We start from the raw sequence: 57,671 nt of genomic DNA on the forward strand, positions 1-57,671 counted from the left end.
GGGAGGCAAACAAGTAGTTTTTCACTTTTGGTTCTATTTTACATGCAATTAGGGCTGCTGCTGTTGCTATAAGTCCATCTACAACAACAGGTACTCTCTCAGCGGCTCCCGCTATCATAACACCTGCCATTCCACCAATTTCAAGACCTCCTACCTTGGATAAAACATCTATGCCATCCTCTGGATCGGGCTTGTTAATCTCAATGGCTTTTTTTATTATCCGAGCCTTATGAATCACCTTCTCTTCTGATAACCCAGCACCTTTCCCGGTGATTTCCTGAGGGTCATAGGAGCCTAAAACTGAAATAATAGCAGTACTTGGAGTAGTATTCCCTATTCCCATCTCTCCTGTGGCAAGAAGATTTCTTCCCTTCTTTATCTCATCAGTGGCTATTTCAATACCTACCTCTAAAGCTTTTATGGCTTCTTTTCTTGTCATAGCAGGACCCTTGGTCATATTATCAGTTCCATACTTTATCTTCCTGTTTATTACCCTTGGTTCCTTTAAGTCTGAAGCAACACCAATATCAACACTAATAACATCTGCCTTAGCTTGTTTAGCCAAAGCACATACCCCTGTAATTCCTTTAGTAAAATTACAGGTTTGAATTGCTGTAATTATCTGAGGATCCGGTGCCACACCTTCCTCATAAACCCCATGGTCACCTGCCATAACTATAACAGCTCGATTATCAACCTTTGGAAACCTTTTTCCAGTTATACCTACTAGTTTTTCTGCCATTTCCTCTAATCTGCCGAGACTTCCCTCAGGTTTAATTAAATTATTAATCCTCTCTCTAGCTTTTCCCATAGCCTCCTTGTCAAGTTCTTTGATTTTCCCTAAAGTTTCTTTTAATAATTCCATAATTAAGTCCTCCTTATAGCTTGTATTTTTATCTATAGATAACCATCATTACAATTTATATTGCTTTAAAATCCCATATCTACATTAGCCAATAAAAAAACAAAAAAAGTTCACAGTTTATTTGCTTAGCAAACAAACCATGAACTTTACCTTCATTCATGAACTACTGACATCTAGGCAGGTCTCCTGACTTTGGCTTATCTAACGCCTTTAAACGCCTTCCCATTGGGCACTCAATTCTATAATACACTAAATCTATATTCTTAAAATTGAGTGTTGTACAGTGGCATAATGTTTAAAGACTTACCATTACAGTGGTGGGTCCGTTGAAGATTCTCACTTCATTCCCTATTCTCCTTAACCTTGCACTATCCTAAAGGCAATGGAATTAAAGCACCTAAATTTCATATTATTCAGTTTTACATCTTTATTATACAAATAAGTTTCATTTTTTGCAAGTGAATAAATTGAGCAATAATATTTCTTATCCTAATCCAAGTATTTTCTTAGTTTCATCTACGCTGGCTATTTCCCTACCCAGTTCTTTAGCTATTCTCACAACCCTTTTTACTAGTAATTCATTTGTTGCATGACTTCCATCTGGCATTTTAAGAACATCTTCCAGTCCTGTTCTAACATGCCCTCCCAAAAGTATTGCCATTGTAATCATTTCAATCTGAGACCTACCTATACCGGATACTGTCCATGTGGCCCCTTTAGGCAAGCTATCTACCATAAACATTAAATTTTTAGGTGTTCCCTTTATGGATCCCGGTACATTCATAACTAAATTAAAATGCAAAGGTTCTTTTAAAATGCCTTTTTTAACAAATTTTACAGCATTGTGAATCATAGCAACATCAAATGCTTCTATTTCCGGTTTTATATTATTATCATACATCTTTTCAGCTAAAGCCTTAATTAGCTGTGGAGAATTGGCATTAACACTATTTAGAAAATTTGATGAACCAGTTGCCAGGCTTGCCATATGAGCATTTAAATCCAACATCTGTCCCCGCCAATCTATAGTGTTTGCTCCTCCCCTTGCACCGGTAGAAAGCTGCTTTATTATTTCTACATTCTCTTCATCTAATTTATCTACAATTTTTTTAAAAATACTTCTATCGCTTGTAGGTTTTTGATTTTCATCCCTAATATGTATATGAGCTATAGCCGCACCTAATTCATGACATTTTTTTATATCTTCAATGATTTCATCTATAGTTAAAGGCGAATAAGGATTTAATTCTTTAGTTGGTACATTCCCTGTAGGGGCAATAGTAATAATTAACTTTTCCATAAAAACACTCCTTTCCTTTTTTATAGCATTTCTTCGCTGGTTTTCTTGATTCCAGCTTCCAATGTATCATATAGCAAATCAATTTCTTCTCTAGTAATATTCACCGGGGGAGCAATAAGGGCATGATCTCCTCTTACACCATCTACTGAACCTCCACCAGGATATACAACCAAACCTTCCTCAAGGCAATTACTCATTATCTTATTTTTTACTGCAAGCTTTGAATCAAAGGGTTCCTTTGTTTTTTGGTCCTTTACAAATTCAATACCTATCATCAAACCCTTTCCTCTAATGTCACCAACTATTGGATATTCATATAGCTTCTGAAGCTTTTCCATCAGATAGTCTCCTTGTTTAGCCGCATTATCTACATAGCCTTCCCTCTCCATAATTTCTATTACCTTATTAGCTATACCACAGGATAGTGGATTACTAGCATATGTATGTCCATGAACAAAATGTCCTGAGCCCTCAACCATTATTGTATTGAATATTTCATCGCTAGCTATAGCAGCTCCTATTGGAGTATATCCACAGCTCATTCCCTTTGCACATGTAATAATATCAGCCGCCACACCATAATGCTCCATAGCAAATCTTTTTCCTGTTCTACCAAAACCAGCCATAACTTCATCTACTATTAGCAATACATCATATTTATCACAAATTTCTCTAACCATTTCAAAATATATTTTATCAGGATGTACCCCAGGTGCAGCCGAACCTACCACAGGTTCAGTAATAAATGCCGCTATATTGTCGGCTCCATGCCTTATAATCTCTGCTTCTAAAGCCTTTGCTGCTTTTATACTGGTTTCTTCCAGAGTTTCACAGTTCCATGGATTTCTGTAATGATAAAATTGCGGTACTTTAGGAAAGTTAATTAGCATAGGATCATATATTTTCCTTCTTCCAGTTATACCTGTCATGGAAAGAGCTCCCATTGTGTTTCCATGAAATGAATTCCACTTAGAAATTACCTTCCACTTAGTAGTATTCTTTCCATCCCTTTCAACAAAATATTGTCTAGCCATTTTTATGGCTGTTTCAGTAGATTCAGATCCACCTGATACAAAATAGACATGATTTAGATTTTCTGGAGCCCAATCGGTTATTTTCTTAGCACATTTTTCAATTGAATCAACTGTCCATCTGGAAAGATGGGTAAAGGCTATTCTTTCCATATGTTTTTTGGTGAATTCCGCCACCTCCTTATTTCCATGACCAATATTGGCCACAGCCGATCCAGAACAGCCATCAATATACTTTTTGCCTTTTTCATCAATTAGGTAAATACCTTCCCCTCTTTCTATTTTAGGGTAGCGCCAGTTTTGATTCCTATAGAATACATTGTTCTTAGGAGCTTTGTTTAGACTCATATAAATCCCCCATTCTTTATTTAAATTTATTTTCAAAAATTAACTTAACTGATTGTGCTAGTTTCCCTTAAATAAAAAAATCCAGTGCAATATGAATTACTTCCTCAAAGAAAGTTCATATTGTACTGGATTTTATTCACTAAGCAATGTTGTAGTACAACACCACGGTAAATAAAGCAGTAATAATTATTTTAAAATTCTTATAATTAAATTATATATCAATTATTTTCTATTTTCAAGCTTTTAAAATTTTTAATAATTTCCTTGTGCATACATAGCATCTGCAACTTTTAAGAATCCAGCTATATTAGCTCCTGCAACTAAATTATATCCGTATCCATAATCCTCTGCAGCCTTCATAGCATTGTTATGGATATTTATCATTATTTCATGTAATTTCGCATCAACTTCTTCTTCGCTCCAAGATAATCTCATACTATTTTGTGCCATTTCAAGAGCAGAAGTACTAACTCCTCCAGCATTAGCTGCCTTAGCTGGACCAACTATTACATTGTTATCCTGTAAATATTTTAATGCATCATTTGTAGTAGGCATGTTGGCAGCTTCACACACATATTTAATTCCATTAGCAACTATTTGCTTAGCATGTTCAAGATGAATATCATTTTGAGTAGCACATGGCATTATAATGTCAACTTTAACTCCCCATGGTTTTTCTCCTGGGAAAAACTCTACGCCATATTTATCAGCATAATCCTGTACCTTATCTCTACCTGAAGCTCTCATTTCTACTAGATAATCTATCTTTTCTCCAGTTACTCCATCTGGGTCATAAATATATCCATCAGGACCTGAAAGTGTAACTACCTTACCACCTAGCTCACTAACCTTTTGGCATGCTCCCCATGCAACATTACCAAATCCTGATACAGCAACTGTTTTACCTTCAAAAGTATCATTTTCATGCTTTAGTATTTCCTGGCAGAAATATGCTACACCAAATCCTGTAGCCTCAGGTCTTATTAAGCTACCTCCATAGGATAGTCCTTTACCTGTTAAAACTCCATTCTCGAATGCACCTCTAATTCTTCTATAGTGTCCATATAAATATCCTATTTCTCTTGCTCCAACACCAATATCTCCAGCTGGAACGTCTACATCTGGGCCAATATGTCTATAAAGCTCTGTCATAAAGCTTTGACAAAATCTCATGATTTCACCATCGGATTTTCCTCTAGGATCAAAGTCTGAACCACCTTTTCCTCCTCCAATTGGAAGTCCTGATAATGAATTCTTAAATACTTGCTCAAATCCTAAGAATTTTATAATACCAAGATATACAGAAGGATGGAATCTTATTCCTCCTTTATAAGGGCCTATTGCACCATTAAATTGAACTCTCATACCACGGTTAACTTGTACCTTACCATTGTCATCAACCCATGGTACTCTAAAGATTATTTGTCTTTCTGGTTCTACCATTCTCTCTAATAAATTAGCCTCGATATACTCAGGATGTTTTTCTAAAACTGGCGCCAAAGAAATTAATACCTCTTCAACTGCTTGTAAAAATTCTGGCTCTCCACTATTTCTTTTCTTTACATTTTCTAATACTCCATTAATGTAATCTTGTGCATTCATAGTTTTTTCTGCCATTGCAAGAAACCTCCTTATTTTTTTCAATATAATAACTATTCAATAAAGTCCCAAAATAGATTTTATTGAAATAATTAACATAAGTACCTTTTTGTGTCAATAAGTATATTCCTCATTATTATGGCCTTTCCAGATAATTGGTATTAAATATACTACTTTCAATGATTAAAATAATTATTGGTAAAAATATTCAGAAAAGTTGCTATTTTGACTGGAAAACCTTTTCCTAATTCGTAAATAAAAAAATGCCTATTGCTTTTTACAATGGCATTATAACATACACGTAAATTTTTGTAAATAACATATCATTTTTTTATTTCTAAACTTTTTATAACAATATTGACAGAAATTATATTTAATGATGTCATATGTCCAACTTCTTCTTTAACTCGTTTTTGAAGTAATGATATCTCATCAGGAATCCTATAGCCATATTTAAATATTAACTCAATATTAATAGCTATTCCCGTCTGATGAGTAATTATTTTAACCTTAATCACTTTATGAATACTTTGAATATTACTACTTACATACTTGACCATATGAATTATAGCTCTATCATTTATAGTAAATTTACCCATGTAGCTGTAAGTAGGCCTAACAACGGACTTTTCAGCTATCTGGAAGGTGTTGTCCTTTTTCCTACCAAAAATTTTAAGCTTATCAATAAAATACCCGGAAAAATCTTTTTTAATTTCAAAGGTAGGAACCGGTATTACATGTTTCCCTTCTTTTAATCTCGTTTCCTTTGCTATTCTTATATCTTCTTCACTAGATATTTCATATATATATATCGTTTCATCTATGGGTCCTATTTTCAAATTTTCACAAATATAATTAACCATTTTATCAGAAGTTCCTAAAATTAGAATACATTTAGGACTATATTCTTCTATTTTATTAATAATATTTTGCCTATGGCTTTTTTCCATAAATAAAGCTGTCTTTACTGCAGATATTTTAGTTTTCTCCCTTTTTGCAGATTTTCCAGCAATTATCTTACTTCCTTTAATCAAAAGGCCATCATCTACAACATAATCAATTTTTTTATAATGGGCAAGCTCTAATGCTTTATAGCTTTTTCCTGTACCACTTTTCCCAACTAGCGCAACTACTCTCATGAATTGCCTCCATTTATTAAATATTAACTTTTATTATCTCATAAAACAAAATATTTGTTAATAGAAATTAATTCCTATAATTGAGGAAATTACATAATTCTAACTTGGCTAAGTTGCATATGCGAATATTATCCTTAATTTAATTATTTAGAATTAAATATATTTCGATGGTATGTCTTTGAAGATTTTTAAACTATATGTATTAGATAGTTTTTACAGAAGATAATTATGCAATTTGCTCAATAGTTAATTTAACTCGTTGTGCTAGTTCTTATATCAGATTTTTAATATTTAATTTACCAGCACAACTTCTTAATTTATTGACACAAGATATTAATCCAAGGGAAAATACAATGATAATCATTATATTTTAGTCTATTTTTTAGATTTTTTCCATGATACTATTGTTTAACATACCTTGTATACTGTATAATTCATTATGTAATGTTTTTAAGATTTATTAAAGGAGGATGTTACAATGGCTTATAAAATTAATGATGCTTGCATTAGTTGTGGAGCATGCGAAGCAGAATGTCCAGTTGGAGCTATTAGCGCAGGAGATGACAGATACGTAATCGATGAATCTAGTTGTATCGATTGTGGAGCATGTGCTAATGTTTGTCCTGTAGACGCTCCTCAACCAGAATAATAGATACATATTAAGAAGGCATTTAGAAAAGATTAAGCTCTTAAGCTTAGTCTTTTTTATCTATTTTATCTAAAACCTCTTACGCTAAATTTATTCTCACAGTAGACTTAATATATCTTCTGATTTATCTTACTTAAAAATTTCAATATGGCTTTCTCTTCATTAAGAGTCACATCACTAAGTATAAATTCAAAGAATTCTTGCTGCCCGACTATTATCTCATTATAGATTTCTTTTCCCGATACCGTTAATCGAAGCATATTAACTCTTTTATCTTCCTGGGCCTTTTCCTTCTTGATATATCCAGTTATTACTAGTTTTTTAATAATCGATGTCACTAAGCCTCTATCAATTTCCATTTCTTTTACAAGCTCGTATATTGATTTTATTTCATTTTTTCCAATTTTCTTTATTATAAACATTTCCAACAATGAAAATTCCTGATTTTTTCTTGCAACTTTAAATTTCCTTTTATCTGAAATTAAAACTTTATGGGCTATTTTTTCTATCATTCTATTTATCTCATTATAATAATTTGCCATAATACCACCTACTGATAATAGTTTTCATTTATTATAACATAAAAAAATATGCCCGTCTAACGGAACATATTTTATAAAATTTATTATGCTTAGCCTCATTACAGATGAATGGATTTAAAGTTATCCAGACTTTTCCATACTTCTTGCTGCAACTACATCCACATCGGTATCAAGTATCTCTTTGATAATAACATCCCCCATTGAAACTGGAGCTTCTATTTCAATTGAATTTATTACTTTCATGCATTCATAAATTTTTTCCTTAGGAATAGATTCCTTTGTTTTTACAGGCAATCTATTCAATTTCCCACCTTTAATTTTTACAGTTGTTGTTAAAACCCTTGTAGGATTAGTCAACTCTTTAATAGCATAAGTCTCTCCCCTTGGGCATTTATTCCCTGTAACAACGTAAGAATCCTTATCCTTTGATATTTCAATATGACATCCAACAGGACATACAATACAAATAATTTCTTTATTTTCCATTTAAACGCCCTCTCTTTCCAAAGACACTGTAATAATAGATTTGTCAGAAAACATTAATTCTTCTTTTTTAATTCTTAATGATTCCATTTCACCAGGGGCTAAATGATTTTTTCTTGTTCTTTTAATTTCTTTTCCATCAATACAGACAATCATATTCATATCTTTATATACATTATCCACCCTCATGAATAAATCCAATGTAGTATCAACATTTGACAATCTAACTTTCTGGGGAATAATATATCTAATTCCTGGTCCTGGCTTTATTTTAGCCATAGATCCATCCTTAATAATTTTTTTAGCTATATATCTTGCAGCACTCTTTCCTGCTTTTCTACTTTCAGCTGTAACAAAATCCACTAGATCATGTACATGAACAACATTACCACAGGCAAATATCCCTTCTATGCTTGTTTCCATTGCCTCATTTACAATTGGTCCCGAAGTAACTGGATCAAGTTGAACTCCCGTATTTCTAGATATGTCGTTTTCAGGAATTAATCCAACAGATAATAACAAGGTGTCACAATCAAAAAATATTTCTGTTCCTGCAATAGGCTTTCTATTTTCATCCACCTTAGCAACCTTAACACCCTCTACCCTATCCTTACCTTTTATTTCTGTTACAGTATGACTAAGTAATAACGGAATATTATAATCCTCAAGACATTGTACAATATTTCTGGTAAGTCCTCCTGAAAAAGGCATAAGTTCAACTACAGCAAGCACCTTGGCGCCCTCAAGCGTCATTCTTCTAGCCATTATAAGGCCAATATCTCCGGACCCCAATATAACGACCTTTTTCCCTACCATATACCCTTCCATATTAACAAATCTTTGAGCAGTTCCTGCAGTAAAGATTCCAGCAGGTCTCGTTCCTGGTATTCCTATAGCACCTCTAGTCCTTTCTCTACATCCCATAGCCAATATAACAGCACTGGCTTTAATACTCAAAAACCCGTCCACTGTATTAATTGCACTAATTTCTTTATCATTACTTATCCCCAATACCATTGTATCTAGTTTATATTCTATTCCCAGCTCTCTGAGCTCCATAATAAATCTTTCTGCATACTCTGGACCAGTCAATTCCTCTTTAAAAATATGAAGTCCAAATCCATTGTGTATGCATTGTTGTAATATTCCTCCTAATTCCCTATCCCTTTCAATTACCAAAATACTATTTACTCCATTTTTCTTTGCTTCTATTGCAGCGGCTAAGCCTGCTGGTCCTCCTCCAATAACAACAATATCATATACTAACATTAGCTTTGCCTCCCTATAATCCACTTTTTGTTTCGTCTACTAATATATAAGACTGTGAGCCGTCCTTTACAATATCATTAATATCCTTTCCTAGCTCTCTTGCCAAAATTTCCATGACCCTAGGACCGCAAAATCCCCCCTGGCATCTCCCCATACCCGGTCTAACTCTTCTCTTTACAGCATCTAATGTTCTTGCCCCTGCATTTCTATTTATTGCATCTACAATTTCCCCTTCTGTAATACCTTCACATCTGCAAATAATCCTTCCATATCTTGGATCTTCATTTATCACCCTGGATTTTTCCTCATTACTTAGTTCCATAAAGCGTATCAATGGTCTTCTATTTGGTTTAAAATCTCTTTTTCCCTTCAAATGGCAATTAATTCCTTTAAAGATATCTATAACATACTCAGCAATTGCAGGAGCAGCAGATAAACCTGGCGATTCAATTCCTGCAACATTTATAAATCCCTTTGCAGCCTTTGATTCTTCTATAATAAAGTCCCCGGTATCAGGTTTTGCCCTCAAGCCCGAGAAGCTTGTGATAGTTAAATTAAAAGGAATTCTTTTGATAGTTTTCTTTGAAACTTCTCTTATAAGTTCAATACCTTCTCTGGTGGTTTTTGTATTTCCCTTATCATCAATATCCTCAGCGTTTGGACCAACAAGTAAATTTCCATGTACAGTAGGAGTTACAATAACGCCTTTACCATATTCTGTAGGAGCCTGAAAAATCACATGTTTAACAATATTTCCTGCATTTTTATCCAATATATTATACTCTCCCCTTCTTGGGGTAATCTTAAATGATTTATCTCCAACCATTTTACTAATTTCTTCACTATAAAGTCCTCCACAGTTGATTACATACTTTGCTTTTATTTTTTCCTTTTCAGTATATATATGATAATTGTTTTCTACTTTCTCAATATCTGTCACCTGACTTTCAAGTTTTATTTCTACTCCATTATCCGCTGCATTTTCTGCCAAAGCAACGGCTAATTCCCAGGGACAAATAATTCCAGCAGTAGGTGCATATAGAGCACCAATAACATCTTCATTGATACCAGCTTCTTTTTGTCTTACTTTTTCAGCATCTAATATTTCCATATTAGGAATACCATTTTTAAGCCCTCTTTCATACAAATTTTTGATCTTTTTTATTTCCTCCTGATTTGTGGCAATAACCATCGAACCTATCCTTTTAAAATGCACATCTAGTTCTTTGCATACACTATCATACATAGGATTACCAAGGGCATTTAACCTGGCTTTTAATGTGCCTGGCACTGCATCATAGCCAGCGTGAATAATTGCACTGTTTGCTTTCGTTGTTCCATTTGCTATATCTGTGTCCTTTTCAATTAAGACTATATCTAAATCATATTTAGATAATTCCCTAGCCACAAAACTTCCTATTATACCAGCTCCAATTACAGCTACATCATACATAAAAAACCCTCCATTGTTTAAACCAAAATATTTTATAAAGACAATTTAAACTTCCTCTAAACTCCAAATTCCACGTTTAATGCCTTAAATAACAAAGCTTTGATTTACTATTACTATAGATATGTTTCATTAAAAAAGTTTATATTCTTATGCAACAAAAAAAGCCCTACAAGCAAAACCTACTATTTATAGATTTCACTTATACGGCTCTCCAAATCTCATGCCTTTAAAATATATTATTTAATCATATAGTATCATAATAATTAATATTTGTAAATATATATGCTCTATATCGCTTTACTAATCTTCACTGCCATCATCGGCTTCTTCCCACTTACCTGCTCTTTCAACGGCTTTTTTCCATCCCTTATATTTTGTTTCTTTTGCATTTTCATCCATAGAAGGTTCAAAATGTCTATCTACCGACCATTTTTCAGATATCTCTTCCCTGCTATTCCAAAAACCTACTGCCAAGCCTGCCAAATATGCTGCTCCAAGGGCTGTAGTTTCTGCAATAACCGGTCTTTCAACGGGTACTCCAAGTATATCTGCCTGGAATTGCATTAAAAAGTTATTGGCAACTGCCCCTCCATCCACCTTAAGGGTTTGAAGATTTATGCCAGAATCTTCTTCCATGGCTTCCAGAACATCTCTTGTCTGATATGCTATGGACTCTAATGTGGCTCTAATAATATGATTTCTATTGGCACCACGGGTAAGTCCTGCTATTATACCTCGTGCATACATATCCCAGTATGGTGCGCCAAGTCCTACAAAGGCAGGGACAACATATACCCCATTGGTGTCTTTTACCTGATTTGCAAAATATTCACTGTCTTTGGCATCATCAATCAATCTTAATTCGTCACGAAGCCACTGAACAGAAGCACCTGCTACAAAAATACTTCCCTCCAGAGCATATTCAACCTTACCATCTATTCCCCATGCAATTGTAGTTAATAGGCCATTATTAGAAGGTACCATTTCTTCTCCAGTATTCATAAGCATAAAACAACCTGTTCCATATGTATTCTTCGCCATGCCCGGTTCATAACACGCCTGCCCAAATAAAGCAGCTTGCTGGTCTCCAGCTATACCTGCTATAGGTATCTTTGCTCCGCCAAATGTCTTTGGATCTGTTTCTCCATAGATTTCACTTGAAGGTCTAACCTCTGGAAGCATTGAAGCCGGTATTCCCAATTCATTAATAATTTTCTCATCCCATTTAAGTTCCTTAATATTATACAGCATAGTTCTAGAAGCATTTGTATAATCCGTTACATGGACCTTGCCCCTTGTAAGATTCCAAACCAGCCAGGTATCTATATTTCCAAACAACAATTCTCCTTTTTCTGCCCTTTCCCTTGCTCCATCAACATTATCAAGTATCCACTTAATCTTAGTACCTGAAAAATATGCATCTACCACAAGACCAGTATTCTTTCTTATATATTCTTCCAAACCTCGTTCTTTCAGCTTATCACATATATCTGCAGTTCTTCTACACTGCCAAACTATGGCATTATATATAGGTTTACCAGTATTCTTATCCCATACAACAGTAGTTTCTCTCTGATTTGTTATGCCAATAGCAGCTATTTCTTCCGGTCTTATTCCAGCAGATTCTAAAACCTCTCTAGCCACCCCACTCTGAGAACCCCATATTTCCATAGCATCATGCTCTACCCAGCCACCTTTAGGATATATTTGAGTAAACTCTTTCTGACTTGTCTTTACTATTTCTCCATCGTGATTAAAAATAATTGCCCTTGAACTTGTAGTCCCCTGATCTAACGCCAAAATATATTTTTTAATCATAATTTCATCCTCCTAATTAATTATATTATAAAAGTTTATAATCATCTGAAGCAACTATAACTTTTAAAAGCTTCTAACTATTCACTAAATTAAACAAATCTACAGAACAATAAATGTTAAAAAACAGCAAATATTATGAATGCACAAATAAATATGGCTGTGGCTGGAGGGTCTATGTGAGAGTCACAATTGCTATTAAATATCAATGCGGCTATTTCAAATAATATTGCTGATAATATCGCAAAGGCTGCGCCAATAAATATATTTCCTGTGGCAATAGCTGCCAATCCCGCAACCAGTGTAATGTGATGGGTTGCTGGAATTGAAAATCCCATTTGAGCAAACATTAGTGAAGCAGCACTAACACAAAATCCAAATGGACCAATGTTAGTAAGAATTACTACATAGGATACAACTAGACCTAAACCTAAACCTATTATAATATTCAAGCCTAATGTTTTTAAATCTGGAAAATATCTTCTTCTATTTAATTCTGATGCTGCTGCCACTTCATCATCAGCAGGTATCATTTTACCAAATAATCCTGTATTTCCAAAAACCAATCTAGCAATAATACCCGATGTCACTACTGTCATCGCAATTGTATCAGTTTGAAGAACTAATATGGTTGAATAAAGATAATTTATTCCCAAGCCCAATACCCCAAAAACGCCACCAACAATCAATATACCTGCATCCCTATATTTACTTAATGGTATTAAAGTATTCATACCGCTATCAAGAACCTTCTTTTTATTAGCCGCATAGGCGGCAGCTGCAACTCCTCCAGCAAAAGCTATATGTGGTCCAAATAATGCTCCAAAGGTAATATCATTTAATATAATCTCTGGGCCTCCAGCAGCTATAACCGCAACCCCAACAAGCCCTATAAATCCTGTAAAAATAAATGCAGGCAATGCCCCTATTACTGCTCCCAATAAACCCCCACCAAATGCAGCTAAGATTAATTCTAATGTCATATTATTTCCCCCTTTTAATATATTAGTTCTTTAGTCTCAAATCATTATCTCTCTTCATTTTACTTTAGATAATTGTAATCCCCCCAAACCTTTTTTATTTTTAAATTATATATACTACCGCCTCCTATCACCTCCAAAATTTCAGTTTATATTTCATCCAAACGATTTCCCGTTGGATAAAATTACATGCACCAAATTTCTTCTTTACTTGTAGATATTCCTACTGCACCTGATTTTAAACAGTCTATTACATCGTGTTTATCACTAATCAAACCTCCAGCTATTATAGGTGTTCTTGTCTGGTTATATATTCTATTTATAATTTTGGGCATAGTTCCAGGCATAACTTCTGCAGCGTCGGGTTTTGTAGAAGATATAGAATTGATACCTTTATCCAAAGAAAGAGAATCTAATAAGAAAAGTCTTTGTATAGCGCATATATTCATGATTTTTGCTTTTTTTATAAGATTGCTTTTGGTAGTAATAATGCCATCGGGATTCATTTTTTCACTGATATATTTTAACGCAATCCTATCCTTTGAAAATCCTTCAATTAAGTCAATATGAATATAAATATCCATGTGAGCCTTTTTAACTCTATCAATAACTCCTTTTAAATTGTAGATATCTCCAGTCAGTAAAAAAATAATCTCACTAGGTGATTGAATAGCTAAATTAAGCTTTTCTAAATTGTTAACTGCAGCTATAATTGGATTTTGTTCTAACTTATGAAAAAGCTTTTTTTTCATTTTATCCACTCCTATAATCTACATAACAACACAATTGTTTCACTATAGTTCACACTTATTCTAAATTAATTTTCTTAAATACTGAAATTTGTTGCAAAGCTTTTGATTTTACAAATAAGAAAAAGCCACACAAAATTAACCTAATTTATATAGGTAAATTTGCGTGGCTCTCACCATCTCCTGCCTCAATATTTGATTATATATATATTGTACAACACTAATTATTATCAGTCAATACTTAATTTTCCAAATTATTTAAATATTCTAGTTATAAAATTGAAAATTTATAATTTTCTAATATTTTTTCTGTAGTTTTCAGTAGTTTTTAGTAGTTATTAATATAATATTAAATTATCAAAATTTTTTCAACAATAACTTTGCTTTAATTAAAACGAACCTTTATCTGAATTTTTGAAAATATGAATTTTTATTATTGACTCTTTCAATTTGTTACTTTATAATTGTAATAAATTGTTAATAAAATTTAATATATCTCTATCCGCTCTATTAACTGCTGTTATGCAGCCCATGACAGCTTAACTAATGGAACCCGGTATAATATATCCACATAATTTTTATCATTTTAGATAAATAATTTTATAGTGCAAGAATATATTTTGAATTATTATTGATCTAAAATTGCATTTTTATTGTTTTGCTTTTACCATCCTTAACTTTTATGTGGACTAAATTTATATGGGGTTTTTATTATTTTGGTAAATTATAGTTTTAAAGCCTTTTATTTTCATTATTGAAGATAAAGGATTTAAAATAAAAATTTGAGGGGGAATAATTAATGAGGAAAACTTTATCTATCTTTCTTATGATGATACTTGTAGTATCATTAGTATTAACCGGCTGTGGTGGGTCAACAACCCAGGAAACCGGCGAAAGTACTGGAGAACAATCTCAAAGCTCCGGTGGAAATCTTGAACTTGCATTTGCAACAGGTGGTACTTCTGGTACATATTATCCATTAGGTGGAGCTATGGCTAATGTATGGAATAATAATATTGAAGGAGTTAACGTTACAATTCAGCCTGCAGGAGCTTCTGTAGAAAACATTAACAGAGTTGCTTCCGGTGAAGTAGATTTGGTTCTTGCTATGAATAATATAGCAGATGATGCTTTTAATGGTACTGGTGAAAGCTTTAGTAAACCTCTTACAAACTTTAAGGCAGTGGGAGTTGTATATCCGGAGGTTATGCACATTATAACCACCCAAGATACAGATGTTAAATCAGTGGCTGACTTAAAGGGTAAAGCAATTAACCCTGGTCCTCCAGGAAGTGGTACCTATGTAACTGCAATGAAGATTTTAGAAGCCTATGGCATTGGTCCAAAGGATTATACTTCAAAACCCGGCAGCTTTTCTGATGCCGTTGCAGGTCTAAAGGATGGTAATATAGACGCAGCTTTTGCAGTTGTTTCATTCCCAGCATCTGCAGTTACAGAAGTTGCAACTACTAATCCTGTAAGAGTTATTTCTATAGATGGAGCTGAATTTGATAAAGTTAAAGAACTGATTCCATTCGCTTCCAAATTCACTATTACTGGTGGAGAATATAATGGTCAGGACGAAGATGCCACAACTGTAACTCTTCAGGCTGTACTTTATGTTAAAGAAGATCTACCAGAAGATTTGGTTTATAACATTACAAAAGTAATGTATGAAAATACAGATTCAATAGCCGAAGGACATGCCAGGGGTAAACAAATTAAGCTAGAAAACGCTTTAAACGGTATAACTACACCTATTCATCCTGGAGCACAAAAATACTATGACGAAAAAGGATTAAATAAATAGTAGATAGGCCGGGATAGCTTACCTATCTCGGCCTTTTATAATATTATGAAAACATCTAAATTCTTAAAAATATCTGTTGTCATTATTACCATTATATTGATAATCTCAATACTTTCATTATACAAAGTTACCTTGCTCCAGGTTTATATTGCAGATAAAGGCTTGGATTTCAATAAAATTTTACTCCAATTTCCGGCAAAACCCCAGGATAAATTCTCTGTTAAATGGACACATTCCGTTAGTCTGAGGCCTGTTATTGAAACTTATAAAATCGAAGATGATTTAAGTATTTCTATATATGAAATGATTTTTGACTCCTTTAGTGCTAATTTACCATCTAGTCCAAATCGTGATGAAATATGGGAATATAATGATGATTATATTCGAGTTTATAATTATGATATTATATTTGATTCAGTCCCTGTAGTCATAGGAAAAATTGTGGCAAATCATACATTATTTTTTAAAGATAAAGTTATCCCCCTTAAAGATATTTATAAGCCCGGGGGATATGTAAAAATTAGAGCTAGAAAGAAAAGCTTGATTAAATATTTTTTTGAGGAGGCATTTTATTAAATGAGTGTAAATAATATAAAGCCAACACTTGATGAGAAAAAACAGCAAGAACTCATGGCTAAATACGATAGAGAATTTACCTTTAGACAATTAACGGGAATCTTAGGGAAATTTGTATTTATTATAGCTGTTATTTGGAGTTTATGGCAAATCTATACATCTTCATTAGGATTGAAACCTCCCACAATACAGCGTGGTGTTCATGTGGGTTTTGCCTTAGTTCTAATATACTTACTCTATCCATTAAGGAAAAATGATAGATCGAATAAAGTTAAATGGTATGATTTTATTCTATTAGCTGCATCTATTGGTGTAGTGGCATATCACGTAGTAAATTTCGAAACTTTATTATTCCGGGCCGGTGCTTATACTAAAACCGATATGATAGTTTCTATAATAGCTGTAATCTTAGTTATAGAAGCAACAAGGAGAGTGGCAGGTCCAGTACTTATAACTGTTTCAGGTGTTTTCTTACTCTATGCCTTCTTTGGGAATTATGTACCAGGATATTTCTCCCATGGAGGATACAGCTTACATAGAATTGCAACCTATGCATGGATAAGTACAGAATCTATACTTGGTATTCCAATGATGGTATCATCAACCTTTATCTTCTTATTCCTATTATTTGCAACATACCTTAAAATGACAGGAATAGGTGATTGGTTAACGGATTTAGCCCTTGCCATTGCTGGACATTCTACCGGAGGTCCTGCAAAGGCTGCAATTGTTGCAAGTGCAACTCAGGGAACAATATCCGGAAGCTCCGTTGCCAATACCGTTGGTACCGGATCAGTTACAATTCCTCTTATGAAAAGCATTGGTTATAGATCTGAATTTGCTGGAGCAGTTGAAGCTGCCGCATCAACTGGAGGTCAATTGATGCCACCGGTTATGGGGGCTGCCGCATTTATAATGACGGAATTTACTGAATTACCCTATGTTACAATAGCATTGGGAGCTGCAATTCCAGCACTCCTCTATTTTACCGGTATATTTATAATGGTTCATCTAGAAGCTAAGAAAAATGGTTTAGAAGGGCTACCAAAATCTAAACTTCCTAAGGTTAAAGAATTATTAAAGAAAAAATGGTTCCTTGGACTTCCAATAATCGTGATCGTTTACCTCCTGGTAAAGGGCTATACTCCAATGCGTGCGGCTTTAGGAGGAATTGGATCATCCTTGATTATAGGATTTATAAATGGATATATAGATAAAAATCGAACCTTCGGATTAAAAGAAGTTATTAAGGGCTTGGATGAAGGTGCAAGAAGTGCTCTTCCTGTGGTTATGGCCTGTGCAAGTGCAGGTATAATAGTTGGAGTTGTTACTTTAACTGGACTTGGAATAAAACTCTCCCATGGTATTGTATTACTTTCTGGAGGGAAAGTTTACCTTACTATGTTTTTAACTATGATTGCTTCAATAATTTTAGGAATGGGAATGCCTACAACAGCTAACTATATAGTTCAAGCAACCATTGCAGCCCCAGCTCTAATTAAAATTGGAGTTCCTGTATTAGCTGCCCACCTTTTTGTATTTTATTTTGGCATAGTGGCAGATATAACTCCACCAGTTGCTTTAGCTGCTTTTGCCGGTTCAGGAATAGCTGGATCAAACCCCTTTAAAACTGGAGTAGAAGCTTCAAAATTAGCCTTTGCAGCATATCTTGTTCCATATATTTTTGCAACCTCTCCCGTTTTAGTTTTAGTTAATGCTACACCATTAAGAGTAACTTTCGCTTTGATAACAGCGCTAATTGGAATGTTTGGTATTGCTGGAGGAGTTAGCGGATACTTCTTGATGCCTTCTAAAGCTTGGGAAAGGCTTGTACTTTTTGGTTCTGGTCTAATGTTAGTTAATCCAGATATTAAAACCAGTGGAATAGGTTTTATATTACTAGCTGCAATTTATATATTTCAACGTTCAAAAAAGAAAAAAGCTGTTAAAGCGTAAAAAAGCATCTTAAGACACTTTTTTAGCTGCAAGTTCCATGTTCCAAGATTCCGGTCATTCTTTGAAGCTTTAAAAAAACAAAAGAAAGAGACCAGAGAACTTAGAACTTTAAACTTAAGGCTTAGAACTAACAAAAGTGCCCAGCGGGCACTTTTGTCCTATCTATCAAGATTTAATTTATCTATATTTAAGACTCTTATAGAATCCTTTATTTTCTTTTCTATGGCCAATTTTCCATACTTATCTACTTCATTGCGATCCTTTGGACCATGGTGTACAGAAGCTGCGCCCCCTATACATCCTCCTTTACATGCCATACCTTCAATAAAATTCCCTTTAAGTCTATTTACTTTAGCCATATTTAAGGCTTTTTTGCATTCTAACAATCCATCACATACAACAGGATTAAACTCTGTATCTATTCTTTCTTCTTCTATAACATGTTTAATAGCCTCAGTCAAGCCTCCACTTCTAGCAAAAATTCTACCGAAGAAGGAAGCATTATCTAAAAGATCTTCATTACATTTTTTAAGGTCAATTTCTGCCGCATCTAGCATAGCAGTTAACTCTTCAAAGGTAATTACATAATCTGTACTTCCCTTAATGCCCTCTCTATTAATTTCCCCTTTTTTTGCAGTACAAGGACCAATAAATACTACCTTTGCATCTTTGTCAATATTCTTTATCAATCTTGAAACTGCTATCATAGGAGAAACGCTGCCAGATATATTTTCTTTAAGTTCAGGATAATTTTTTTCTATATATGAAACAAAAGCAGGACAGCAAGAGCTTGTTATTACTCCTTTTTTATCTATCTCTTTACTGAATTCTTCTGTCTCATGGGACGCTACAATATCTGCCCCCAAGGCCACCTCAACAACATCATGAAAGCCTAAAAGCTTTATTCCATTTACCAGCTGTCTAATATTCACATGTGTAAATTGAGATGAAATTGCAGGAGCAATAGCAGCATATACATTAAAATCATTTTGTTTTGATTCTTTTAAAAGATTTATGACATCAACAACATAGGATTTATCTACAATAGCTCCAAAAGGACATTTGTATACACACGCCCCACATTGTATACACTTTTCATTATCAATAACAGCCTTTTTATCCTTATCTATAGATATGGCATTTACCTCACATGCCTTTCTACAAGGTCTCATTACATCGGAAATGGCATTATAGGGACAAACATTTTTACACTTCCCACATTCTATACATTTATTTGTATCAATATAAGCTTTATTATCTACATAATAAATAGCTCCAACAGGACAAGCTTCATGACACCATTTAGCTAAACATCCTCTACATGCTTCTGTAACTGTATAACGACTTATTGAACACTCATCACAGGCTATTTCCAAAACCTCTATATTGTTCTCATTATCCTTATTCCCGCCTCTTGCTATCTTTACTCGTTCTTCAATTATTGCTCTTTCCTTATATACACAGCATCTAGTTCTTGGTTTAGGGCCAGGACTTATTTTTTCAGGTATTGTATTATATTTTTCTTCAAGTGTTTCTTCCATTGCTAATTTAGAGACTTCTTTTAATACTTCATATTTTATTACTTGAACATCATTTTCGAATTTTCTCATATTTATTCACTCCCAGCTTAAGGATTATGAAAACTAAACATATGTTAAATTAACTGTTTTCCCTAGCTTCTTCATTATTTTAATTAATTGTTCAACCACTTTTAGCTTAATACTTAGATCAATAGGTAAATCTGGATTTTGATGGGCTGGATTAACAGCCTTCCCAACCCAAAAATTTATATGGGTACATTCTTCTACAAGCATTTTTGCAAGTAAAGATGCAGCGTCCCTTTTTGTAGGGTTGTATACTGTATACCCGTCCGATGTGGAATCGCTGAAAGATTTTATTTTTTCTACAGTCTTACTTAAAGTCAATACTCCTTCTGTTACTAAATCAATACCCTTTATTGAAGCTGTTGGAGGAACATCTTTATCAATATATTCTAAGTTTGTAATCAGCTCTTCATTTAGCTCCCTTGAAGCAATTTTAGCTGCAGTTCCTCCACAAACTATTTTCTTGCCTTCACTTCTCATAAGCTCCTCAATTACATATTTATCTTTATTTGGGTCTTTAGGAGGTCCTGTGAATATATTTATAATCTCAGGCTTTCTTATTTTTATTGCTGCTACTGTGGTATCATCTCCTGGTTTGTTAACATACAAATTCTTACACGCATTAACCAATCCCTTTGAAATGTTTTTAGCACTTTTCATATCCTTAGATAAACGCTCCAGATACTCTGCCACATTTTCCCACTGCCATCCTAAATTTAATACTCCTCCTACACCAGCATGAATGACTCCATCGCTTACGCTAGCTAAAACATCTCCTTTTTTAAGCATAAATTCACTTTCTTTTATTAACTTGCCATTTATAACTTTATCAATCTTTTTTATATCTAAAATTTTATTGTCTCTAATAAAAAAAACCGGAGGATTATCACATTCTACAATATATACCTTTCCATCGTTATACACCTTAATTATTGTGAAGGTAGAATAGGCCAATTTCCTAACCTTGCATACAGGTAAAGTCTGTATTATTGTATCAACTGTTTCGTCTAGGGTAGACCCTTCCTTAAGCATTGTGGCAGCAATCTTCGATGTTAAAGTAGCCAATATATTTGCCTTAACTCCACTGCCTAAGCCATCGGCTAAAACAATTATCACACTATCATCTGTATAAACTACTTCAACCTTATCTCCACAAAGCTCTTCACCATATTTATTCAAACTGTCATATGAAATATCTATAAATAGATTCATGTGATATCACCATCTTCAGCTAATGCTATTTTTTTAAGCCTCGTAAGTGTAGCTTTAGTTTCGGCTGTTGTCTCTCCCAGTAAGCTGGCTATTTCCTGGGCTACCCTCATTTGCTTATCAATAACATTTTGAGCAGCGTCTGCAGCATTTTTCTTTACCTTTATTAGTTCTTTATTTTGTTTTTCTTCTTTAGTTATATTAGACATTATAACTAATAAAACTTCCTGATCCTTCAAATATAAAATATTTTGAAGTAATACAACATTGTAATCAGAATAAACAATTTTTTTAGCAAAAATATTTTCCTTCTCCATTAATACATCGCAAAAATCACTATCATCAATTATCATAGATATTGGTTTTCCCTTTATATCACGGGCACCGATTTTAAATATTCTTTCAGCTGATGGATTAAATTCAAGTACCTTCAATTCCTTATTCAATAGAAAGATTACATTTGGACTATATTCAAAAATTACATTAGTAAGGCTCTCGGATTTATTTCTCATATATGGTAAACATATTTTACTGTCTGCCTTTCCTTCAAATATAGCTTGAGCCTTTTCACGGCAGGTATCATAGCCACAAGTACCACAATTTAGCTCATCTTCCTCACTGTACTTACCCATTTCCTTTAAGATAGTTTCTATTTTTTCTTCATCGGCTATAACTCGTTTAATACTCTTATCAACAAATATTTTTTTAAAATTCATATCTTCTGGCAGTTCCATGAGCTTATCTTGGGTTATATTTCCTTTTTTCCTTACATAATCCTTTACTTTTTTCTATCTGGCATAATATGATATTGGATTTCTTGTTGTTCCGGGACCTGCTATGCAGCCGCCCTTACAAATATTAAGCTCTAAGCAAACATTGCTCAATTCTCCTTTCTGAACACTCTCTAATACATCCTTGCATTCATCAATACCAGTTACACTAATGAGCTCATATGGAATTTCATCACTATCACTATCGAACATATTTTTTATTATATTTCCTGATAGAGGAAATCCGCTGCCTGTTTTAAAGGATTTTCTTTCAAAGAAGCTACTTTCTAATTTTTTAAGATCTATTTCTTCTTCCTCTAGCCACTGGGATATTTCATCAAAGGTCAACACTGCATCTACATCTGTCTCATGTTGAAAATCTATAGATTCAACCTTTTTACTTATACAGGGGCCAATAAATACTACAAATGTATCCCTGCCATATATTTTTTTAATAATTTTACCATGGCCAATCATCGGTGACACTAAAGGAATCATATACTCTATCATATCTGGATAATACTTTTCTATTAATAAATTTGCCGAATAACAGGATGTAGTAATTATATTTTTCTTATTATGTTCTTGTATATATTCCCTATACAACTCCTCAATAACTTCAGCACCTATTGCAGTTTCCTCTATAATACCAAAGCCAAGTTTTTTTAATCCTGTTACCAATTGACCTTCCTCCAACATATCAAAATTTCCAGCGAAGGATGGTGCTAAACTCACAACAATTTTTTTACCTTCATCTATAGCTGACTGAACTAATTTCAAATCACTTTCAAATTTAATTGCACCCTGTGGACATGATTTTAGACAAGTGCCACAGTATATACAGGTTTCATTTACCATCTCAGCTTCTTCATTCTTTACTTTTATAGACTTTATAGAACAGTTTCTAAAACATTTATAACAATTCTTACAGTTTGCATCGGATATACTTAGAAGGCTCAATTTTATAACCTCCCGGCAATATATTTGTTAAAAAAACTATCTACTTCATTTTCTTTGACAGAAATCACTTCTCCATTATCAATTTTCACAGAAACCCCTTTTGTGCAGTGCCCTAGACAAAAAGCAGCTTTTATTTCAATCTTATCTCCCAAATGTTTTTCTTCTATTATTTTTTTTAGATTAGCTATAACATTGTATGCACCCTTTAAATGACACGCACTTCCAATACACACATTTACTTCTATCATTTATATCACAACCTTTTTAATAAATATTTATTTTTATGGGAATTTAAAATAAAGGCTCTGATTTATAAATGAAATAAACTCCCATAAATCCTAAGCATTTGTATATTTATAATCAAGTTCTATTATATCTGATTCTACGTACAGTATACACTCTTGTTATTTATTTATCAATATGTATTTGTTAAAAACTTATTATTTTATTTTCCTTCAATTATTCTAATTTTTGGTATTTTGCAATTATTGAAATTATTTGATATAGAATATTAATTCTAACTTTTTAAATAAATATTCCTTAAATATGAAGCCAACAAATATTGTTAATATATTAACAATATTTGTTGGCTTTTATATTTCTGATTTTCCATTTTTATAATCTCTATACCCATGTAAAAAACTAATTCATACTTAAAAAAGGTCCTATACTAATTATTATTATACACAAAAAAGAAAGTGTTTTCCCTGAAATTTTATTGATATATCAATTGACAAGAAAAAATATTGTGATATTATTAACATGAACTTGGAAATAATATTAAAGAGTTTTATTACAATTCAACTATTGAATTAATATTTTTTTTAAAAACTTAGTTAAAATTTTAACTATATTTGTTTCGCAATTTATTACATACTTAAGGAATGAGGTGTAAAACATGTCAGTAAAAAATGTACAACAGTTAATGGAAAAATTAGAAAGAGTAAGGGAAGCTCAAAGAAAATATTCTACCTATACTCAAGATCAAGTTGATGAGATTTTCAGACAAGCTGCTATGGCTGCAAATAATTCTAGAATCCCGCTGGCTAAAATGGCTTTTGAAGAAACTCAAATGGGAATCGTAGAAGATAAGGTAATTAAGAATCATTTTGCCTCAGAATATATTTATAATAAATATAAAGATGAAAAAACCTGTGGAATTATAGAGAAAGATGATTCCTTTGGTATCATGAAAATTGCAGAGCCAATAGGTACTATAGCTGCAATTATACCAACTACAAATCCAACATCAACTGCAATATTTAAAGCCCTTATAGCGCTTAAAACCAGAAACAGTATAATATTTTCTCCACATCCCAGGGCAAAAAAATCAACAATTGCTGCGGCAAAGCTGGTATTAGATGCTGCTGTTAAAGCCGGAGCTCCAAAGGAAATTATAGGATGGATAGATGAGCCTTCATTGGAGCTCTCTCAATGTGTAATGAAACAGTGTGATATGGTCCTTGCTACTGGAGGCCCAGGTATGGTTAAAGCAGCTTATTCCTCTGGGAAACCTGCTATAGGAGTAGGGGCAGGAAATACTCCCGCCATAATAGATGATACAGCCCATATAAAAATGGCAGTAAACTCAATACTTCTTTCAAAGAGCTTTGATAATGGAGTTATTTGTGCTTCTGAGCAATCTGTAATAGTTTTGGATAAAGTCTATGATGAAGTTAAAAAGGAATTCTCTGAAAGAGGAGCCTATTTATTAAAAAAGGATGAAATAGATAAGGTTAGAAAAATAATATTAGTTAATGGAAGTATAAATGCAAATATAGTTGGACAATCAGCCTATAAAATAGCAAAAATGGCGGGAGTAAATGTTCCTGAGAGCACTAAAGTTCTTATTGGTGAAGTTGAATCAGTAGAACTTAGTGAACCCTTCTCCCACGAAAAATTATCACCGGTTCTGGCTATGTATAGAGCTAAAAGCTTTGATAAAGCTCTGGAAAAAGCTGTAAGACTTGTTGAGCTCGGCGGCTTTGGTCATACTTCAGTATTGTATACAGACACAAATAACTCTCAGGATAAAGTAGCTAAATTCAGTGAAGCCATGAAAACAGGAAGAACAATAATAAATATGCCATCTTCACAAGGCGCCATAGGTGATATATACAATTTTAAACTACCACCTTCATTAACCCTTGGATGTGGTTCCTGGGGCGGAAACTCTTTATCAGAAAATGTTGGAGTTAAGCATCTTATAAACATCAAGAGTGTTGCTGAAAGGAGAGAAAACATGCTTTGGTTTAGAGCCCCTGAAAAAGTATATTTCAAATATGGATGTCTGCCAGTTGCTTTAAAGGAATTAAAGGATTTAGGCAAGAAAAAAGCATTTATAGTATCTGACAAAGTCCTCTATAATTTAGGTTATGTAGATATAATTACAAAGGTATTGGAGAAAATAGGAATTGATCATAAGGTGTTCTTTGATGTAGAACCTGATCCAACACTGGCTGTGGCTAAAAAAGGTGCTGAAGAAATGAAGTCCTTTGAGCCAGATACAATTATCGCACTAGGTGGAGGCTCTCCAATGGATGCTGCAAAAATAATGTGGGTATTATATGAACATCCAGAGGTCAAATTTGAAGATCTTGCAATGAGATTTATGGATATAAGAAAAAGAGTATATAGATTCCCAACTATGGGTGAAAAGGCTATAATGGTGGCAATACCAACCTCATCGGGTACAGGCTCTGAAGTAACTCCCTTTGCAGTTATAACAGATGAAAAAACCGATGTAAAATATCCATTAGCTGATTATGAACTAATGCCAGATATGTCTATAATAGATGCTGAATTAATGATGAATATGCCAAAGGGCTTAACAGCTTCCTCCGGTATAGATGCATTAACCCATGCCATAGAAGCTTATGTATCGGTTTTGGCCTCAGAGTATACTAATGGAATGGCCTTAGAGGCAATTAGATTAATATTCAAATATTTACCACAGGCTTATAATGATGGTCCAAAAAATATAAAAGCTAGGGAAAAAATGGCCCATGCTTCAACCATGGCAGGTATGGCCTTTGCCAATGCATTCTTGGGAGTATGCCACTCAATGGCTCATAAATTGGGATCTATTCATCATATTGCCCATGGTACAGCCAACGGATTGTTGATTAATGAAGTTATACGATTTAATGCTGTGGATAATCCAAGAAAACAAGCAGCTTTTCCACAATACAAATATCCAAATGCTAAATGGAGATATGCTAGAATTGCTGATTACTTGAATTTAGGTGGAAAAACAGAGGATGAAAAGGTAGAACTATTAATTGATGCCATAGAAAAGTTAAAATCTCAGATAAATATACCAAAAACTATAAGTGAAGAAGGTATTTCAAAGAAAAAGTTCTATGCTACTTTAGATGAAATGTCTGAAAAAGCCTTTGATGATCAATGCACAGGTGCTAATCCAAGATATCCATTGATCAGTGAAATTAAACAAATGTACATTAATATATTTGAATAAAATAAAATATTTAATTTATTTCACAAAAAATCAAGAAGTTAGGAAGAGAAGAAATTTTTAATCTCCCATTTTCCTAACTTTTTTGTATTTTTAAGCTCTATTTTCCATTTTCCATGTTTCATATCTTTCGATGGTGGCTTTAACAGCAACACATATAGCTTTTTGAGATAGTCCATGAAATCTATTTTGTATTTTTTCAATTAATTTATCTGTCTTCTCTTCATGTATATTATGTCCTACTATTATTTCCTTTAAAAATCTCTTTGCTTCATCGGTAATTAAAGTACAGCTGGTATCTTCAATAATACCTGTTTTAGTATTTATAACCAGACCTACTCCCACAACTTCAAGGAGTTTTGCCGCTGAAATTGCACTTGGAAGCTTTGCATAAGAAATAAAATAAATAGTATCATCGCTATAAATCTTATCCATATTGCCCTCCATAAAAACCTTATTGATTCACGCTTTTATAAAGATAGGTAAGAGTTAGTAGACTCTCTATTAGATTTACATTTTCCACTATAACATCCTTAGGAACCCTTATATCTATGGGTGCAAAGTTCCAGATAGCTTTAATTCCACTGTCAACTAATTTATCAGCAACTCCTTGAGCACTGCCTTTGTTTGTACAAAGAATAGCAATATCAATATCTTTATCCTTTATAAATTCTTTAACATTATCCATATCTCTTACTTCAATATCTCTTATTTTTATTCCAAAAAGCTTTGGATTAATGTCAAATAATGCTTTTACTTCAAATCCAACCCTCTCAAAATTAGTATAGTTTGCAAGGGCTTGACCTAAATTACCGGCACCAATGATTATCGTCTTATAATCCTTGGTTAACCCTAAAATCTTACCTATTTCGTAATAAAGCTCTTCAACATTATATCCATACCCTTGCTGGCCAAATCCACCAAAATTATTTAAATCTTGCCTTATTTGAGAAGCTGTAAATCCAATTATATCACTAAGCTCTTTAGATGAAATTCTCTTTATGTCTCTGTTTAGTAAGTCCTTTAAATACCTATGATATTTAGGTAGTCTTCTAATAACAGCCATCGATATCTTACATTTTCCGTTCATATAACAAACTCCTATTTAAATATTTTTTTAAAAAAATTATACCATTTGAATCAAACACTGTCAATTAATTATCAAATATTATTTAATAATTATTATCGATAAATAAAAATATGACCTATACTAATTATAACCCTAATTTTAGGATATTAGACATATTGTAAAACTTTCTTAATATAACTTTAATATTCAATATTGTTAAACTGTATAAAAAATTCATATAATGAAACTTTATTTTATACACATTGAAAATATTGATTTTTCTGAATAGTTTTAAAATATACAAATTGTCCCTGAACTATCTTATTGATATTATATATAATATACCATAATTATGAAAATATATATATAGCCTAGAAACTTTTAATTTTAATAAAATCACATAATTTTACTCGTTATGCTATTTTTTTATAGGGAAATTTTTAATATTTTCTTTTAGTTTATGTATAGATGTACGCCTTTAAAAGTTTTATTAGCGTATATCTATGGTATATTAAATTCTAATATTGGTTATCCATAAATAATTGAGGAAATTGCATAATACATGTGAAGAATTCTAAAATGCAAAATGCAGTAGATAGAGTCAGGTGAGTTATCTAAATATTGTATTTTAAAATTAATAATGTTAATTATAAAAGTTTCTTAATTAATAAGTTTATATTAACTTCTACATCTTTATGATAAAATATTTTATATGTATAGAACCTTGTAGGGAGGCTTTAAAATGATTGCAGTTTCGTGTAGTAATATTACTAAATCTTTTGGTATAGATTTAATATTGGAAGACATTTCATTTACAGTAAATATTGGAGATAAAATTGGATTAATAGGCAAAAACGGAACCGGAAAATCTACTCTTTTTAAAATACTTACCGGTCAACTACCTTATGATAAAGGAAATATTTATATATCCAAAAATTTAAATATAGGATATTTAAAACAAAATTTGAATTTTGATAGTGAAAAAAACATATTTGATGAATGCCTGGAAGTTTTCAGTGACATAATCGATATGGAAAAAAAGATTAGAAATCTAGAAAATGAAATGGCCGAATTCACTAATCATGAAAGCCGTGAATTTAAAAGCTTAATGAATCTTTATTCTAAACTTCTTGATGAATTTAATAATAAAAATGGATATGGATATAGAAGTGAAATTAAAGGCGTTCTTAAGGGGCTTGGCTTTGAGGAAGAAGACTTTGAAAAACAAATACTTAAATTAAGTGGAGGGCAAAAATCAAGGCTTAATATTGCTAAACTTCTGCTTCAAAAACCCCATATTTTGCTTCTAGACGAACCAACTAACCATTTAGATATTGATGCAATTAACTGGCTTGAAAGTTTCCTTAAAAACTATTCAGGTACTATTTTAATAATTTCCCACGATAGATATTTCTTAGACCAAATTGTAAACAAAGTTTTCGAAATTGAAAACAGAAAACTCATTCAATTTGAAGGCAGTTATACAAAATATGTTGATTATAAGAAAAACTTATATGACTGGCAAATGAGAAAATATTTGGAACAACAAAAAGAAATAGCTAAACAAGAAGAAATGATAAGAAGATTTAAACAACATGGTACAGAAAAATTAGCTAATCGTGCAAAAAGTAGAGAAAAACGCCTAGAAAAGGTAGATATAATGGACAAGCCAGTAATTAATAACAAAAGAACACGGATTAAATTGGAATCAAAGATTAAAAGTGGTAGAGAAGTTCTAAAAGCCAATGATTTATCCAAATCATATGACGATAATCATCTATTTTCAAATATTAGTTTTGATATATATAGAGGAGAGAGGGTGGCTTTAATTGGTCCTAATGGAATAGGAAAAACTACCTTATTTAAAATTCTCCTGAAAAAAGTAAACTATGATAATGGTGATATTACTGTAGGCCATAATGTCTTTATGGGATATTATGATCAAGAACAGGAAAACTTAAATGATGACAATAATCTTATAGATGAAATATGTAATGAAAATCCTAAAATCTCCATCCCTGAAGCTAGAAATCTTTTAGCTGGATTTCTCTTTATAGGTGATGATGTTTTTAAAGAGGTTAGGACTTTAAGTGGTGGAGAGAAAAGTCGATTATCACTTTTAAAATTAATGCTTTCAAAGTCTAATTTTATATTACTTGATGAACCTACTAACCACTTGGATTTGCCTTCTAAAGAAGTGTTAGAGGATGCATTATTAAGCTATGATGGTACAATTTTTACCATATCCCATGATAGATATTTCCTAAATAAAACAAGCACCAAAATATTAGAAATTTCAAAGGATGGTATTAATGAGTATCTAGGAAATTATGATTATTATATTGAAAAAAAGAATGAGCTTGAAAAAACTTCTATTGAAGAAACTGACAAAACTTTGACAAAAACCAAGATAAAGGAACAGCGAAAGCAAAAGAAAATGGAAGAAATTCAAAGAAAAAAAGAAAAACAACTAATAAAAAATATTGAAGAAGAAATATTTAATTTAGAAGAAAGATCCAGTGAATTAGAACTACTGATGTGTAATGAGGATGTATACGCTAATCCTGATAAAAGTAAAAAAATCCATGAAGAATACGAATTAATAAAGCTTAAATTAAAAAATTTATATGATGAATGGGAAAAAAATATATAAATTTTTTCTAGACAATTATTGAAATTTAAGTATAATAGTAGTAGATTCTTAATATGATAAGATAAAATCAGATTACTCATAGAAAACTTAGAAAACTAAGTATAGATATTCCAGCAAAATAGTTAATTTATATACATCAAAATTCTACAGAAAAACTATGTATTTTTATATGCATAAATTAAGTTTTACTATTGGAAATCTATATAAACGTACGCCCTTAAAAGTTTAATTTGCGGTCGTAGCCACTGAGAATTCTTTTGGCTCATGTAAAAATAAGTTTTAGATTGAATAACCAAAAGGATAAACAGGTTTATAAAAAAGTCTCTTATAAAACTTTTATTTAAATGTAGACTTTTTTGAAACACATAACGGAAATTATATTTATTTGAAGAATTAGTAAGTTTATAATTTCCTATGTGTTATAAAAATCGCGGGGAAGAAAACCTCAGAGGCTCCTTCCTTTATTAAGTTTTATTGACACAGAACTATATAAATAGCCAACTCTAAAATATTATAAATTCTAATGTTGGTTATCCATAATTAATTATTCTATGAATAATCTGACTCAAAGAAAGACAAAATGAACTATATGAATTTAAAAGAGGAGGAATACAAATGGCTTTTAATAAGATTAAGGAAATTATTATCGAGCAATTGGGACTAGAGGAAGATATAGATATAACTATGGATACTTCTTTAATAGGTGATCTGGAAGCTGATTCATTAGATGCTGTTGAGGTTATTATGGCTATAGAAGATGAATTTGATATTGAAATTCCTGATGAGGACGCTGAAGATTTTAAAAACATCGGCGATATAGTAAGATATGTAGAAGAAAAAATTTAGTCTGGATTTATTTCCAGACTTTTTTTATTTTCTCCATTTCCCGGGAAATTTCATTTTCTTCCATAAATATTCCTAATATCATACTTAATTTCGACAACATAATTTGTAGAAAAATAAATTATGTATACCAAAAATTTTAGTCATATTTTCTTTACTTTGTTCATATAAATTTATTAAGAAATACTATGCACATGGGTATCCACAAGTTTTCCACATTATTAACAGAATAATCCACAGTCATTTTAGCAAATATCCGATTTTCATATTTTATCAACATTATCCACAGATTCATCCACAAAACCACTGTTGATTGTGAATAAAAATCATAAAACCTGTTCATGGTTTACATAAATAAGTTTTTGAGGTTTATAGTTCCCCATTTTCTTTTGCTAATTTTTAGCATTTTATCATTTTTTATTGATTCACATACAGCCAAAATGCAATTTTTGTATAATTTTTGTATCATCTACTTTATTTCACATTTGCTACCTTCACATATTTTTCTCCAAGCTTTAAATTTGGTATGGCATTCAAATACATATCAGCAGTATATCCATTAATATAATCATAATATGCAGCACAGCCTATCATCGCAGCATTATCTGTGCATAAAGATAAAGGCGGCACCATCAACTTAAATTGATTTTTATTGGCCCTTCTTCTAAATTCTTCCCTTAGTCCGCTATTGGCAGCCACTCCTCCTGCAATAACAATAGTATCTACTTCATACTTCTGGGCTGCTGTCATAGTCTTATCTACTAAAACATCTATAACAGCCTGTTGAAAACTTGCAGCAACATCTTCTTTCGATATTGGAATTCCTTTCATCTTTGAGTTATTAAGATAATTTAAGACAGAAGATTTTAATCCGCTGAAACTAAAATCTAAGCTACCATTTTCCAGATAAGTTCTAGGAAAATCAATGGCCTCCTTATCCCCTATCTTTGAAAGTTCATCTATTAGAGGTCCCCCTGGATATCCCATCCCTATTGCCCTTGCAACCTTATCAAAGGCTTCTCCAGCCGCATCATCTCTAGTTTTTCCAAGGACTTCATATATACCATAATCCTTCATATATACCAGATGAGTATGTCCCCCCGACACTATTAAACAAATAAATGGAGGCTCTAGATCCTTATATTCAATAAAATTGGCATAGATATGTCCTTCGATATGATTTACTCCTATAATAGGTTTCTTTAATGAATAAGCTAGGGCCTTAGCAGTTGACAGTCCCACAAGTAAAGCTCCAACTAATCCTGGCCCATAGGTTACACCTATAATATCTATATCCTCAAAGTTTAGATTGGCCTTTTCAAGGGCTTCATCAATAACATAGCTAATGTTTTCCACATGCTTCCTTGATGCAACCTCGGGTACTACTCCTCCAAATCTTTTATGTAGGTCTATTTGAGAAGAAACAATATTTGAAAGTACTTCTCTACCATTTTTTAAAACAGCAACTGAAGTCTCATCACAGCTGGACTCAAGCGCTAAAGTAATTAATGTTTTTTTCATTTTTTCTTTCTCCTTTGTTTTTCTACTAGTTTTATCCTATATTTTTATATTATATACCACTACTACTTCTATAACCAAAAAATTTTTATAAACCTGTTTTTTTCCTTAAAAATTATATAAAAAAACAGGTTTATTGCATGAACGAAAAGGAAATATTAAAATTACCTATATAGAAATTAGCACAACGAGTTAAATCACTTTTTCTCTTTCATTTCTTTAATATTTCTTTCTTTAGTTAATCCCAATACCTTATAGTTACCCATTGACAATCCTGCAATTAAAAATGAGTTTAATATAATTAAAAATATAAGTTCCAAAATAGAGCTGTGAAACATTTCCTCATTTTTCATGAACACATTTATATGCTGCATTGAAACAACTAAAAAAGATACTATTAAGTTTAATATTTTAGGTATTCTTTTGTCTGTCCTATTTGTGATAAAAATTTCCTTTATTATCTGAGTAATTAAATTAACCGCCATGACCATTGCCGTTACAGATGATAAATAATCTATATTGAAAAGACCAAGGTATCCGCTATCCATATTCCTCCCTCCTCTTTTTAATATATATGCTCATCTATAGTTTTCTTTACAAAAAACAAAAAACCTATGAGTGCATAAAAAAATCTCATAGGTTTAAACTCTGATTTATTCATATCTCAATGCATCTATTGGATCGAGCTTAGCTGCTTTATTGGCAGGATATATCCCGAAGAAAATTCCAACTCCTGCTGAAAAAATCCATGCTATTAATATTGTTATTGGAGATACTGTTGGTGGAATTTTGATGAAATTTGATATGATATATGATAATCCCACCCCTAAAACTGTACCTATTATTCCTCCAATACCTGATATAATAACTGATTCAACTAAAAATTGAAATAATATATCCCTATGTCTAGCACCAATGGCCTTTCTAATACCAATCTCCCTTGTTCTTTCTGTTACTGATACAAGCATTATATTCATAACACCTATTCCACCAACTAATAATGAAATAGCAGCTATGGCTCCAACAACCATTGTCATTATCCCCGCCATCTTATTTACCATTTCCAGATCGCTTTCTGCATTATAGCTTCTATATTTGTTCTTACCCACATTATCATGACGTCTTTCAAGCATCTTTACCATTCTATCTAAAGTTTCCTCTATATTAAGCCCCTGTTTAAGATTTAATTCAATCTCATACACCCTATCTCCTATTCCAAACATTTTTTCCACAGTTGAAATAGGAAGATAAATAAATTTGGGAGCATCTCCAGACATACCTCCCATAAGTATGGATTTTTTGTTTTTATAAACTCCAATTATTATTGGAGAATAGTTATTTGCATTATTACTTACAATGATTCTTTCTCCAACAACATTGGTTCTTCCAAAAATCTCTAATGCCAATTCATCATCAATAATTACTACATTTCTTTTGGCTTTAATATCTCCTTCAGCTAAATATCTTCCCTGGATAATTTCCTTTTTATCTATACTATTATATTCATGGCCTACTCCATATATATATACATCTCTCTTTTCTCTACCAGCCACAACTTTACCGTTGACACTAAAAGTATTGGACATAGCTGCAATATCATCTCCAAAGGACCTTCTAAGGGCCTTTAGGTCTTCATGATTCATATAATCCCTTGATGTAAGGTCCTCCCTCCAATTATGATATATGGTTGCCCTATTGACACCTAATTTTTCAAATTCCTTATTCATCATAGCCTTACTACCTTGCCCTAGGGCAACTACAGCTATAACCGATGATATCCCTATGATTATGCCAAGCATTGTTAGCAATGATCTCATTTTGTTTACCCATATGGCGTTTAAGGACACCTTCATACTCTCAAGAAAATTCAAACTATCAACTCCTTGCCTCAGATGCTGCCTCTAGCTATTAGCTATTAGTAGCCATTTTTTTATCTTCAATTATTTCTCCATCCTTAAAAGTAACGACTCGCTTTGTCTTTTCCGCTATATCCGGCTCGTGGGTTACCATTACAATTGTAGCTCCCTCATCATTGAGACTTTTAAATATATCCATTATTTCTTCACTGGACTTAGAGTCAAGATTTCCCGTAGGCTCATCGGCTAAAATAACTGCAGGATTATTGACTAAGGCCCTGGCAATAGCCACCCTCTGTTTCTGGCCTCCTGAAAGCTCATTGGGCTTATGATGTATTCTATTTTCAAGTCCAACCCTTTTTAAAGCTTCTATAGCCCTACTATTTCTTTCTTTAGATTTTACATTTGCATAAAGCATAGGTAATTCTACATTTTTAAATGCAGAGGTTCTGGATAGTAAGTTAAAGGATTGAAAAACAAAACCAATTTTCTTATTTCTTATTTGGGCCAGCTCTAATCCATTTAATTCCTGAATTTTAGCACTGTCTAGCTCATATTTTCCATCGGTAGGCTTATCAAGGCATCCCAATATATTCATCATTGTAGATTTTCCCGATCCAGAAGGCCCCATAATAGAGACAAATTCTCCTTCTTCTATATTAAGATTTATCCCCTTTAGGGCTTCAACCTTTATATTTCCGTTACTATAAATCTTCCATAAATTTTCTATCTTAATCATATTTATTTCCTTCCTTACATATTATTGGTTTTTATATCGGTTCCATCTTGGATCATTTCTGTAGGATTTAAAATCACATTGTCTCCTTCTTTAAATCCATCACCAATTATTTCAACCAACATATCTCCTTCAAGACCTGTATCTATAACTGCTTTTTGGGCCTTATTATTTTCTACAATATATATACTTTTTTCACCACTTTTATCTGTATATATTGCTTCATAGGGTACAACTAAAGCATCCTTTTTACTTGCAGTTTTTATTTCTACATTTGCAGAAAAATTTGGCTTGAGTTTTGTATCTTTATCATTGATATCTATCTTAACCTTTACAATCGTTTCAGTTCCCTGTCCATTTTTTTCAATAATGGCATTAGGGGATATGTAAGCTACTGTTCCTTCATATACCTTCTCATCAGCTCCATCACAGGTCACATTAACTGGCTGACCAATTTTTACCTTTCCTATATCGTATTCACTTATATTGGTCTGAACTTCTAGATTTTCTGTATCCTGCACCTTAAACATAAGTGCCTCAGCATTAACAACAGATAGCTCTGATATATTAACTTCTATTACAGTTCCATCTATTGGACTTATTATATCGCTTTTTTCTATATTTGATTTTATTCTGTCTATTTCAATTTCCATAGATTTTATTTGTTTTTCCTGGGTTTTTATTCCCGATAAATTATCGGCATCATCATATTTCTTCTTTGCCAAAACATAATCATTATAGATTCTTTTCATTTCACTTTTAGATTCCTGCAAATCATTTTCACTTATTGCCCCAGCTTTTAAAAGTTCTTTTTTGTCTTCATAGTCTTTTTTAGCATCCTTATATTCTATTTCTGCATTTTTAAAATTAGTTTCTATATTTGATCTTTCATTTCTTTTAAGCTGATTTAACTTATCCTTGGCTATGTCCAACTTTATTTCATTTTGTTTAAGCTCAAATTTAAGATTATCAGAATCTATTTTCCCCAGTATATCTCCTTTTTTCACCTTCATACCTTCCTCTACCGATACTTCCTTTATTTTACCTGAAATATCAGAAGTAACATCCACATAATTTTTAGAAATAACTGTACCACTTGTAAAAATATTTGATTCTATATCCTTTTTAATAATTGCTGTAGTTTTCACAGAAATTCCAGTTTCCTGCTTTGATTTTACAGTATTTACAGCAGCAAGGGAAATAGATGCCGTAACAATTACTAAAACTAAAATAATAAGTACCGTTTTCTTCTTTGGTTTACCCATCTTTATCCTCCTAATCTAATATAAAAAATTATCTTTTACTATGTAAACTCTGTATAGAGATTTAAGTAAAGACTTTAATTTATACATATCAAGACTCCTTAGAAACGCTGGATATTTTGATATGTATAAATTAAGTTTTACTATAGGAAATCTATATTATTGACGATAAATATTTAAAAATCCCTTCACATTTTACAAAAAAATTATGAAGGCCTTAAAAAATCTCATAATATTTCCTCATTAACAATTATATACCAAATTCAATTATAGTTTTATTAAAAATTTCTTAAAAAAAGAAGGCCCTTAGCCTCTCCACATAATTATTGCATCTTCATTATTATCTTTATAATACTTAGGTCTTCTCCCACAGGGCTTAAATCCAAACTTCATGTAAAGTCCCTGGGCAGGTTTGTTACTTTTACGAACCTCTAAAGTCATTCTATATATACCTAATCCTTCAGCATATTCTATCATAGATTTTACTAAGAAACTTCCTAATCCTTTATTTCTAAAATCCTTATCTATTGCTATATTAGTTATATGGGCTTCATCAACTATAAACCACATACCTCCATATCCTACTATCTTCCCATCATATTCTATTACAAGATATGCTGCCAAATGATTATCTTTTATCTCTCTTTGAAAGGATTCTCTAGTCCAAGGAGTTGCAAAGCTATTATTTTCTATATCTAAAACAGCTTCAATATCATCTAAAGTCATTTTTCTGACATCAACATTACTCATTCTTTTCACTACACCTTTTCATCTTTTCTTCATACTGTCTTTCTGCTTCAGATTTTCTCAAATATATTGGTACAATATTGAGATAACTTTGGGTATTTACCTTATCATCATTTATTTTATCAAGGGCAAGCTGTGCAACCGATGAAGCTCTCTGCATATTTACGTATAATGGAGCAAATAGTGCCTTATCTCCCAAGATATTAACTATATCATTTTTATATCGATTTAATCCATCTCCAAGGAATATAACTTTTTCTTCTCTCTCTTTAAGTTTATCCATAAGCTCACCTATACTTAGGGGAGCTTCATCCACTACATTTATAAGCTTATGCTCTACCCATTTATACACTCCAGTATAAACCTGATTTCTTCTTGCATCCATTATTGGACAAATTAATTCTCTACTATATGTAATATTATAGGCAAGTGCTTCAAGACTTGAAACTCCTATTATAGGTATATCTCTGGAATGAGCTAATCCCTTTGCAGTGGCAATACCTATCCTTATTCCTGTAAAGGAACCTGGGCCCCTTGATATCGCAATAAAATCAATATCCTCCATGGATAATTCAATCCCCCTTAGAAGCTCATCTATTATGGGCATAAGCTTCTGGGAATGGGTCATAGGGCTATTTATAGTATATTCACCAATCAGTTTTTCCTCATTCATTACAGCCACAGTAGCAACAAGGGAGGAGGTGTCTATAGCTAATATATTCATTATTCCATCAACTCCTGGATCATATTTTTATAATGTTTTGTTGTTCCCTCAATATAGAACTCTCTGTTATTTATTTCATTTCCCAGCTTTATTTCTATCCACAGATGTTCCTTTGGAATTAACTCCTTTATCTGAGATGCCCACTCTATTATACAAACTCCATTACCATAAAAATACTCTTCATAGCCTAGGTCATACATCTCATCTATATCCATTATTCTATATACATCAAAATGATACACCGGTAATCTACCATAGTACTCATTTATTATTGTAAAGGTGGGACTTGTAACATCTTCTTCAACTTCCAAACCTAAAGCTATGGATTTAGTAAGGGTGGTTTTCCCAGCTCCCAAATCACCTGTTAAACATATTATATCACCTTTTTGCAAAAGGTTGCCTAATTTATATCCTATATTTTTAGTTTCTTCTTCATTTGTGCAAACAATCCTTTTCAAACTTTCACCTCTATTTCAAATAAACAATCTGTTTTTTTACTATATATTAAAGTAACCTATTGTGCTAGTAAATTGAGGAAATTGCATAACTCTAACTTGGCAAAATTGCATATGCGAATATTATCCTTAATTTAATTATTTAGAATGAAATATATTTCGGTGGTGTATCTTTGTAGATTCTAAAACTATATATAGTAGATAGTTTTTGCTGAAGGTAATTATGCAATTTGCTCAATTAAATATTTAATTTAAAATGTAATTTAGGAGATTTTAATATTTCATTTAAGTGATTTTTATAAACTTGTTTTTTCCTTCAGGTTTATATAAAAAACAGGTTTATTACATGAACGAAAAGGAAATATTAAAATCTCTAATATGAGAACTAGCACAAGGAGTTAAAATAATTTTTTTATAATACATATTATCTCCATAATATATTATATTATATAAATAGACAAGAAAGGGTTTTAAAATAGAAAAAGCCATCTTAATACAGACAGCTTTTTTGACCTAAGAGAATGCTTAAAAAATTAATATTAGCAACCCCACTTTAATCACATTTGGTTTTATAAACCACTTTTCCATCAATAATCGTATATAAAACTTCAGCCTTTAAATCAAATGGGTGCTGACTCCAAATTACTATATCTGCGTCTTTACCTTCCTTAAGACTTCCTACCCTCTCATCCAATCCTAAAATTTCTGCCGGATTTATGGTGATAGCCTTTAAAGCTTCCTTTTCATCCATACCGGCTTTAACAGCTAAAGCAGCACATAGAGGTAAATGTTTAAGTGGAATCACCGGATGGTCTGTCATGATAGCCACCTTAACTCCTGCTTTACTTAAAACGCCTGGTGTATCAAATGTAAGGTTCTTCAGCTCAAATTTACTCCTTTCACCAAAGCTTGGACCTACTATTGCTCCCAATCCTTCAGCTTTTATATGTTCAGCTATTAAATGTCCCTCTGTGCAATGCTCTAATGTCAATTCAACTCCAAATTCCTTAGCTATCCTTATGGAGGTTAGAATATCATCGGCTCTGTGAGCATGGGCCTTTAATGGTATCTCTCCATTAATAACCTTAAGCATTGCTTCCATTTTCATATCAAAGGCCGGTTTCTTGGAGCTATCTTCTCCAGCTTCCTCTAGTCTACTTTTATATTCATTGGCCTTCATAAGCGTTTCCCTTAAAATTGCAGCAGTGGCCATTCTAGTCATAGGTGATTTCTTTTGCTCATTGTATACTCTTTTTGGATTTTCACCAAAGGCACATTTCATAGCTAAAGGCTCTTTAACTATCATATCATCTATTCTATTGCCATAGGTTTTTATAGCCGCAAATTGCCCTCCTATAACATTGCCACTGCCGGGGCCAGTAGCAACACAAGTTACACCGCCTTCCCTTGTCTCTTCAAAGGTTCTATCCATTGGATTTATACCATCAATTGCTCTAAGATGTGGTGTTACAGGATCTGTCATTTCATTTCCATCTGCTCCCTCAAAGCCTATAGCATCCTCCCACATACCTAAATGACAATGGGCATCTATAAAACCAGGCATTATTATTTTCCCCTCTGCATCAATCACCTCAACATCAAGGGGTGCAACAACATTTTCTCCCATTTCACAAATTTTACCATCATCAATCAGTATACTTCCGCTTTCATAAATCTTTCCTTCCATAGTAAAAATTTTTCCGTTTTTGATTAGCAGCATTAATTTACCTCCTCTAGTTATACTTTATAGTCTATTCAAGGTTGAATATAGTATTCAACAACTAAATTGAATTCTCCTTCTATTATATAATTTTTTTTATACATTTAAAGAAAAAAATGTTTAAGAACCTTTTATCTAAGGATTTCTTAAACATCAGTTTGTTTTTCTATATAGATACTTCTTAACCCTTATAAATATTTTTACAGTTAGTTTCTTTAATAAAAAATATAAATATAAATCCTATAACAACCGATATAAATGAATACATAAATGCCTTATGATATAGTTCTATTGGTGGAATGCTATCTGAAAATCTGTCTAATACCTTTCCTAATAAGGGTGGGAGCAAAGCTGCACCAAAAAATCCGCCTATATTCACTACTGAGGTTGATATACCAGGGATTTCAGGTGGATTAACTTCCTTTGCATAGGCCCATCCCAGTACAAATACCGAACATGTAAAACCCAGAATAAACAATAAGGGCATCAATATTTCAATTGGAGGCTTTCCACCATTTAAAAATACTAGAGCAGTCCAGCATATTACATATATAACCCCAAACACCATCATTGGAAGCTTTCTTTTTTTAATAGCATCAGAAAGCCTGCCAATTACTATGCTTCCCACTGCCAGCCCCAATACTGCTGACATGGTATAACTGGCAGCTTTAACCTTTGGAATATTATATACCTCAACTAAATAGGCTTCTCCCCATGACCCCGATAAGGTTACAAAAGCTCCAAAGAATCCCGCAAATACTACAAATCCCGGCCAGGTTTTTGGATTTGAAATAACCTTCCTTAATCCCTTTAAGAGATCGGGCTTTTTACCTGAAGATTTTTTTACCTCTTTACCTTCTATTTCAGTTATTGAAGGAAGTCCCATTTCTTCCGGAGTATTTCTAATAAATAGATAACACAAGATTGCAATCACTATTGATAAAGCCCCTATAACTGCAAAGGATATTCTCCATGTTAAATATCCAACCATTATAACCAATGGAGCCTTTGCAAACACTCCACCTAAATTACCAACAAAGGATGTAATGCCCGACATAGTTCCAAATTCACTTTCCTTGAACCATTCAGATTGAACTTTTAATATGGATATGAATACAACCGATACTCCCAACCCCACTAATAATCTGCCACAGAATGCCCAAAATACTGTTGGGGCATATCCGAAAACCATTGATCCAATACCTGCCACCAAGGTTCCAACTGTTACTGTTTTACGAGCACCCAAAGAGTCTGCCAGCATTCCCGAGGGTATCTGCATAAGCATATAAGCATAAAAATAAGTTGAACCAAGATTTCCAAAGGTAGTTCCTGTAATATCAAATGCATTTATCAGTTCGTCCTTAACAACACCAACAGCCAATCTGTGGAAGAAAACAATAATATAGGCTAGAGCAAGTACTCCCCATACAACATAACGATAGGTCATAAGCTTTTTAATCTTATTCTTGTCTAATTGGGACATGTGAATTCTCCTTCCTGTATGTTTATAAATATATAAATGGTAAAATTATATATATATATTTCTAATTTTATAATATCAAAAGCTTTTTTTATACACTTTTTTAATAAAACTCAAATTTTTTTAATATAATTTTAGAAATACTCCATCCTATATTATTAACATCGCTTTTAAAGGTAATTCTTTAGTCCCAAAGTTTCAATTATAAATTTTAACCTATATTCCGTTATACTTCCTTCATACTCAGAGATATCTTTCCTCTTTCTATATCTAATTCAATGATTTTAACCTTTACTTCATCACCAACAGAAACTACATTCATGGGATTCTTTACAAATTTATTACTTAGCTGAGAAATGTGTACCAGACCATCCTGTTTAACTCCAATATCTACAAATGCTCCAAAATCAACTACATTTCTAACGGTGCCGGTCATAATCATATCAAGTTTAAGATCTTCCATCTTTAATACATCGCTTCTAAAAATAGGTTTTGGCATTTCTTCCCTTGGGTCCCTACCTGGTTTTTTTATCTCTTTAATTATATCCTTAAGGGTTGGAAGTCCAACTTCTAATTCCTCTGCTAATTTTTTGATTTTTTCTTCAAGGGTCTTTGACTTATCTTTTTGTGGACTTTTATTTTCAAACTTAAAATTAGCCAGTGCCTTTAAAGACTTTACACTTCTTACATTTTTCTTACTCTCATTAAAAGTTCTATCATCCCCTGCTTTATATTCCAGTATTTTATCTTCTATATTCCTAAGCTTCCCTTCTTTAATATCAGCTTTTGTATAACCCAATTTTTCTATAAATTTCAAAGTAATATCATAGGATTCAGGATGGACAGCTGTATTATCAAGCCCATTATTACCATCGGAAATTCTAAGGAAACCGGCACATTGCTCATAGGCTTTATCCCCTAATCTTTTAACCTTTTTTAACTGGTTTCTATTTTTGAATTTTCCATTTTCTTCTCTAAACATAACTATATTTTTTGCTATCGAAGAAGAAATTCCCGACACATATTTTAGTAATGAAGGGGAAGCAGTGTTTAAATCAACACCTACACTATTTACACAATCTTCAACAACATTTTTTAGAGTTTCTCCTAATTTCTTCTGGTTCAAATCATGTTGATATTGTCCTACACCTATGCTCTTAGGATCAATCTTCACAAGCTCTGCAAGGGGATCCTGGAGTCTGCGCCCTATGGAAATGGCTCCTCTAATAGATACATTTACATCTGGATACTCCTCTGTAGCCAATTTAGAGGCAGAGTATACCGATGCTCCAGCTTCACTAACTATTGTATAATATACTTTTTTATCTATTTCATTTAGCATCTGTGCCACTATCAATTCCGTTTCCCTTGAAGCAGTACCATTTCCAATGGGAATAATATCAATATTATATTTATCTATAAGGTCTTTCATAGTTCTTTTAGATTCTTCCACCTGATTTTGAGGAGCATTTGGATATATAGTAGTATAATCCAGAAGCTTACCGGTTTCATCTAATACAGCAATTTTACATCCCGTTCTATAGCTTGGATCAATAGCCATTACCCTTACATCCTTAACTGGAGGTATCAATAACAGTGGTTTTGTATTTTTCCCAAATACCTTGATAGCTTCCTCCTCGGCCCTTTCTGTAAGGGTGTTTCGTATTTCTCTCTCAATGGATGGAGAAATTAATCTTTTGTAAGAATCTTCTATTGCCTCATTTAATATTTCAGTAGTAATTACCTTAGGATTTTCAATAATTGTTTTTTTCAAATAGCTTAATATCTCTTCATCGGGACTTACCAGTTTAACCTTCAATTTCTTTTCCTTTTCTCCCCGATTTATAGCCAATATCCTATGATTAGCAATACTCTTTACTGCTTCATTAAAATCATAATACATTTCATAGACTGTTTTTTCATCACTATCTACTGCCTTGGTGCTAATTGTGGCGTTACTAAAATTCAAGTTTCTTATTTTCTTCCTATGTTCAGCATTGTCCGATACAATCTCAGCAATTATATCCTTTGCACCATTTAAAGCATCTTCAACTGTATTTACTTCCAATTCCTCATTGATAAAAGGTTTTGCCAATTCCTCTATTGTGCCTTCCAATATTTCCTGATTCATTATTAATTCAGCCAGTGGTTCAAGCCCCTTTTCCTTGGCCTTTGTAGCCCTTGTCCTTCTTTTCTGCTTATAGGGCCTATATAAATCTTCTACCCTTTGAAGAACTTCTGCCTTAAGTATTTCTTTTTTAAGCTCTTCAGTTAATTTTCCCTGTTCATCGATTAATCGAATCACTTCTTCTTTTCTTTCTTCTAAGCTTCTAAGATATGTAAGTCTTTCATCCAAGTCCCTTAGAACCTCATCACTTAATCCACCTGTCATTTCCTTTCTATACCTTGCTATAAAGGGTATAGTATTTCCATCATCTATAAGCTTTATTGTATTGATAATTTGAGATTTCTTTAACTTCAATTCATCAGCAAGCTTATTCACTATTAAATCCATTGTATCCGCTCCTTTCTTTCTGGTCTATTATACCATAATGAGATGTTTTAATACTAAAAAAATAAACAGAGGTCAGCCCCCTGTTTGCTTGTATATATATTATTAAAAGCTAAATAAACGGAAGTAGACTCTGAGGTTTCCTTGCAGGCGATTTTTATGAACCTGTTTATCCTTTTATCTCTTAAATTTAAAAACAGGTTTATTACATGAGCCAAAAGGATTCTCAGTGGCTACTGGAGTATGTTATATTTAATAATGACATATATTTATATTTATATTTATATATTCCTTTGCTTTAAATATTCATCAATAAAGATATCTATTTCGCCATCCATTACCGCTCCAACATTTCCAATCTCAGCATTAGTTCTATGATCCTTAACTAAATTATATGGATGAAAAACATAGGAACGTATCTGACTACCCCAAGCAATCTGACTGTAGTCACCCTTAAGGTCCTCTATTTTTTCCTTCTGTTCCATTTCCTTTAAATCTATTAGCTTTGCTGTAAGCATTTTCATAGCAGTATTTCTATTACTCAGTTGAGATCTTTCATTTTGACATTGTACTACTATTCCAGTAGGTAAATGAGTTATTCGAACTGCAGACTCTGTTTTGTTTACATGCTGTCCGCCTGCCCCCGATGCCCTGTAGGTATCGATCTTCAAATCAGCAGGATTTATGTCTATATTCACATTATCATCCAAATCCGGCATTACATCCACAGAGGCAAAGGATGTATGTCTCTTACCTGAGGGATCAAAGGGAGAAATTCTTACTATTCTATGAACTCCCTTTTCTGCCTTTAAGTATCCATAGGCATTTTCTCCTTCTATAAGCAAAGTAACACTTTTAATACCAGCCTCTGTATCAGGTAATATATCAAGGGTCTTTACACCATATCCTCTTTTTTCACTCCACCTTGTGTACATTCTTAAAAGCATTTCAGCCCAGTCCTGGGCATCCAAGCCACCAGCCCCTGAATGTACTGAAAGAATTGCACTATTCTTATCAAATTCCCCACTAAGGAGAGTTTCTATCTTTAATTTATCTATATTTTCAGTGAGTTTTTCTATACCACCAGTTATTTCCTTTTTAACAGATACATCCCTTTCTTCAATGGCCATTTCTGCTAATAGCTTTAATTCTTCCCATTTAGAATATATCCTTTGAAAATTTGAAACCTTTTCTTTAAGCCTTTTAGAGGTCTGTAGAATACTTTGGGCCTTTTCCTGATCATCCCAGAACTCTGGCTCCATCATCTTTTCCTCAAGCTCTGAAGTCTTCTCCTTTATACCATCTATGTCAAAGAGAAACCCTCAATTCTTCTAAACCCTCCTCAAGCTTGGTAAGCTCCAATAGGCTTTGTTCTAATAAAATCACTCCATCACATCCTTTTAATTAGATATGTTATATATAATATTTTAAAATATTAAAATCTAATCATTTTTCCCACAGCATTTTTTATACTTTTTACCACTTCCACATGGACAAGGTTCATTTCTGCCTACTTTTCTTTCTTTCCTAACTACAGTTTTTGGTTTTCTATTGGCTATGCCATCTCCACCAGTAGCATCCATTATTCTAGCTACCTTTTCACGTTTAGTTTCAGTTTCTAATGTAACATTAAATATATGTTTTACGGTATCAACTTGAATACTGTTTGTCATTTCATTAAACATGTCAAAGCCTTCCATTTGGTATGCTCTAACAGGATTTTCGTTTCCTATTGCCCTAAGGCCAATTCCCTGCTTAAGCTGATCCATTGCATCTATATGATCAATCCATTTTGTATCAACTATCTTAAGCAATATTACTCTTTCTACTTCCCTCATTCTTTCTTCGGTAATTTCTTTTTCCTTCTTATCATATAAATCTTTTGCTATATCTAATATCTTATTTTTTAAGCCTTCTTTAGTAAGCTCCTCAATGTTTTCAAATTTAAGGCTTTCGCTTGGAAGGAATATTGTATGAAGATAGTCTTCAAGTCCTTTTAAATCCCATTCTTCCGGATAATTCCCATGGGCAGTATAGGCTTCAATAGATTCATCCACAATTTGCTCAATCATTCCCCAAATATGTTCTTTAAGATTTTCCCCTTCAAGTACTCTTTTTCTCTCTTTATAGATTATATCTCTTTGTTTATTCATTACATCATCATATTGTAATACATGCTTCCTAATACTGAAGTTTCTGCCTTCAACCCTCTTTTGAGCAGTTTCAATGGATTTTGAAAGAATTTTTGCTTCTATAGGTTCATCTTCTTCCATTCCTAGTTTATCAACCATTCCCTGTATTCTTTCACTACCAAATAGTCTCATAAGATCATCTTCAAGGGATATGAAAAATTGAGATGATCCCGGGTCTCCTTGACGTCCTGAACGACCTCTAAGCTGATTGTCTATCCTTCTTGATTCATGCCTTTCTGTACCTAGTATATGAAGTCCTCCAGCTTTCTTTACCTTTTCGGCTTCCTCATCTACTGCCTTCTTCATTTCCTTATATATATCACTATAAATCTTTCTTGCCTTTATAACCTCTTCATCTTTGGTCTCACTAAGACTATTCACCATAGAAATTATATTTTCATCAAAGCCCTTTTTCTTAAGTTCATCCTTTGCAGTATACTCTGGATTACCTCCTAGTACTATATCAGTACCTCTACCAGCCATATTTGTGGCTATGGTAACTGCTCCAAATCTACCTGCCTGGGCAACTATCTCCGCTTCTCTTTCATGATTCTTAGCATTTAAAACCTCATGCTTTATGCCTTTCTTTTTTAAAAGCTTACTTAAAAATTCAGAGGTTTCTATTGAAATAGTACCCACAAGAATAGGCTGTCCATTCTTATGTCTTTCTTCTATTTCTCTAATTACCGACTTAAACTTTCCTGTCAGTGATTTATATACAGAATCAGGTAAATCCTTTCTTATAACCGGTTTATTAGTAGGTATTACAACAACATCCATTCCATAGATATGCTTAAACTCATCTTCTTCAGTTTTTGCTGTACCAGTCATACCTGAAATCTTATTGTACATTCTAAAATAATTTTGAAGAGTTATTGTAGCAAGGGTTTGGGATTCTCTTCTTACTTCAAGTCCTTCCTTAGCTTCTATGGCTTGATGAAGACCATCGGAATATCTTCTACCAAACATAAGTCTACCTGTAAATTCATCAACAATAACTATTTCTCCATCTTTAACAACATAGTTTATATCTTTTTTCATAAGGGTATGGGCTTTAAGGGCCTGGTTGATATGGTGAGAAATCTGCATATTTTTGGGATCAGCAAGATTTTCAAGGCCAAAGAATTTTTCCGCCTTTGGAATACCTCCTTCATCGGTCAAAACTGCTGTATGAGCCTTTTCATCTATGGTATAATCTATTTCATTTTTTAAGGTCTTTATAAATGTGTTGGCTGTAAAATAAAGGTTGGTTGATTTATTCCCTGCTCCTGAAATAATAAGAGGGGTTCTTGCCTCATCTATTAATATACTGTCAACCTCATCAATTATAGCGTAATTCAGCTCTTTTTGTACCCTTTCTTCCTTGTAAATAACCATATTATCCCTTAGATAGTCAAAACCAAATTCATTATTTGTACCGTAGGTAATATCAGCATTATAGGCCCTTCTTCTTTCTTCCGTTGAAAGACCGTGAACTATACATTCAACTGACAAACCTAAAAATTCATAAATTTTTCCCATCCATTCCTTATCACGGCTTGCAAGATAGTCATTTACTGTTATTACATGAACACCCTTTCCAGTAAGGGCATTTAAATACACCGGAAGTGTAGCCGCTAAGGTTTTACCTTCACCGGTTTTCATTTCAGAAATACGACCCTGATGCAGGACTATTCCACCAAGAAGCTGTACTCTATAATGCTTCAGACCAAGTGTTCTAACAGAAGCTTCCCGTACAACTGCAAATGCCTCTGGCAAGATGTCGTCTAAATCTGCTCCATTTTTTAACTTTTCCTTAAAATAATTTGTCTTTTCCCTAAGTTCTTCATTTGATAAAGATTTAATATCGGGTTCAAAAGCTTCAATTTTATCTACAGTCTTCATAAGACGTTTAACTTCTTTATCATTGAAGCTTCCAAATATCTTTTCCAGTAAATTCATTTTAATTCATCCCTTCAATTTATACTATTAGCAAAAGGTCTACTTACAAGTTTTGAAATGTAATTTATACCTTTACAAATTTAATTTTCTAGTTTATTTAAAAGTATAGTCAATATTTATATATACAATTCTCTAAATATATATTATATCATTAAATTACATCAATTTTTGTATTCTTTTTGTAATTTATTGGTTACATTTTCATTACAATGTTTCAAATTTCCCTACCAAGGAAGTTTTTAAAGCAATAAAAGCAGAAAAATTGAAAAAAGACAGGTTTCCCTGTCTTAGTCTTAAAAACTTAGAGTTTTGGTCTATATCCCACTCTAACCATTCTACTTCTGGTAGTAAAATAAGATTTAATCATTTCTCCCTGGATAAATAGAACCATTCCTAGAGACATAATTATATCCCCTATGCTGATGACTTTAGCCATCGGGTAAGGCTTTGGTATTACAATATATTTTCCAAGATGCTTTGTCCAATTTCCGACTTCATCTAAGGACATATAATTTATTATCTCACCATTTTTTATTCCATCCACCATATTTTCTAAACCTGCAAGCTTTAATCCTTCGAAATATATTGGCATTCTAAATCCATTTATAAACATTACAACATAATTGAGTATTGCACCGATTAAAATTAACCACATTGCCTTTTTATCTAAATTGATAATTAAGGTTAAAGTTATTAATACAGCTGAAACAATATAAAATTGTTTTCCATATGCCTGGACAATTGAAATATTGGAAAAAACAGATATCATTACTTGTATTATTAAGGCCAATAAAATTAAAAACCATCCTCGTATTTTGGTTATACTGATATTTCTAAAGCTACCATTTCTAACTAAGCCAATAATTATTCCTAGGACTATAGCTTCTATAAACATTAAAAAAACTCCTTTCCGTACAAAAGTATCCATATATCCTTTTGTAGCTCCAAATTCTAATCTATTGTTTCTAAGTTTTTAAGTCTTTATAAAAAATAGTTTTAATACAATATAAAAAAACCCGTACCCTATTATTTACTTCTACTTTTTTATGCAAAATCCTTTGAAATATAAATAAATTTTAAAATAATTTTATTTATTATCTCACTTCACTTTTTTATATAGATTTCTAATAATAAAACTTAATTCAAGATTGTTTCACTATAAAAGGCAGCATTTTAGCTGCCTCAATGTTTTCTAAAATTAAATTTTTTAAACATATGGTTCAATTAAACCGTAATTTCCATCCTTTCTCTTATATACAACATTAACTTCATCTGTGTGACCATTGGTGAATACGAAGAAGTTGTGACCTAATAGATCCATTTGAAGTACTGCTTCTTCTGGGTCCATAGGTTTGATAGCAAATCTCTTTGTCTTAACAATTTTTTGTTCTTCTTTTTCATCCTTATTTAAATCTGGTATGCGTTCAAATCTAATGGTGTCATGACCATAATATCTCTTTTGAAGCTTAGTCTTATATTTCTCCATCTGCTTGTATAGTTTATCAATTGCTTTGTCAATAGAAGTATACATATCCATTGTAGCTTCTTCTGCCCTTAATATAGTTCCATTTATTGGTACTGTTATTTCTATTATCTGCCTATTTTTTTCTACGTTTAAGGTAGCCTTCGCCTCAATGTCGTCCTTGAAATATTTTCCAAACCTTTCTAATTTAGCTGTTATTGTGTCCTTTAATGCATCTGTAATCTCTAAATTCCTACCACTTACTTTTACTTTCATAGCTTCAGCTCCTTCCAATATATATGTTTATTAGAGTTGAAATATCAACTCTTAAAATTAATAGCTTCAACCTTTGAAATTTATGGAACTACACGATTTGAAATTTTTCTGTTTCACCACTATATAACTATATAGTATTCAACTATTCCTTTAAATATATCTTATCCAATATATTTTTAAAAAATAAGCTTGTCTATATAATATATTTTACCCATATGAGCTTATCTAAAACATATTAATATCTTTCTTTTTCAGAAATTTTCTGCAATTTTTTATTTAATATTTTATTTTATTTGATTGAATTTACAGATTTTAATATTTTATTCCTTTGTCTACAATTTTATTAGACAAATAAATTTTCCCACATATTTGTGGATAATTTTTTTGTTTTCTGTGGATAGTGTGGATTAATCTGTTGATAACTGTATTTTTCCCATATGTGCTTGTTAATAATATGTTAACTTTCTGTGAACAAATTATTTTTTAAAAATTTTGTTGAAATGTGCAAAGTTTTTGGATAATAATTATGCACATATAAGATGAAAAAAAGAGAAAAATAAAAGTCTCAGCACTTCTGAGACTTTTACAATTTCCAATATTTTCTCATTTTTTCTTGTCAAAAAACATAGATGATATTTGGTTTTTATATGCTCCATAGGCATTTGTAGCTTTTTGACCTTTCTTTACACCCTTTAGTTTATCCCTAATCTCATCCATATCCTGCTTTAACATATTAATATTTTGATTATCAACGATTTTAATCTTTTCAGTCAGCTTCAAAATTTTCTTAACGATGTCCTTTAATATCTTCATCTGTGGATATTTTTCCACATCCATTTTATCTATGCTATCTACAGCTAAATTCTTCTTTAGTTCATTAAATAAAGTATAAAATTTTACATCAAGTTCATCTACTTCAGATATATATTTATCCTTTAAATCTATTTGCTTCAAAACAGTTTCGATCTTTTCCAGCTCTAGAAACCTTCTTTGTCTATTAGTTAGATCAAAAATATTTTGCATTAATGCTTTCTTTTCTTTACTTATATGTATCAGTTTTTTTATAATATTCTGATTTTCCATAATATCAACCATTCTAAAACCTTTATTCTTATTTTGCATAGGCAAGACCCATAGCTTCCTTCCAGGTATCCTTCAGATCCTGAGCTAGTCCTAAGACTTCTTCTACAGATTTTTCATCCTTATTTATATTAGCATCTATAAGTCTCTCATTCATAAAAACATATATGCTCCTAAGATTTCTACTTATTTCGTAATCCATATTTAAAGTAATATTGAGTTCATTAATAATATCCTGGGATCTTATAATAGAATTATTAGTTTTTTCAATATTCCTTTGCTTTATAAATAATTTAGCCTGTTTTAAGAATTTTATCAGACCCTCATAAAGCATCAGAGTAAGTTCTTCCGGTTTAGCTGTCATAATCTTTTGTTCTTTATATTGATCCATCTTATTTTTAGTTGTATCCCCTTGAGTCTCTTTAATATTATCAATTTTATTATTATTTAAATTGGCTTTTAGTTTCAAAGCAGATTTAGGCATAGAATAATTGTATGGATTTTTCATTGCCATTTATATCACTCCTAATCTAAGTTTCTCTTTTACATTAATGATCCAAGCTGAGACGAAAGCCAAGAAGATTGCTGATACATCTGCCCCAATGCCTGTTCCATAGCACCATATTTACTATAATATCTATTTTCTATCCTTAAAAGCACCTTTTCTTGGGTTAATATTTCCCTTTCCAGATCTAAAATATTTTCATCCAACATACTTATACTACCGTTTTTGAGATTTTTACCAGCCACAAAATCTATTAAAATAGAAGATTTTACATCCCTTAAAAGATCTGAGTCCTCTCCTGGACCAGCCTTATCTATTATCTCTTTCATATCTTCAGTCATGGTATCAAACATTCTGGTTATTAATCCACTTTTATTATATTTATCTTCATCATCTATATAATCATCGGGACTATTAAATAATAAATCTATAACACCATTTGGGTTATTAAGAATAGCTTTCTTAAGTTTAGTTTCATCAACTTCCAGCTTACCCTTAGATGAATACTCTCCTGTTTCGATACCTATTTGAGTCAAATGATTCATAGAATCACTTAAACCCGAAACTGACTTATATAAACCTTTTCTAACACTCATAAGCATTGTAGATAATATACGATCGTTTTTAATAAGACCACTTTTAGCCATGTCTTCCCATTTTTTAACCTGGTCTTCAGTTAGAGATTCCTTTTCTTCATCGGTTAAGGGCTGATAATCTCTATGTACTTCTTCTCCCAGCTTTTCATTTATACCACTAATTAACTCATTATATTTATCTACAAAATCAGTTATTTTTTCATAGACAGAATCAACATCTGTGCCCACGGTAATAGTAGTCTGACCTGTATTCTTTGCAGTAATGTTTATGCCATTTATACTGAAGGTATTAGATGATTTAGTAAGGCCAGTAGCATCACCAAAGTCAAATTTTGCATCTTTTCCTCCATAATCTTCATCAATATTAACATCTAGCTTTAAAGCATCTGCAAAAAATTTATCTGGAGTAATAATATCTGCTGGGTCAATTCCATCTAAATCAGCATTGCTAATATTAAAATAATTCTCTTCACCTGTTTCAGTTGTATTTAAAAAGAATCTATCTATATCACTATCATATGCTGCCTGTATACCAATATTAGAATTATTTATTTCATCGATAACATCCTCTAAAGTATTTACTGAAGTATCAAAGGAAAATTCTTTGTATCCATTAGGATAATTCTCTGGATCATTTTCAGTAACATTAGTTCTTATTTTAAAGGAAAGTATTTTTCCAGAAGAAATACCAGCAAATTGTTCATCCAATGTATCTTTGCTAGTCTTTCCTTCTACAGATATTGAATCTGTACTTGTTTTAGAAACATTCTTAGCAAGCTGAGTTATATTTAAATTATAGCTTCCATTTAAAGCTTTAGCTGTGGCCTTGGCATCCACCTTAGTCTCATCAGATGATGATGCAGACTTAACCCATGTAAAACTATCCATTGAACCACTTAACAATGTTCCAGTATCAGTTAACTTGGCTAAACCAAATTCCTTCCTTGCATCTACTATAAAATTAGCTATATCTTTATTGATGCTTTGATACATCTCACTTCTCCATAAATCTATCTGCCTTTTCCTTTCCAGTTTACTAACTCTTCTTTCTCTTTCCACCTTCATCAAATCGCCAACTATTTTATCTATATCCATACCGGAGCCACTCAAACCAAAAATACGCATATTTGACAAATTAAACACCCCCAAAATTTAACTAATAATGAATAATTATTTACTATTTATTTTTAATTCTTAACTCTTAATTCTCAACTGCAAATTAGCCAAGCTAATTTGCCTAAGCTCTTTCATCAACAAACAAACCTGCAAGCTCCCACATTTTTGCTATCATATCCTGTATTTTCTCAGGCGGAAACTCTTTTATAACTTCCTTTGTATCTGTATCAATAATTTTAAACATAATAGCCTTAGTTATCTTATGAACGTATCTTTCTATTTTTCTATTAGAGGCTTCTAATTCTTTATTTGCCTGCTCAATGGATTTATCAAATAAAGATTCACTAAATTTGCTTTGTCCTTGTTCCCAACCATATGAACCTTCTTCACTTATTTCTTTTGATTTTTCCTTAGATAGTTCATATGGTATTTCCAAAGTTTTATTTTCCACAGCATTAGAATTATTTATCTGTAAATTTGTTGCACTAGATGTACTAATAGAAGCATCTATTCTCATTTTTTACCCTCCCGTCTTAAACTCTCTATCTATTATTTCGGTAAATTCTACCTAAATGTTTAAGATTAATATACAATAATTGAAAAATATTTTTTCTAATTTTTTTATTTTAAAACTAAAGATATTTAATAATATCTCCGATAACAATAATGAGCAAAAAAATGTCAAAGATTTTTCGGCGGCCGACGTAAAATCTTTGATAAATAAAATAATTACCCAGGCAGGGACGCCCGGGGAAAAATTCAGGGAGGAATTTTTAATGAGAATTAATCACAATTTAATGGCAATGAATACCCATCGTCAGTTGGGAGCTGCCAACTCAATGGGTGCAAAATCAATGGAAAAATTATCTTCTGGTCACAGAATAAACAGAGCTGGAGATGACGCAGCAGGACTTTCTATCTCTGAAAAAATGAGAGGACAAATTAGAGGTTTAAACCAAGCTTCTAGAAACTCACAAGATGGTATTTCTTTAATTCAGACTGCTGAAGGGGCATTAAATGAAACACAAGCAATCCTTCAAAGGATGAGAGAGCTTGCAGTACAATCATCAAATGATACAAATGTTGATGTAGATAGAACTGCAATTCAAGATGAAATGAATCAATTAATATCAGAAATAGATAGAATTTCAAGTACTACTGAATTCAATACCCAAAATTTATTAGATGGAACTTTTAATGGACAATTCCAAATTGGTGCAAATGAAGGACAAAACATGAATTTATCTATTAGTAAAATGGATTCTTCTAATCTTGGTCTTATTGGTGGAATGGAAGTTGAAACAAAAACAGGTATTAACGTAGCTGCATTTTTAGATGATGGTACCTACACTATAAATGCAGCAGGTGATGCGTTACTAGATGCAGCAGGTAATGAAGTTGGTGCAGTAGCAGGTACAGATATTACACTTGCAGATGGGACTACAACAGTTTCTTTTGCTAATGAAGATATGACAGCAGGAGATACTATAAAAATTAGTGGTGACGGCACAGAGATGACATTAACAAAAGATATAATTTCTGGACAAACTAACAAATTGAGTGCAGGAAGCTATTCAATCAGTGGCACAGATGTGCTTAAGGATGGACAAAAAATAGGTACATTTGCAGGTAAAGTAATTACTTTTACGGATACCTCTTTAGGAACTTTAGATGCTGCAGCTGTATTTGGTAAAACTGCTGATTTTGCTGATGGAAATACTTTTGATATTAAAGGTGTAGATGTTTCTAATAGAAAAATGGCAGAAGGAAGTATTTCTGCTATTAACAGTGCTATTGAAAACGTATCAGCTGAACGTTCAAAGCTTGGTGCTGTTCAAAACAGATTAGAGCACACTATCAAAAACTTAGACACATCTTCTGAAAACCTACAAGCATCTGAATCTAGAATCAGAGACGTAGATATGGCAAAAGAAATGATGGAATTCACTAAGAATAATATATTACAGCAGGCTGCTCAAGCAATGCTTGCACAGGCTAACCAAGCTCCTCAAGGAGTACTTCAGTTATTAAGATAAATTAGTATATAACTAAATCTGAGGCTCTGGAAAATCCAGGGTCTCTTTTAATATAAAGATGAAATGGAGAATCTAAATGATTCAACAGGGACAAAATAAAGATTTATTGGAAGAAAAATTAAAATGGGTAAAATATAGATTAGAAATCCTTGATAAAATAGAAAACAAGCTAAAGGAAATAAAAACATTAGCTCAATACGCCAAAAACAATAATTTGAATTCTACCCAAATCAAGGAAATAAATAGCAAAATTAATATTTTGAACGAAGAAATTCTAAAACTAGATGAGGAAAGTAGAACTTTTTCACCGGATTATAATTAAATTATTTTGTTATATATAAAAAATCTAATATTATGTTACAATGGTACTAAATATGAATTGGAGATGATGCTATGGATATCGCAGCAATGTCTACAATGTTAAGCCAAGGAAAAATAATGCAGCAGGCCAATATTTCTGTAATGAAGATGGCCATGGGCTCTGCCGAAAATTCCGGTCAGATGCTAAAGGATTTGGCTGATACTAATGCTCAAATGATGGAACAATCGGTAAATACCCATTTAGGAAATAGTATTGATATTAAAGTTTAAAAAAAGCAGGTGCGAATTAGCTCGTACCTGTTTTTTTATTCCCTTTTATTTTTCACAAATTAAGCTAAAATTTTTAATCTTAAAATTATATTCTTCTAATTATCACTCTAATTAGATTTTGCATATATTATAATTCCTATTCTATTAATATGATCAACTAAATCTATATTTTTTATTTTTTCGTATATTGATATATCAAAACTATAGGGAAGATATAGTTCATCTAAATCCAGATATAATTTATTTAAATCTTTCATATTTATATTCTGTCCTATTAAAGTCAAATCTATATCTGAACCATTTTTATAATTTCCCTTCGCCCTAGAACCATAGATTAACACTCTTTCAATTTTAGGATGCTTTGAAAAAACATTTACTATACTTTCTATTACACTATCCTTTAAACCATATTTCATATTTTTCTACTCTCTTCGTTTTGAAAAAGATTCATCTTAATTCTAAATTTTTGAAACTCTTTAAAATACATATCCTTTATAAGTCTTATAATATCATCTGCTGTAGTTTCATCATAGGTATGACTTGTCAAGTTTCGGCTCTTTATCATCTGCATCCAAACTTCTCCATTTTCTATTATTCCGAGCTTAAAGGCTTCTCTTACAGCATCCCTTGAGCCATATATCTCTGTATTTCCTCTGCTCTCCAAAAAGTCCTTTAGTACTTTCCAAGATAATTCATGGGTATATTCAAAGGCTTGTATAGTCCCTTGCTTTTCCAACCTTGAAAGTTCCCTTTTATCCATTAATTCCATAGCTTCCCCAAGCTGATCAAATGCTTTTTTATAATTATTAAATCTTTGAATCCAACGTATATCTTTATTTACCAAAACAATTCTCCTTTCTAAACCAAAGGATGGATTTTTCGGTTTTACATTTTCCACTGGTTGTTACTGATGTTTTCATTGCTTTAAATCATTATATCATAAGGTATATTTAAACGATACTATAATTCAAAAACAAATTTAAGATCAAGGGGACGGGGTTGTTGCTTCCGTTCTTATCGTAGCTTATACTATAACTTCCAAATAATATTTGTTGATACTCCCGTAACTCTTGCCAATTGTCTTGTTGATACTCCTTCAATCTTTAATAGCTTCTTCAACATTATTTTCCTTTTTTCTTTTGACTCTTTATGTAATGTCCATGCTTCTATATTAAATTTGTTTTTTATTATTTGTCTTAATTCATCATCTGATATCCTCTTCTTTTTTTCTTTTATATCTAAACATTTATCATCATTAAATTTATTATGAAATTTTATAAATAATTCAAGGGCTTTGACAGCATCTTTATCAAATATCTTTAAAACATCATTCTTATCTACTATTTTTGGAGTTCTTAAATATTCTCTGGAGCTGCTCCATTTATATTCTTCTATATTTCTAGTAATGCCTGCTTTTAAAGGATTTTGATGAATATATCTTATAACTGTTAAAAAATATGAATCTGTCTCTACAGGTTCACTCTTAAATCGATCTTGAAACAAGTGTCCTATTCGTTCATATTTCTTATTATACCAATATACATAACTCCCACCTATACGTCTCATTATTTGCTCCAAGGGTTCTTTATCTTCCTTTAACAGTAAATGAAAATGATTGTCCATAAAACAATATGCATATATTTTATATTGGCATTTTTCTTTATATCTTATTAAAGTTTCCAATAGTCTTTCTTTATCTTCATCATTCTCAAAAATACT

The 57,671-nt window shown here is 32.2% G+C and carries 51 protein-coding genes and 1 riboswitch (2 of these 52 running past the window's edge); of the genes, 10 read left to right on the plus strand and 41 right to left on the minus strand.

Going from position 1 to position 57,671, the window contains the following annotated elements:
- From cobT to B5X81_RS06580, 5 genes are all read right to left on the minus strand, one after another.
- Positions 1-865: the 5' portion of a nicotinate-nucleotide--dimethylbenzimidazole phosphoribosyltransferase gene (gene cobT / locus B5X81_RS06560; RefSeq protein ID WP_079490353.1), read on the minus strand. Its footprint begins 185 nt before the window's first position; 865 of the gene's 1,050 nt are visible here — the first part of the coding sequence; it begins with the start codon at positions 863-865; its stop codon lies off the left edge, out of view.
- 159 nt (positions 866-1,024) lie between these two features.
- Positions 1,025-1,281, minus strand: a riboswitch (cobalamin riboswitch).
- Between the two features lie 68 nt (positions 1,282-1,349).
- Positions 1,350-2,165: a BKACE family enzyme gene (locus B5X81_RS06565; RefSeq protein ID WP_079490354.1), complete on the minus strand. Its 816-nt coding sequence runs from the start codon at positions 2,163-2,165 to the stop codon at positions 1,350-1,352.
- Positions 2,166-2,185: 20 nt separating this feature from the next.
- Entirely contained in the window at positions 2,186-3,544 is a 1,359-nt protein-coding gene (locus tag B5X81_RS06570) for an aspartate aminotransferase family protein (protein WP_079490356.1), read from the minus strand.
- 252 nt (positions 3,545-3,796) lie between these two features.
- Entirely contained in the window at positions 3,797-5,161 is a 1,365-nt protein-coding gene (gene gdhA / locus B5X81_RS06575) for an NADP-specific glutamate dehydrogenase (protein ID WP_079490357.1), read from the minus strand.
- 305 nt (positions 5,162-5,466) lie between these two features.
- A complete protein-coding gene (locus B5X81_RS06580; RefSeq protein ID WP_079490359.1) occupies positions 5,467-6,282 on the minus strand; it encodes an Asp23/Gls24 family envelope stress response protein in 816 nt (271 codons plus the stop codon).
- A 478-nt stretch (positions 6,283-6,760) separates the two neighbouring features.
- Between B5X81_RS06580 and B5X81_RS06585 the strand changes: the two genes are divergently transcribed.
- Positions 6,761-6,931 (plus strand): DUF362 domain-containing protein, encoded by a 171-nt coding sequence (locus B5X81_RS06585; protein WP_079490360.1) that lies wholly within the window; start codon positions 6,761-6,763, stop codon positions 6,929-6,931.
- A gap of 107 nt (positions 6,932-7,038) precedes the next feature.
- On the opposite strand, the gene B5X81_RS06590 is transcribed toward B5X81_RS06585, so the two are convergent.
- The 7 genes from B5X81_RS06590 to B5X81_RS06620 all read right to left on the minus strand — a co-directional run bounded on the left by B5X81_RS06590 (position 7,039) and on the right by B5X81_RS06620 (position 14,225).
- On the minus strand, positions 7,039-7,473 hold the full coding sequence (locus B5X81_RS06590; protein WP_079490362.1) for a MarR family winged helix-turn-helix transcriptional regulator: 435 nt from the start codon (positions 7,471-7,473) through the stop codon (positions 7,039-7,041).
- A gap of 120 nt (positions 7,474-7,593) precedes the next feature.
- The gene (locus B5X81_RS06595; RefSeq protein WP_079490363.1) at positions 7,594-7,959 is read right to left on the minus strand and encodes a DUF1667 domain-containing protein; all 366 of its coding nucleotides are present in this window, start codon (positions 7,957-7,959) and stop codon (positions 7,594-7,596) included.
- Complete coding sequence (locus B5X81_RS06600) at positions 7,960-9,225, minus strand: NAD(P)/FAD-dependent oxidoreductase (RefSeq protein ID WP_079490365.1); 1,266 nt, start codon at positions 9,223-9,225, stop codon at positions 7,960-7,962.
- A gap of 13 nt (positions 9,226-9,238) precedes the next feature.
- Complete coding sequence (locus tag B5X81_RS06605) at positions 9,239-10,678, minus strand: NAD(P)/FAD-dependent oxidoreductase (protein WP_079490366.1); 1,440 nt, start codon at positions 10,676-10,678, stop codon at positions 9,239-9,241.
- A 300-nt stretch (positions 10,679-10,978) separates the two neighbouring features.
- Complete coding sequence (gene glpK / locus B5X81_RS06610; protein ID WP_208985003.1) at positions 10,979-12,496, minus strand: glycerol kinase GlpK; 1,518 nt, start codon at positions 12,494-12,496, stop codon at positions 10,979-10,981.
- A 116-nt stretch (positions 12,497-12,612) separates the two neighbouring features.
- Complete coding sequence (locus B5X81_RS06615; protein ID WP_079490368.1) at positions 12,613-13,476, minus strand: hypothetical protein; 864 nt, start codon at positions 13,474-13,476, stop codon at positions 12,613-12,615.
- 182 nt (positions 13,477-13,658) lie between these two features.
- Positions 13,659-14,225 carry a glycerol-3-phosphate responsive antiterminator gene (locus tag B5X81_RS06620; RefSeq protein ID WP_079490369.1) on the minus strand — a complete coding sequence of 189 codons (567 nt, stop codon included), beginning with the start codon at positions 14,223-14,225 and terminating at the stop codon, positions 13,659-13,661.
- A 796-nt stretch (positions 14,226-15,021) separates the two neighbouring features.
- On the opposite strand from B5X81_RS06620, the gene B5X81_RS06625 reads away from it, so the two are divergent.
- The 3 genes from B5X81_RS06625 to B5X81_RS06635 are packed head-to-tail and all read left to right on the plus strand — an operon-like array spanning position 15,022 to position 18,564.
- The gene (locus tag B5X81_RS06625; RefSeq protein WP_079490371.1) at positions 15,022-16,032 is read left to right on the plus strand and encodes a TAXI family TRAP transporter solute-binding subunit; all 1,011 of its coding nucleotides are present in this window, start codon (positions 15,022-15,024) and stop codon (positions 16,030-16,032) included.
- Between the two features lie 45 nt (positions 16,033-16,077).
- The gene (locus B5X81_RS06630; RefSeq protein WP_079490372.1) at positions 16,078-16,608 is read left to right on the plus strand and encodes a DUF1850 domain-containing protein; all 531 of its coding nucleotides are present in this window, start codon (positions 16,078-16,080) and stop codon (positions 16,606-16,608) included.
- Entirely contained in the window at positions 16,609-18,564 is a 1,956-nt protein-coding gene (locus tag B5X81_RS06635) for a TRAP transporter permease (protein WP_079490374.1), read from the plus strand.
- Between the two features lie 158 nt (positions 18,565-18,722).
- On the opposite strand, the gene B5X81_RS06640 is transcribed toward B5X81_RS06635, so the two are convergent.
- The 5 genes from B5X81_RS06640 to B5X81_RS06655 all read right to left on the minus strand — a co-directional run bounded on the left by B5X81_RS06640 (position 18,723) and on the right by B5X81_RS06655 (position 23,355).
- Positions 18,723-20,174, minus strand: coding sequence for a 4Fe-4S dicluster domain-containing protein (locus B5X81_RS06640; protein WP_079490375.1), 1,452 nt, complete (start codon positions 20,172-20,174; stop codon positions 18,723-18,725).
- 33 nt (positions 20,175-20,207) lie between these two features.
- Positions 20,208-21,380 (minus strand): SpoIIE family protein phosphatase, encoded by a 1,173-nt coding sequence (locus B5X81_RS06645; RefSeq protein ID WP_079490377.1) that lies wholly within the window; start codon positions 21,378-21,380, stop codon positions 20,208-20,210.
- The gene (locus B5X81_RS28070) at positions 21,377-22,093 is read right to left on the minus strand and encodes a (Fe-S)-binding protein (protein ID WP_244282023.1); all 717 of its coding nucleotides are present in this window, start codon (positions 22,091-22,093) and stop codon (positions 21,377-21,379) included. Before B5X81_RS28070 ends, B5X81_RS06645 begins: the two co-directional genes overlap by 4 nt.
- Positions 22,094-22,165: 72 nt before the next feature.
- A complete protein-coding gene (locus B5X81_RS28075; RefSeq protein ID WP_244282024.1) occupies positions 22,166-23,107 on the minus strand; it encodes a [Fe-Fe] hydrogenase large subunit C-terminal domain-containing protein in 942 nt (313 codons plus the stop codon).
- A gap of 2 nt (positions 23,108-23,109) precedes the next feature.
- Positions 23,110-23,355 carry a (2Fe-2S) ferredoxin domain-containing protein gene (locus B5X81_RS06655; RefSeq protein WP_079490378.1) on the minus strand — a complete coding sequence of 82 codons (246 nt, stop codon included), beginning with the start codon at positions 23,353-23,355 and terminating at the stop codon, positions 23,110-23,112.
- A gap of 650 nt (positions 23,356-24,005) precedes the next feature.
- On the opposite strand from B5X81_RS06655, the gene adhE reads away from it, so the two are divergent.
- The gene (gene adhE, locus B5X81_RS06660; RefSeq protein ID WP_079490380.1) at positions 24,006-26,585 is read left to right on the plus strand and encodes a bifunctional acetaldehyde-CoA/alcohol dehydrogenase; all 2,580 of its coding nucleotides are present in this window, start codon (positions 24,006-24,008) and stop codon (positions 26,583-26,585) included.
- 90 nt (positions 26,586-26,675) lie between these two features.
- On the opposite strand, the gene B5X81_RS06665 is transcribed toward adhE, so the two are convergent.
- Positions 26,676-27,017 carry a DUF3870 domain-containing protein gene (locus B5X81_RS06665; protein ID WP_170917309.1) on the minus strand — a complete coding sequence of 114 codons (342 nt, stop codon included), beginning with the start codon at positions 27,015-27,017 and terminating at the stop codon, positions 26,676-26,678.
- Positions 27,018-27,036: 19 nt separating this feature from the next.
- Positions 27,037-27,672, minus strand: a complete 636-nt coding sequence (locus B5X81_RS06670) for a redox-sensing transcriptional repressor Rex (RefSeq protein ID WP_079490383.1) — start codon at positions 27,670-27,672, stop codon at positions 27,037-27,039.
- 721 nt (positions 27,673-28,393) lie between these two features.
- Here B5X81_RS06670 and abc-f point away from each other — a divergent pair.
- Complete coding sequence (abc-f, locus tag B5X81_RS06675) at positions 28,394-30,304, plus strand: ribosomal protection-like ABC-F family protein (protein ID WP_079490384.1); 1,911 nt, start codon at positions 28,394-28,396, stop codon at positions 30,302-30,304.
- A 615-nt stretch (positions 30,305-30,919) separates the two neighbouring features.
- Positions 30,920-31,150: an acyl carrier protein gene (gene acpP, locus B5X81_RS06680; RefSeq protein WP_079490386.1), complete on the plus strand. Its 231-nt coding sequence runs from the start codon at positions 30,920-30,922 to the stop codon at positions 31,148-31,150.
- Between the two features lie 471 nt (positions 31,151-31,621).
- On the opposite strand, the gene tsaD is transcribed toward acpP, so the two are convergent.
- The 19 genes from tsaD to B5X81_RS06775 all read right to left on the minus strand — a co-directional run bounded on the left by tsaD (position 31,622) and on the right by B5X81_RS06775 (position 53,842).
- On the minus strand, positions 31,622-32,668 hold the full coding sequence (tsaD, locus tag B5X81_RS06685; RefSeq protein WP_079490387.1) for a tRNA (adenosine(37)-N6)-threonylcarbamoyltransferase complex transferase subunit TsaD: 1,047 nt from the start codon (positions 32,666-32,668) through the stop codon (positions 31,622-31,624).
- A gap of 194 nt (positions 32,669-32,862) precedes the next feature.
- A complete protein-coding gene (locus B5X81_RS06690) occupies positions 32,863-33,213 on the minus strand; it encodes a hypothetical protein (RefSeq protein ID WP_079490389.1) in 351 nt (116 codons plus the stop codon).
- A 105-nt stretch (positions 33,214-33,318) separates the two neighbouring features.
- Positions 33,319-34,536 carry an ABC transporter permease gene (locus tag B5X81_RS06695; RefSeq protein WP_079490390.1) on the minus strand — a complete coding sequence of 406 codons (1,218 nt, stop codon included), beginning with the start codon at positions 34,534-34,536 and terminating at the stop codon, positions 33,319-33,321.
- A 37-nt stretch (positions 34,537-34,573) separates the two neighbouring features.
- On the minus strand, positions 34,574-35,260 hold the full coding sequence (locus B5X81_RS06700; protein ID WP_079490392.1) for an ABC transporter ATP-binding protein: 687 nt from the start codon (positions 35,258-35,260) through the stop codon (positions 34,574-34,576).
- A 14-nt stretch (positions 35,261-35,274) separates the two neighbouring features.
- Entirely contained in the window at positions 35,275-36,522 is a 1,248-nt protein-coding gene (locus B5X81_RS06705) for an efflux RND transporter periplasmic adaptor subunit (protein WP_079490393.1), read from the minus strand.
- A gap of 303 nt (positions 36,523-36,825) precedes the next feature.
- The gene (rimI, locus tag B5X81_RS06710; RefSeq protein WP_079490395.1) at positions 36,826-37,269 is read right to left on the minus strand and encodes a ribosomal protein S18-alanine N-acetyltransferase; all 444 of its coding nucleotides are present in this window, start codon (positions 37,267-37,269) and stop codon (positions 36,826-36,828) included.
- A complete protein-coding gene (gene tsaB / locus B5X81_RS06715) occupies positions 37,262-37,990 on the minus strand; it encodes a tRNA (adenosine(37)-N6)-threonylcarbamoyltransferase complex dimerization subunit type 1 TsaB (protein WP_079490396.1) in 729 nt (242 codons plus the stop codon). The genes rimI and tsaB overlap by 8 nt, the downstream gene beginning before the upstream one ends.
- Entirely contained in the window at positions 37,990-38,448 is a 459-nt protein-coding gene (tsaE, locus tag B5X81_RS06720) for a tRNA (adenosine(37)-N6)-threonylcarbamoyltransferase complex ATPase subunit type 1 TsaE (RefSeq protein ID WP_079490398.1), read from the minus strand. Before tsaE ends, tsaB begins: the two co-directional genes overlap by 1 nt.
- A gap of 550 nt (positions 38,449-38,998) precedes the next feature.
- Complete coding sequence (locus tag B5X81_RS06725) at positions 38,999-40,165, minus strand: amidohydrolase (protein ID WP_079490399.1); 1,167 nt, start codon at positions 40,163-40,165, stop codon at positions 38,999-39,001.
- A 181-nt stretch (positions 40,166-40,346) separates the two neighbouring features.
- Positions 40,347-41,648 carry an MFS transporter gene (locus tag B5X81_RS06730; RefSeq protein ID WP_079490401.1) on the minus strand — a complete coding sequence of 434 codons (1,302 nt, stop codon included), beginning with the start codon at positions 41,646-41,648 and terminating at the stop codon, positions 40,347-40,349.
- Positions 41,649-41,871: 223 nt separating this feature from the next.
- Positions 41,872-44,160, minus strand: coding sequence for a Tex family protein (locus B5X81_RS06735; RefSeq protein ID WP_079490402.1), 2,289 nt, complete (start codon positions 44,158-44,160; stop codon positions 41,872-41,874).
- 278 nt (positions 44,161-44,438) lie between these two features.
- A protein-coding gene (prfB, locus tag B5X81_RS06740) for a peptide chain release factor 2 (protein ID WP_208985004.1) occupies positions 44,439-45,543 on the minus strand; the annotation gives its coding sequence in 2 pieces (ribosomal slippage) (positions 44,439-45,467 and positions 45,469-45,543; 1,104 coding nt in all).
- A gap of 56 nt (positions 45,544-45,599) precedes the next feature.
- Positions 45,600-48,290, minus strand: a complete 2,691-nt coding sequence (secA, locus tag B5X81_RS06745; RefSeq protein ID WP_079490405.1) for a preprotein translocase subunit SecA — start codon at positions 48,288-48,290, stop codon at positions 45,600-45,602.
- A gap of 301 nt (positions 48,291-48,591) precedes the next feature.
- On the minus strand, positions 48,592-49,185 hold the full coding sequence (locus B5X81_RS06750) for a DUF5317 domain-containing protein (RefSeq protein ID WP_079490406.1): 594 nt from the start codon (positions 49,183-49,185) through the stop codon (positions 48,592-48,594).
- Positions 49,186-49,497: 312 nt separating this feature from the next.
- Positions 49,498-50,028, minus strand: coding sequence for a ribosome hibernation-promoting factor, HPF/YfiA family (gene hpf / locus B5X81_RS06755; protein WP_079490407.1), 531 nt, complete (start codon positions 50,026-50,028; stop codon positions 49,498-49,500).
- 603 nt (positions 50,029-50,631) lie between these two features.
- Positions 50,632-51,150, minus strand: coding sequence for a flagellar export chaperone FlgN (gene flgN, locus B5X81_RS06760; RefSeq protein ID WP_139380264.1), 519 nt, complete (start codon positions 51,148-51,150; stop codon positions 50,632-50,634).
- Positions 51,140-51,622, minus strand: coding sequence for a flagellar export chaperone FliS (fliS, locus tag B5X81_RS06765; protein WP_330397345.1), 483 nt, complete (start codon positions 51,620-51,622; stop codon positions 51,140-51,142). The genes flgN and fliS overlap by 11 nt, the downstream gene beginning before the upstream one ends.
- 29 nt (positions 51,623-51,651) lie before the next feature.
- Positions 51,652-53,334: a flagellar filament capping protein FliD gene (gene fliD, locus B5X81_RS06770; protein WP_244282029.1), complete on the minus strand. Its 1,683-nt coding sequence runs from the start codon at positions 53,332-53,334 to the stop codon at positions 51,652-51,654.
- 112 nt (positions 53,335-53,446) lie between these two features.
- The gene (locus B5X81_RS06775; RefSeq protein WP_079490410.1) at positions 53,447-53,842 is read right to left on the minus strand and encodes a flagellar protein FlaG; all 396 of its coding nucleotides are present in this window, start codon (positions 53,840-53,842) and stop codon (positions 53,447-53,449) included.
- Between the two features lie 259 nt (positions 53,843-54,101).
- Between B5X81_RS06775 and B5X81_RS06780 the strand changes: the two genes are divergently transcribed.
- The 3 genes from B5X81_RS06780 to B5X81_RS06790 all read left to right on the plus strand — a co-directional run bounded on the left by B5X81_RS06780 (position 54,102) and on the right by B5X81_RS06790 (position 55,952).
- Positions 54,102-55,361, plus strand: coding sequence for a flagellin N-terminal helical domain-containing protein (locus B5X81_RS06780; protein WP_079490411.1), 1,260 nt, complete (start codon positions 54,102-54,104; stop codon positions 55,359-55,361).
- A gap of 76 nt (positions 55,362-55,437) precedes the next feature.
- The gene (locus B5X81_RS06785; RefSeq protein ID WP_079490412.1) at positions 55,438-55,683 is read left to right on the plus strand and encodes a hypothetical protein; all 246 of its coding nucleotides are present in this window, start codon (positions 55,438-55,440) and stop codon (positions 55,681-55,683) included.
- Positions 55,684-55,754: 71 nt separating this feature from the next.
- A complete protein-coding gene (locus B5X81_RS06790; protein ID WP_079490414.1) occupies positions 55,755-55,952 on the plus strand; it encodes a YjfB family protein in 198 nt (65 codons plus the stop codon).
- Positions 55,953-56,059: 107 nt separating this feature from the next.
- On the opposite strand, the gene B5X81_RS06795 is transcribed toward B5X81_RS06790, so the two are convergent.
- The 3 genes from B5X81_RS06795 to B5X81_RS06805 all read right to left on the minus strand — a co-directional run.
- On the minus strand, positions 56,060-56,368 hold the full coding sequence (locus B5X81_RS06795; protein WP_079490415.1) for a nucleotidyltransferase domain-containing protein: 309 nt from the start codon (positions 56,366-56,368) through the stop codon (positions 56,060-56,062).
- Entirely contained in the window at positions 56,365-56,850 is a 486-nt protein-coding gene (locus B5X81_RS06800) for a nucleotidyltransferase substrate binding protein (RefSeq protein ID WP_208985005.1), read from the minus strand. The genes B5X81_RS06795 and B5X81_RS06800 overlap by 4 nt, the downstream gene beginning before the upstream one ends.
- A gap of 131 nt (positions 56,851-56,981) precedes the next feature.
- A protein-coding gene (locus tag B5X81_RS06805; RefSeq protein ID WP_079490418.1) for a transposase crosses the window boundary here: on the minus strand, positions 56,982-57,671 show its 3' portion. 72 nt of this gene lie beyond the right edge of the window; the window shows 690 of its 762 coding nt (coding positions 73-762); its start codon lies off the right edge, out of view; the stop codon is at positions 56,982-56,984.

Source organism: Maledivibacter halophilus, from assembly GCF_900167445.1.
Taxonomy (GTDB): domain Bacteria; phylum Bacillota; class Clostridia; order Peptostreptococcales; family Caminicellaceae; genus Maledivibacter; species Maledivibacter halophilus.

What these genes read in the sequence shown, in the direction of transcription:
- B5X81_RS06565 (WP_079490354.1), bottom strand. Translation starts at nt 2,165, where the DNA reads ATGGAAAAGTTAATTATTACTATTGCCCCTACAGGGAATGTACCAACT.
- B5X81_RS06570 (WP_079490356.1), bottom strand. Translation starts at nt 3,544, where the DNA reads ATGAGTCTAAACAAAGCTCCTAAGAACAATGTATTCTATAGGAATCAA.
- gdhA (WP_079490357.1), bottom strand. Translation starts at nt 5,161, where the DNA reads ATGGCAGAAAAAACTATGAATGCACAAGATTACATTAATGGAGTATTA.
- B5X81_RS06580 (WP_079490359.1), bottom strand. Translation starts at nt 6,282, where the DNA reads ATGAGAGTAGTTGCGCTAGTTGGGAAAAGTGGTACAGGAAAAAGCTAT.
- B5X81_RS06585 (WP_079490360.1), top strand. Translation starts at nt 6,761, where the DNA reads ATGGCTTATAAAATTAATGATGCTTGCATTAGTTGTGGAGCATGCGAA.
- B5X81_RS06590 (WP_079490362.1), bottom strand. Translation starts at nt 7,473, where the DNA reads ATGGCAAATTATTATAATGAGATAAATAGAATGATAGAAAAAATAGCC.
- B5X81_RS06595 (WP_079490363.1), bottom strand. Translation starts at nt 7,959, where the DNA reads ATGGAAAATAAAGAAATTATTTGTATTGTATGTCCTGTTGGATGTCAT.
- B5X81_RS06600 (WP_079490365.1), bottom strand. Translation starts at nt 9,225, where the DNA reads ATGTTAGTATATGATATTGTTGTTATTGGAGGAGGACCAGCAGGCTTA.
- B5X81_RS06605 (WP_079490366.1), bottom strand. Translation starts at nt 10,678, where the DNA reads ATGTATGATGTAGCTGTAATTGGAGCTGGTATAATAGGAAGTTTTGTG.
- glpK (WP_208985003.1), bottom strand. Translation starts at nt 12,496, where the DNA reads ATGATTAAAAAATATATTTTGGCGTTAGATCAGGGGACTACAAGTTCA.
- B5X81_RS06615 (WP_079490368.1), bottom strand. Translation starts at nt 13,476, where the DNA reads ATGACATTAGAATTAATCTTAGCTGCATTTGGTGGGGGTTTATTGGGA.
- B5X81_RS06620 (WP_079490369.1), bottom strand. Translation starts at nt 14,225, where the DNA reads ATGAAAAAAAAGCTTTTTCATAAGTTAGAACAAAATCCAATTATAGCT.
- B5X81_RS06625 (WP_079490371.1), top strand. Translation starts at nt 15,022, where the DNA reads ATGAGGAAAACTTTATCTATCTTTCTTATGATGATACTTGTAGTATCA.
- B5X81_RS06630 (WP_079490372.1), top strand. Translation starts at nt 16,078, where the DNA reads ATGAAAACATCTAAATTCTTAAAAATATCTGTTGTCATTATTACCATT.
- B5X81_RS06635 (WP_079490374.1), top strand. Translation starts at nt 16,609, where the DNA reads ATGAGTGTAAATAATATAAAGCCAACACTTGATGAGAAAAAACAGCAA.
- B5X81_RS06640 (WP_079490375.1), bottom strand. Translation starts at nt 20,174, where the DNA reads ATGAGAAAATTCGAAAATGATGTTCAAGTAATAAAATATGAAGTATTA.
- B5X81_RS06645 (WP_079490377.1), bottom strand. Translation starts at nt 21,380, where the DNA reads ATGAATCTATTTATAGATATTTCATATGACAGTTTGAATAAATATGGT.
- B5X81_RS28070 (WP_244282023.1), bottom strand. Translation starts at nt 22,093, where the DNA reads ATGAATTTTAAAAAAATATTTGTTGATAAGAGTATTAAACGAGTTATA.
- B5X81_RS06655 (WP_079490378.1), bottom strand. Translation starts at nt 23,355, where the DNA reads ATGATAGAAGTAAATGTGTGTATTGGAAGTGCGTGTCATTTAAAGGGT.
- adhE (WP_079490380.1), top strand. Translation starts at nt 24,006, where the DNA reads ATGTCAGTAAAAAATGTACAACAGTTAATGGAAAAATTAGAAAGAGTA.
- B5X81_RS06665 (WP_170917309.1), bottom strand. Translation starts at nt 27,017, where the DNA reads ATGGATAAGATTTATAGCGATGATACTATTTATTTTATTTCTTATGCA.
- B5X81_RS06670 (WP_079490383.1), bottom strand. Translation starts at nt 27,672, where the DNA reads ATGAACGGAAAATGTAAGATATCGATGGCTGTTATTAGAAGACTACCT.
- abc-f (WP_079490384.1), top strand. Translation starts at nt 28,394, where the DNA reads ATGATTGCAGTTTCGTGTAGTAATATTACTAAATCTTTTGGTATAGAT.
- acpP (WP_079490386.1), top strand. Translation starts at nt 30,920, where the DNA reads ATGGCTTTTAATAAGATTAAGGAAATTATTATCGAGCAATTGGGACTA.
- tsaD (WP_079490387.1), bottom strand. Translation starts at nt 32,668, where the DNA reads ATGAAAAAAACATTAATTACTTTAGCGCTTGAGTCCAGCTGTGATGAG.
- B5X81_RS06690 (WP_079490389.1), bottom strand. Translation starts at nt 33,213, where the DNA reads ATGGATAGCGGATACCTTGGTCTTTTCAATATAGATTATTTATCATCT.
- B5X81_RS06700 (WP_079490392.1), bottom strand. Translation starts at nt 35,260, where the DNA reads ATGATTAAGATAGAAAATTTATGGAAGATTTATAGTAACGGAAATATA.
- B5X81_RS06705 (WP_079490393.1), bottom strand. Translation starts at nt 36,522, where the DNA reads ATGGGTAAACCAAAGAAGAAAACGGTACTTATTATTTTAGTTTTAGTA.
- rimI (WP_079490395.1), bottom strand. Translation starts at nt 37,269, where the DNA reads ATGAGTAATGTTGATGTCAGAAAAATGACTTTAGATGATATTGAAGCT.
- tsaB (WP_079490396.1), bottom strand. Translation starts at nt 37,990, where the DNA reads ATGAATATATTAGCTATAGACACCTCCTCCCTTGTTGCTACTGTGGCT.
- B5X81_RS06725 (WP_079490399.1), bottom strand. Translation starts at nt 40,165, where the DNA reads ATGCTGCTAATCAAAAACGGAAAAATTTTTACTATGGAAGGAAAGATT.
- B5X81_RS06730 (WP_079490401.1), bottom strand. Translation starts at nt 41,648, where the DNA reads ATGTCCCAATTAGACAAGAATAAGATTAAAAAGCTTATGACCTATCGT.
- B5X81_RS06735 (WP_079490402.1), bottom strand. Translation starts at nt 44,160, where the DNA reads ATGGATTTAATAGTGAATAAGCTTGCTGATGAATTGAAGTTAAAGAAA.
- secA (WP_079490405.1), bottom strand. Translation starts at nt 48,290, where the DNA reads ATGAATTTACTGGAAAAGATATTTGGAAGCTTCAATGATAAAGAAGTT.
- B5X81_RS06750 (WP_079490406.1), bottom strand. Translation starts at nt 49,185, where the DNA reads ATGTTTATAGAAGCTATAGTCCTAGGAATAATTATTGGCTTAGTTAGA.
- hpf (WP_079490407.1), bottom strand. Translation starts at nt 50,028, where the DNA reads ATGAAAGTAAAAGTAAGTGGTAGGAATTTAGAGATTACAGATGCATTA.
- flgN (WP_139380264.1), bottom strand. Translation starts at nt 51,150, where the DNA reads ATGCAAAATAAGAATAAAGGTTTTAGAATGGTTGATATTATGGAAAAT.
- fliS (WP_330397345.1), bottom strand. Translation starts at nt 51,622, where the DNA reads ATGGCAATGAAAAATCCATACAATTATTCTATGCCTAAATCTGCTTTG.
- fliD (WP_244282029.1), bottom strand. Translation starts at nt 53,334, where the DNA reads ATGCGTATTTTTGGTTTGAGTGGCTCCGGTATGGATATAGATAAAATA.
- B5X81_RS06775 (WP_079490410.1), bottom strand. Translation starts at nt 53,842, where the DNA reads ATGAGAATAGATGCTTCTATTAGTACATCTAGTGCAACAAATTTACAG.
- B5X81_RS06780 (WP_079490411.1), top strand. Translation starts at nt 54,102, where the DNA reads ATGAGAATTAATCACAATTTAATGGCAATGAATACCCATCGTCAGTTG.
- B5X81_RS06785 (WP_079490412.1), top strand. Translation starts at nt 55,438, where the DNA reads ATGATTCAACAGGGACAAAATAAAGATTTATTGGAAGAAAAATTAAAA.
- B5X81_RS06790 (WP_079490414.1), top strand. Translation starts at nt 55,755, where the DNA reads ATGGATATCGCAGCAATGTCTACAATGTTAAGCCAAGGAAAAATAATG.
- B5X81_RS06795 (WP_079490415.1), bottom strand. Translation starts at nt 56,368, where the DNA reads ATGAAATATGGTTTAAAGGATAGTGTAATAGAAAGTATAGTAAATGTT.